The 57,671-nt window shown below is 62.5% G+C and carries 47 protein-coding genes and 1 tRNA gene; 25 read left to right on the top strand and 23 right to left on the bottom strand.

Annotation, left to right across the window (positions count from 1 at the left end; translation table 11 throughout):
• Positions 1-362: 362 nt before the first annotated feature.
• Both ACQY7R_RS00240 and ACQY7R_RS00235 read left to right on the top strand, forming a co-directional pair.
• Positions 363-1,388, top strand: coding sequence for a DUF2934 domain-containing protein (locus tag ACQY7R_RS00240; protein ID WP_428303591.1), 1,026 nt, complete (start codon positions 363-365; stop codon positions 1,386-1,388).
• Between the two features lie 11 nt (positions 1,389-1,399).
• The gene (locus ACQY7R_RS00235) at positions 1,400-1,885 is read left to right on the top strand and encodes a hypothetical protein (protein WP_428303590.1); all 486 of its coding nucleotides are present in this window, start codon (positions 1,400-1,402) and stop codon (positions 1,883-1,885) included.
• Between the two features lie 231 nt (positions 1,886-2,116).
• Here ACQY7R_RS00235 and ACQY7R_RS00230 read toward each other — a convergent pair whose 3' ends face one another.
• From ACQY7R_RS00230 to ACQY7R_RS00215, 4 genes are all read right to left on the bottom strand, one after another.
• On the bottom strand, positions 2,117-3,190 hold the full coding sequence (locus ACQY7R_RS00230; protein ID WP_428303589.1) for an HlyD family secretion protein: 1,074 nt from the start codon (positions 3,188-3,190) through the stop codon (positions 2,117-2,119).
• A 61-nt stretch (positions 3,191-3,251) separates the two neighbouring features.
• Entirely contained in the window at positions 3,252-3,974 is a 723-nt protein-coding gene (locus ACQY7R_RS00225; RefSeq protein ID WP_428303588.1) for an ABC transporter ATP-binding protein, read from the bottom strand.
• An 89-nt stretch (positions 3,975-4,063) separates the two neighbouring features.
• Positions 4,064-5,206: an ABC transporter permease gene (locus ACQY7R_RS00220; RefSeq protein WP_152099466.1), complete on the bottom strand. Its 1,143-nt coding sequence runs from the start codon at positions 5,204-5,206 to the stop codon at positions 4,064-4,066.
• A 9-nt stretch (positions 5,207-5,215) separates the two neighbouring features.
• Entirely contained in the window at positions 5,216-5,905 is a 690-nt protein-coding gene (locus ACQY7R_RS00215; RefSeq protein ID WP_428303587.1) for a CerR family C-terminal domain-containing protein, read from the bottom strand.
• A gap of 202 nt (positions 5,906-6,107) precedes the next feature.
• Between ACQY7R_RS00215 and ACQY7R_RS00210 the strand changes: the two genes are divergently transcribed.
• The 4 genes from ACQY7R_RS00210 to ACQY7R_RS00195 all read left to right on the top strand — a co-directional run bounded on the left by ACQY7R_RS00210 (position 6,108) and on the right by ACQY7R_RS00195 (position 9,229).
• On the top strand, positions 6,108-7,187 hold the full coding sequence (locus ACQY7R_RS00210) for a zinc-binding dehydrogenase (RefSeq protein ID WP_428303586.1): 1,080 nt from the start codon (positions 6,108-6,110) through the stop codon (positions 7,185-7,187).
• 317 nt (positions 7,188-7,504) lie between these two features.
• Positions 7,505-7,669: a hypothetical protein gene (locus ACQY7R_RS00205; protein ID WP_172992075.1), complete on the top strand. Its 165-nt coding sequence runs from the start codon at positions 7,505-7,507 to the stop codon at positions 7,667-7,669.
• A gap of 57 nt (positions 7,670-7,726) precedes the next feature.
• Complete coding sequence (locus ACQY7R_RS00200; protein ID WP_428303585.1) at positions 7,727-8,701, top strand: GGDEF domain-containing protein; 975 nt, start codon at positions 7,727-7,729, stop codon at positions 8,699-8,701.
• A 204-nt stretch (positions 8,702-8,905) separates the two neighbouring features.
• Entirely contained in the window at positions 8,906-9,229 is a 324-nt protein-coding gene (locus tag ACQY7R_RS00195) for a DUF6793 family protein (RefSeq protein WP_152099470.1), read from the top strand.
• A gap of 241 nt (positions 9,230-9,470) precedes the next feature.
• Here ACQY7R_RS00195 and ACQY7R_RS00190 read toward each other — a convergent pair whose 3' ends face one another.
• Positions 9,471-10,253, bottom strand: a complete 783-nt coding sequence (locus ACQY7R_RS00190; RefSeq protein WP_428303584.1) for a hypothetical protein — start codon at positions 10,251-10,253, stop codon at positions 9,471-9,473.
• Between the two features lie 617 nt (positions 10,254-10,870).
• Here ACQY7R_RS00190 and ACQY7R_RS00185 point away from each other — a divergent pair.
• A complete protein-coding gene (locus tag ACQY7R_RS00185; protein ID WP_428303583.1) occupies positions 10,871-11,749 on the top strand; it encodes a transposase in 879 nt (292 codons plus the stop codon).
• A gap of 144 nt (positions 11,750-11,893) precedes the next feature.
• On the opposite strand, the gene ACQY7R_RS00180 is transcribed toward ACQY7R_RS00185, so the two are convergent.
• The 3 genes from ACQY7R_RS00180 to ACQY7R_RS00170 form a co-directional block, all read right to left on the bottom strand.
• The gene (locus tag ACQY7R_RS00180) at positions 11,894-12,505 is read right to left on the bottom strand and encodes a superoxide dismutase (RefSeq protein ID WP_428303582.1); all 612 of its coding nucleotides are present in this window, start codon (positions 12,503-12,505) and stop codon (positions 11,894-11,896) included.
• Positions 12,506-12,798: 293 nt separating this feature from the next.
• Positions 12,799-13,134, bottom strand: coding sequence for a hypothetical protein (locus tag ACQY7R_RS00175; RefSeq protein WP_428303581.1), 336 nt, complete (start codon positions 13,132-13,134; stop codon positions 12,799-12,801).
• A gap of 70 nt (positions 13,135-13,204) precedes the next feature.
• Positions 13,205-15,529, bottom strand: a complete 2,325-nt coding sequence (locus tag ACQY7R_RS00170; RefSeq protein WP_428303580.1) for a diguanylate cyclase domain-containing protein — start codon at positions 15,527-15,529, stop codon at positions 13,205-13,207.
• 327 nt (positions 15,530-15,856) lie between these two features.
• On the opposite strand from ACQY7R_RS00170, the gene ACQY7R_RS00165 reads away from it, so the two are divergent.
• The gene (locus ACQY7R_RS00165) at positions 15,857-16,741 is read left to right on the top strand and encodes a fumarylacetoacetate hydrolase family protein (RefSeq protein ID WP_428303579.1); all 885 of its coding nucleotides are present in this window, start codon (positions 15,857-15,859) and stop codon (positions 16,739-16,741) included.
• A gap of 379 nt (positions 16,742-17,120) precedes the next feature.
• Here ACQY7R_RS00165 and ACQY7R_RS00160 read toward each other — a convergent pair whose 3' ends face one another.
• Both ACQY7R_RS00160 and ACQY7R_RS00155 read right to left on the bottom strand, forming a co-directional pair.
• The gene (locus tag ACQY7R_RS00160) at positions 17,121-17,585 is read right to left on the bottom strand and encodes a hypothetical protein (protein WP_428303578.1); all 465 of its coding nucleotides are present in this window, start codon (positions 17,583-17,585) and stop codon (positions 17,121-17,123) included.
• A gap of 69 nt (positions 17,586-17,654) precedes the next feature.
• Positions 17,655-18,167, bottom strand: coding sequence for a hypothetical protein (locus tag ACQY7R_RS00155; protein ID WP_428303577.1), 513 nt, complete (start codon positions 18,165-18,167; stop codon positions 17,655-17,657).
• A gap of 338 nt (positions 18,168-18,505) precedes the next feature.
• Here ACQY7R_RS00155 and ACQY7R_RS00150 point away from each other — a divergent pair, with 338 nt between their 5' ends.
• The 10 genes from ACQY7R_RS00150 to ACQY7R_RS00105 all read left to right on the top strand — a co-directional run bounded on the left by ACQY7R_RS00150 (position 18,506) and on the right by ACQY7R_RS00105 (position 28,456).
• A complete protein-coding gene (locus tag ACQY7R_RS00150) occupies positions 18,506-19,681 on the top strand; it encodes a DUF1207 domain-containing protein (RefSeq protein WP_428303576.1) in 1,176 nt (391 codons plus the stop codon).
• A gap of 598 nt (positions 19,682-20,279) precedes the next feature.
• Positions 20,280-21,140, top strand: coding sequence for a hypothetical protein (locus ACQY7R_RS00145; protein ID WP_428303575.1), 861 nt, complete (start codon positions 20,280-20,282; stop codon positions 21,138-21,140).
• Between the two features lie 220 nt (positions 21,141-21,360).
• Positions 21,361-22,005, top strand: coding sequence for a lamin tail domain-containing protein (locus tag ACQY7R_RS00140; protein WP_428303574.1), 645 nt, complete (start codon positions 21,361-21,363; stop codon positions 22,003-22,005).
• A 237-nt stretch (positions 22,006-22,242) separates the two neighbouring features.
• Positions 22,243-22,854: a PilZ domain-containing protein gene (locus tag ACQY7R_RS00135; protein WP_428303573.1), complete on the top strand. Its 612-nt coding sequence runs from the start codon at positions 22,243-22,245 to the stop codon at positions 22,852-22,854.
• A 212-nt stretch (positions 22,855-23,066) separates the two neighbouring features.
• Positions 23,067-25,058 (top strand): PAS domain S-box protein, encoded by a 1,992-nt coding sequence (locus ACQY7R_RS00130; RefSeq protein ID WP_428303572.1) that lies wholly within the window; start codon positions 23,067-23,069, stop codon positions 25,056-25,058.
• Entirely contained in the window at positions 25,055-25,690 is a 636-nt protein-coding gene (locus ACQY7R_RS00125) for a response regulator transcription factor (protein ID WP_428303571.1), read from the top strand. The genes ACQY7R_RS00130 and ACQY7R_RS00125 overlap by 4 nt, the downstream gene beginning before the upstream one ends.
• Positions 25,691-26,009: 319 nt before the next feature.
• The gene (locus ACQY7R_RS00120) at positions 26,010-26,687 is read left to right on the top strand and encodes a response regulator transcription factor (protein ID WP_428303570.1); all 678 of its coding nucleotides are present in this window, start codon (positions 26,010-26,012) and stop codon (positions 26,685-26,687) included.
• A 193-nt stretch (positions 26,688-26,880) separates the two neighbouring features.
• Entirely contained in the window at positions 26,881-27,132 is a 252-nt protein-coding gene (gene rpsR / locus ACQY7R_RS00115; RefSeq protein WP_232536124.1) for a 30S ribosomal protein S18, read from the top strand.
• Between the two features lie 178 nt (positions 27,133-27,310).
• Positions 27,311-27,730 (top strand): acyl-CoA thioesterase, encoded by a 420-nt coding sequence (locus tag ACQY7R_RS00110; protein ID WP_152099483.1) that lies wholly within the window; start codon positions 27,311-27,313, stop codon positions 27,728-27,730.
• A gap of 51 nt (positions 27,731-27,781) precedes the next feature.
• Positions 27,782-28,456, top strand: coding sequence for an ABC transporter ATP-binding protein (locus tag ACQY7R_RS00105; protein ID WP_428303569.1), 675 nt, complete (start codon positions 27,782-27,784; stop codon positions 28,454-28,456).
• Between the two features lie 71 nt (positions 28,457-28,527).
• Here ACQY7R_RS00105 and ACQY7R_RS00100 read toward each other — a convergent pair whose 3' ends face one another.
• From ACQY7R_RS00100 to ACQY7R_RS00070, 7 genes are all read right to left on the bottom strand, one after another.
• Complete coding sequence (locus tag ACQY7R_RS00100) at positions 28,528-29,511, bottom strand: DUF1559 domain-containing protein (protein WP_428303568.1); 984 nt, start codon at positions 29,509-29,511, stop codon at positions 28,528-28,530.
• 48 nt (positions 29,512-29,559) lie between these two features.
• On the bottom strand, positions 29,560-30,840 hold the full coding sequence (locus ACQY7R_RS00095) for a hypothetical protein (RefSeq protein ID WP_428303567.1): 1,281 nt from the start codon (positions 30,838-30,840) through the stop codon (positions 29,560-29,562).
• A 111-nt stretch (positions 30,841-30,951) separates the two neighbouring features.
• Positions 30,952-32,262 (bottom strand): glycosyltransferase family 4 protein, encoded by a 1,311-nt coding sequence (locus ACQY7R_RS00090; protein WP_428303566.1) that lies wholly within the window; start codon positions 32,260-32,262, stop codon positions 30,952-30,954.
• 60 nt (positions 32,263-32,322) lie between these two features.
• Positions 32,323-33,657, bottom strand: coding sequence for an NAD(P)/FAD-dependent oxidoreductase (locus ACQY7R_RS00085; RefSeq protein WP_428303565.1), 1,335 nt, complete (start codon positions 33,655-33,657; stop codon positions 32,323-32,325).
• Entirely contained in the window at positions 33,654-34,280 is a 627-nt protein-coding gene (locus ACQY7R_RS00080; RefSeq protein ID WP_428303564.1) for a hypothetical protein, read from the bottom strand. The genes ACQY7R_RS00085 and ACQY7R_RS00080 overlap by 4 nt, the downstream gene beginning before the upstream one ends.
• A gap of 853 nt (positions 34,281-35,133) precedes the next feature.
• Complete coding sequence (locus ACQY7R_RS00075; RefSeq protein WP_428303563.1) at positions 35,134-40,155, bottom strand: carboxypeptidase regulatory-like domain-containing protein; 5,022 nt, start codon at positions 40,153-40,155, stop codon at positions 35,134-35,136.
• Positions 40,156-40,271: 116 nt separating this feature from the next.
• Entirely contained in the window at positions 40,272-40,661 is a 390-nt protein-coding gene (locus tag ACQY7R_RS00070; RefSeq protein WP_428303562.1) for a BlaI/MecI/CopY family transcriptional regulator, read from the bottom strand.
• 483 nt (positions 40,662-41,144) lie between these two features.
• Here ACQY7R_RS00070 and ACQY7R_RS00065 point away from each other — a divergent pair, with 483 nt between their 5' ends.
• Together ACQY7R_RS00065 and gltX are read left to right on the top strand one after the other, a co-directional pair.
• Complete coding sequence (locus ACQY7R_RS00065) at positions 41,145-42,182, top strand: hypothetical protein (RefSeq protein ID WP_428303561.1); 1,038 nt, start codon at positions 41,145-41,147, stop codon at positions 42,180-42,182.
• A gap of 88 nt (positions 42,183-42,270) precedes the next feature.
• Positions 42,271-43,830, top strand: a complete 1,560-nt coding sequence (gltX, locus tag ACQY7R_RS00060; RefSeq protein ID WP_428303560.1) for a glutamate--tRNA ligase — start codon at positions 42,271-42,273, stop codon at positions 43,828-43,830.
• A gap of 330 nt (positions 43,831-44,160) precedes the next feature.
• On the opposite strand, the gene ACQY7R_RS00055 is transcribed toward gltX, so the two are convergent.
• Positions 44,161-47,304, bottom strand: a complete 3,144-nt coding sequence (locus ACQY7R_RS00055; protein WP_428303559.1) for a secretin N-terminal domain-containing protein — start codon at positions 47,302-47,304, stop codon at positions 44,161-44,163.
• Positions 47,305-47,435: 131 nt separating this feature from the next.
• Positions 47,436-47,849, bottom strand: a complete 414-nt coding sequence (locus ACQY7R_RS00050) for a hypothetical protein (RefSeq protein WP_428303558.1) — start codon at positions 47,847-47,849, stop codon at positions 47,436-47,438.
• A 795-nt stretch (positions 47,850-48,644) separates the two neighbouring features.
• Here ACQY7R_RS00050 and ACQY7R_RS00045 point away from each other — a divergent pair.
• Positions 48,645-50,042: an RtcB family protein gene (locus ACQY7R_RS00045; RefSeq protein WP_428303557.1), complete on the top strand. Its 1,398-nt coding sequence runs from the start codon at positions 48,645-48,647 to the stop codon at positions 50,040-50,042.
• A 121-nt stretch (positions 50,043-50,163) separates the two neighbouring features.
• Here ACQY7R_RS00045 and ACQY7R_RS00040 read toward each other — a convergent pair whose 3' ends face one another.
• Positions 50,164-51,186 (bottom strand): DUF1559 domain-containing protein, encoded by a 1,023-nt coding sequence (locus ACQY7R_RS00040; RefSeq protein WP_428303556.1) that lies wholly within the window; start codon positions 51,184-51,186, stop codon positions 50,164-50,166.
• Positions 51,187-51,492: 306 nt separating this feature from the next.
• Between ACQY7R_RS00040 and ACQY7R_RS00035 the strand changes: the two genes are divergently transcribed.
• The 4 genes from ACQY7R_RS00035 to ACQY7R_RS00020 all read left to right on the top strand — a co-directional run bounded on the left by ACQY7R_RS00035 (position 51,493) and on the right by ACQY7R_RS00020 (position 55,675).
• Positions 51,493-52,851 (top strand): sensor histidine kinase, encoded by a 1,359-nt coding sequence (locus ACQY7R_RS00035; protein ID WP_428303555.1) that lies wholly within the window; start codon positions 51,493-51,495, stop codon positions 52,849-52,851.
• Positions 52,826-54,241, top strand: a complete 1,416-nt coding sequence (locus ACQY7R_RS00030) for a sigma-54-dependent transcriptional regulator (RefSeq protein ID WP_428303554.1) — start codon at positions 52,826-52,828, stop codon at positions 54,239-54,241. The genes ACQY7R_RS00035 and ACQY7R_RS00030 overlap by 26 nt, the downstream gene beginning before the upstream one ends.
• A 155-nt stretch (positions 54,242-54,396) precedes the next feature.
• Positions 54,397-54,470, top strand: a tRNA-Val gene (locus ACQY7R_RS00025).
• A 128-nt stretch (positions 54,471-54,598) separates the two neighbouring features.
• A complete protein-coding gene (locus tag ACQY7R_RS00020; protein WP_428303553.1) occupies positions 54,599-55,675 on the top strand; it encodes a tyrosine-type recombinase/integrase in 1,077 nt (358 codons plus the stop codon).
• Here the strand turns inward: ACQY7R_RS00020 and ACQY7R_RS00015 are convergent.
• Genes ACQY7R_RS00015 through ACQY7R_RS00005 form a run of 3 tightly spaced genes read right to left on the bottom strand, consistent with a single transcriptional unit; the run spans position 55,620 to position 56,835 of the window.
• The gene (locus ACQY7R_RS00015; RefSeq protein WP_428303552.1) at positions 55,620-55,919 is read right to left on the bottom strand and encodes a helix-turn-helix domain-containing protein; all 300 of its coding nucleotides are present in this window, start codon (positions 55,917-55,919) and stop codon (positions 55,620-55,622) included. The two genes, ACQY7R_RS00020 and ACQY7R_RS00015, sit on opposite strands and share 56 nt — an antisense overlap.
• Positions 55,916-56,551: a hypothetical protein gene (locus ACQY7R_RS00010; protein ID WP_428303551.1), complete on the bottom strand. Its 636-nt coding sequence runs from the start codon at positions 56,549-56,551 to the stop codon at positions 55,916-55,918. Before ACQY7R_RS00010 ends, ACQY7R_RS00015 begins: the two co-directional genes overlap by 4 nt.
• The gene (locus ACQY7R_RS00005; protein WP_428303550.1) at positions 56,548-56,835 is read right to left on the bottom strand and encodes a hypothetical protein; all 288 of its coding nucleotides are present in this window, start codon (positions 56,833-56,835) and stop codon (positions 56,548-56,550) included. The genes ACQY7R_RS00010 and ACQY7R_RS00005 overlap by 4 nt, the downstream gene beginning before the upstream one ends.
• Between the last annotated feature and the right edge of the window lie 836 nt (positions 56,836-57,671).

The raw sequence follows: 57,671 nt of genomic DNA, 5'->3' as shown, positions 1-57,671 counted from the left end.
TTAAGCCACATCGTCGCGGCGTAAGTTGTCACGCTCAAACCGTGTCAAAGCGATCGCCAACAGCGACGCGCCGCGATCCCAGTGTGTGGTTAGCCCTCTGCTCGGCTTCGCAACTCCGCAAGAACTTCCATCAGAATCGGGCCGAGCCAATTCTGCACATTACTTCACACTCCATTGAAGCCCGCGCCGCAGATTCCGCCACGCGCAATGGCCATTATCTACACCAAAATGGCATTTAAGCCATTTTATATATGGCATATATTCTAGGGCGATTGTATCCTGGCAGGCGCAAATTCGATTCAGCCCCCGAACTCCTAGAAATCCTGCCCGTTGCTCGACGCTTTGATCTCCTGGAGCCTCGAATGCCGAATGCAGATACAGGCTACGCCAGCGACGAGATCGCGCGCGAGGCGTACAAGCAGTGGGAATTAGAAGGCCGTCCAGAGGGGCGACACCTTGAACACTGGTCGACAGCCAAGGTTCAATTGGGAAGTGGGTGTCGATGCAATCGAGCGTACGCGTTCTGCGCTAATATTACTCGCAGAATATACGAATGGCTTCGCTGGTTCCCCGTGCCGCAGGGCAACGCCAACAACGCCCCCGGGGATAAACAGGCGTGGGCGGTGATTAGTGGGATTTTCGCCCTCGCAGCCGCCCCGCCTGCTGTGGCAAGCGTTTTGGAAAGGTTTGATGTCGGATTCTGGCAGATGCTGATTGTTAATCTTGCGATTAGCGTTTCGGCTCTGCTGATTCTCGGGCTACTTCTACGGCACCATACTGGCGGCCACCTTTATCTAGATTCAGGCAACCTACTCTGGGGTCGCATCTTATTTAGGGCAGCGATCATAGCAATCGCCTTCTTCAATTTTGCCTACTGGAACGACACGTTCCGTGGCAAAGACGATTCACTATTCCCCAAAGAGCAGGAGTCAATCCTCCTGTCACAGCCGGTACCCGTAACACAACGCCTGGATGCCAAAGTTTCAATTATTTCCGGCCCCTTATCTCGGGCTGAAGTCAAAAGCTTGCAAAGCTTCGTCAATCGCCTCCTATTTCAAGAGGTTTCGCGAGAAAAAAATCCCGAAAAATTGAAAGTCGCATGGAGCGCTCCTTTTGCTGACAACTACAGCAGTATCGATTGCGAACTTTTCCCCGAAGCCCAGGGCAATACCTGCTTGGCATTTTTAGCGCGTGAAGATTACCGCAACAATGCCTCGCACATTACTTTAATCCCTTTGTATTTTGACGAGAACGACGGCTTCTTAACTAACAAGTTCACGATCCCTCGCCCAAGGGCCGGCGAACGACTTCTCCTCTTTTTTCCTTCCAACAATAACTTTGATGCGTGCGTCTCGGTATCGGTAAAACATCCCCTAGCCACAAATTGAGAACAGCCGCTATGTACAGAATCGACATCCTGTTCCTGATCTGCCTAAGCGCGTCGTTGTGCTTCACGAATCAATGTCAAGCTCAAGTCGTCATCCAAGGCAACGTTAATGCACTAGACGGTGAAAAACTAACCTTCGATAAGCTAAACGAGCTCTTACGGGAGCGTGGCATCGCTCCTTTAGTGAATGACTCTGAATTTGATATTTTCGTACAGGGTTCGCCGCGTAATCGTAGAACTGTCGTCGGGACATTCTCGGCAACAACTGGCGCCTACGAAATCAGGCTCGCTGCAACTGACATCGATCCGGACAATCGGATCATCGACGTCCGACTAAGCTCAATTGGATTACCAGTTCAACTTGACACGGCCAGCCTGATCGGCGTGTCGATTGTCGATCAGAAAATTGACGTCACAATGCCAATTTCTAAACCGAAGACGCACGTGTGCACGTGTAAGTGCCGGAAGTTCCGCCGCTGCCTTCGGCTGTGTCGTTGAGATGTCGCACATTTTCGGTCCGTGAAAAATGGCGAAGGTGTGCGCCGCCGCGCCCCCTGGAGGCGTCAGGTCCGTAGGATGGGTGCTCGCACCCATCTCGCGCTTACTAGTCTGACCCCGCTCAGCCGTTCAATCAAGCATCGGCGCCTTGGCTTCACTCTTCAAAACTAACGCAATCGTGCCATTTTGTTCTAAACCGCCAAGGTGGGTGCGAGCGCTTACCCTATGCGATCATCGCGCCGTAGCCGCCGTTTCGACGCGACCTTTCGACTTATCCAAAAACACGTCAATCTGCTGCCCCACGTACACCTCGCGCGGCGCCGACTCGACGGCATAGATTACCTGCAGCACCCGCGTGTCGATCCGCTCGTTGCCAAAACCGGTCAGCGAGCGCTTCGGCTCGGTGAATGGTTCGATCCGCACGAACGATAGTTTGAGCGGATGGTCCGCGTCGCCGCGGACAAAACCTTCGCCCGGCATCCCCGGTTCAAGCCGCGGCAAATCTTGCTCGTCGATGTCGACCCGCACGTGAAGCTTCGACACGTCGCCCAACACCACCAGCGGCTTGCCCGGCGGCGTGCCGACATACTCGCCCGGCCGCACGTCGACCTTCAGCACCCGACCGGCAATCGGCGAGCGCACCGCCAGCCGGTCGATTTCGACGCGGGCCTGCGCGACTTGCGCTTCCATCCGCTCGACCTGCGCCCGCGCGACGGCAACGTCGGCCTTCCACGCCCCCGCTTTGAGCCGCGCATCTTCGGCGAGCGATTGCGTCAGTTCGGCCTGCGCCGCCTGGTACGCCTGCTCGCGCTCCACCAGTTCCTGCTCCGCCATCGCGTTCTTGGCCACGAGCGTTCGCGTGCGGTGAAGTTGATCGCGCCGCAATTCCACGTCGGCCTGAAACTTTTTCACCCGCGCCTCGCTCGGCGGGACATCCTCTTGCCGCGGCATTTGCTGCCAACGGCCAAGCGTCGCTTCCGCCTCGGCCAGCAAGCTTTTCTGTACAGCCAGCTCGGCCTGCAACTGCCGATCGTCGAGCCGGAACAGCACATCGCCCGCCGCGACCTGGGCGCCTTCGAGCGCCTTCACCTCAACGACCGTGCCGGGGGTGATCGCCGCGACCTCGATGTTCTCCGACCGCGGTTCGATCAGCCCCACGCCGGCGACCACCTCGGTAAACGGCGCACGCGACGGCTCGACCACCGGCTCGGTTTGCGGCGTCGCTTGCGACGAACTCGCCACGTGCCACGCCATGTACGAAAACGCCGCGACGGCCACCAGCGGCAATCCAAAACTGCGAACCATGACGCACACGACCTTTCCGAATCACGCCCGTTGAGGACGCCTTACCTAAATCACTCGTTGATCAACTGACGCTCGTCACGCGGCCATCCGCCATCTCAATCGTCCGATCGCCATACTCAAGCACGCGCGAGTCGTGCGTCACGACGATCACCGACCGCCCCGGCTCGACCGCCACTTGCTTGAGCAGTTCCATCACCGTCCGCCCCGAGTGCGCGTCGAGCGCCGCCGTTGGCTCGTCGCACACCAACAGCCGCGGCCCATGCACGAGCGCCCGCGCGATCGCCACGCGTTGCTGCTGTCCACCCGAAAGCTGCGACGGCCGCGAGTGGAATTTGTCGCTCAGTCCGACTTGCTCCAGGACTTCGTTCGCACGCACCAGCGCCTTCGCGCGAGCCCAACCTTGAATCAGTAGCGGCACCGACACGTTCTCCGCCGCCGTCAGGGCCGGGAGCAGGTTGTACTGTTGAAATACGAAGCCGACGTTCGCCGCGCGAAAATCCACCAGCCGCCGCCCGCGGAGCGCCGATTGCAACGCGCCGAACAATTCGACTTCTCCTTCGGTCGGATCGAGCAGCCCGGCAATGATCGAAATGAGCGTCGTCTTGCCGCAACCGCTCGGGCCGACGAGTAGCGTCAACTCGCTAGTGAGGACGTCGACGTCGATCTCATGCAGCACGCGAATCCGCGTCTCGCCGTCGCCAAACTCCTTCACGACGCCGCGGCAGCGCACGCCCACCTCGCGGGCTTCGGCGATCATCGGCGATTCGAGCAATGTGCTGTTCATGGTTTTGACTTGATTCGGCGGTTGCCATTCACTTAGCGTTTGTCATTCCGAGCGGAGCGAGGAATCTCGAAGCTAGTTTGATCCGCGACTTACCCCCGAAACACCACCGCCGGTTCCAGCACCAACACCTTCCGCAAACTCATCACGCTCGCCAACAACACAATGAGCACCACCACCGCTGCCGTCCCGAGCGCGATCTCCGGCAGCAAATACAGCCCGCGCAAATTCGGATTCAAGTCAGCCGTGAACTCAAAAAACGCCGCCGTCATTCCAATGCCGAGGCAGTAACCAATGATCCCGACGATCGTCGCCTGCAGTAGCACCATCGCGATCAGCCGCCCGTTGCGCAGCCCCATCGCCTTCAGCGCGCCGAACTGTTTTAAGTTTTCGAGCGTGAACAAATAAAACGTCTGCCCCGCGATCGCCGCTCCGACGAGGAACCCGAGCATGATCGTAATTCCAAAGTTCACCGGAATGCCGGTATTCCGCAGGTAATAGCCGACGACCATCCACAAGAAGTCGTGGTTGTCGAGCGCTCGCAGCGAGGTTTGCTCATCGATCGCGTCGAGCACCGCCGCCTGATCAGCCCCCGGCGTCACGCGGCCGACGACGAAAGAAAGCTGCCGCCGCTGCGGCGGCACATAATTCATCGCCAGCGAGTAGCGCGTGAAGATGACCGGAAACGTGAAGAAGGGAGACGACACGTCGCAAATGCCGACGACCACCGCCCGCCGATCGTTCATCTCGATCTCGCGTCCCAGCACCTTCGGCTCGCCCGGCCAGAGCAAGCCGTAGCCGATGTCGTCGATGATCACCGAATCAGGCCGCCGCAAATCGGCGAGGTTCCCCTGCAACATTTTTACTGGGGCGCCGACAAGCGACTGATCATCGACGCCAATGAGAATCGATTGCCAAAAGTGCCCCGTGTCGGTGCGTGCCCGCGTCTGCCCTTTATAGAGCGGCACGGCCCACTCGACTCCCGACACGCCGCGCACGCGATAAAGATCACTCTCCGACAACGGTTTGATGTCGTCGGCATTTTGCGTGTAGGGGTCCATCACCCAAAAGTCGGGCTCGCGGACGTCGATCACCTGGCTCGCCGTCCGCTTAATGATGCCGACGAAGATCGACGTCTGCTGCGAAATTAGCAGCACGCCGAACGCGACGCCGAAGACGGTGCCAAAATACTTGGCCCGATCTCCCGTCAACATTTTCCAGGCGACCCAATTCATGGCACGCTCTCAGTTGACTTGCTCGCCGCGCGGGGCGTCCGCCAGCAATGGTTCTCCGTACCCCAGCGCCGCCAAACAAAATCGCGTGATGTGGTCGGTCAGCACGTCGACGTTAAGCGATTGAAAACCTTCCTCGCCCATCAAGACGCGAATCACCGGTTGCTGCAGTTGGTAGAACAGCACCTGCCCCACAATGCTGAACCCAATCATCCAGGTCTGCTGATCCCACTCGCGCCCAGGGAACAACTCCGCCATGATCACGCCGAGCGTCTTGGCCGACGGCCGGATGTACGCTTCGACGAACTCGCGGCACGATTCGCTCGGTCGCGACAGTTCCCGCAGCATCAACTCCTGATGCCACTCCGGCCGCTGCGAGTTCAGCTTTTCCTCGAGCATGCGGCGGATGAACGCTCGCAGTTTGTCGGTGGCCGTGTAAGATTCGGGCCAATTCACCTCGTCGAGATCCGCAACGCGGCACGTCTGGGCATGTTCCAGGCACGCCCGGTAGAGGCCCCGTTTGTCGCCGAAGTGATAATTGACCGCCGCGACGTTGGCCCCCGCGTTTTGGCAGATTTCGCGGATGCCGACGGCGTCGTAACCCCTTTCAGCGAAAGAGGCTCCGGCGGTTTCAATCAGCTTGGTTTTGATGTCGTCCGGCACTTGCGAGTATCCCGAAACTGGCGAGAACAACTGTTTCAAACGATCGCTTGAATGGCATCCTACTGAGATGTCGACAAGAAATCAAGCGCTTGTTTAAATCGAGCGCGCAGAATCTCACTCCGCGCCATTCAGCGGCTCCCTAGCTACAGCGTGGAAACGTCCGTTTCCGAACGCCTAACGCCGAAAACTCTTTAAACCTCCGCCGGAAACGGCCCCGCAGCCACTTTTGACAGGCCCCTCGATGAGCCGAGCCATCCTCTTCCACGGCCCGCAACGCCCCTTTGAACTCGCCACCGTCGAACCGCCGCCGCTCGGCCCGGGCGAACTTCTCGTCCGCATCCTCGCCTGCACGATCTGCCGCAGCGACCTCCACACCCACGCCGGCCGCCGCCACGGCCACACGCCGGCGATCCTCGGCCATGAAATCGTCGGCCGCATCGAAGCCTTTGGCCCCGACGCCCCTCCCACCGACTTGGCAGGGACGCCCGCGAGCGTCGGCGATCGCATCACCTGGTCGATCGTCGTCGGCTGCGGCCACTGCTACTTCTGCGAGCGCGACCTGCCGCAGAAGTGCGTCGAACTTTACAAGTACGGCCACGAAGCGGTGACGGGAAACCGGCCGCTTGGCGGCGGGCTAGCGGACCACATCATCCTTGTTCGCAACACCGCGTGGCTCCGCCTGCCGAAGAACCTGCCGACGCCAATCGCCGCCCTCGCCAACTGCGCCGGCGCCACGGCCGCCTCGGCCCTCCGCGCCGCCGGCCCAATCACCGGCCAACGGGTGCTGATCCTCGGCGCCGGCGTGCTGGGGGCGTTCGCCTGTGCGATCGCGAGCGCCGCGGGGGCGAGCTGGATCGCCGCCGTCGACCCGCAAGCCGCCTGCCGCGAACGGGCCATCGCGTTCGGCGCGAACGCCACGTTCGACGCCACCCGTAGCGACCTCGTCGACGCCCTCCGCACCGCCGCCGACGGCATCGGCTTCGACGTCGTGCTCGAACTCGCCGGCGTCACCCCCTCGGTCGCCACCGCCCTCGCCGCCGTCCGCACTGGCGGCACAGCGATCCTCGTCGGCTCGGTCGCTCATTGCGATTCGCTGCCGATCGATCCCGAGCAAATCGTCCGCCGCATGATCACCCTCCGCGGCGTCCACAACTATCACCCCCGCGACCTGCAGGAAGCGGTCGCATTCCTCGCCGGCCCCGCCGCCGCATTCCCCTTCGCGTCGCTGCTGATCGCCGATTACAACCTGAGCGACGCCGACGCCGCGTTCGAGCAAGCCCACGCCTACCCCGGCGCCCGCATCTGCGTCCACTGCGAGTGAGCCATTCCCCTAGCCCCGGGCTCCGCCCGGGGGTCGCTCACCACTCCGAGGGGCGTTGCCCAACGAGATCGATACTCACCCCCGGGCGGAGCCCGGGGCTAGGTGCGCTCGTCCGTTTATAACGATTACTCCACTCGCGCCGCCCGCAATTGCGACAGCCAACTCGCATATTTAACATGAGACTCGCCGCCGCCTGTGGAGCCCCGAAACCGCTGCGTTTCCCCCACGAAATCGCCCACTTCCCCCGGCGTATCGACCTATCTTTGGGTAGCGGCTTCCCGATGCACGGAGCCGCGCGACCGCGAGCTTGAACTCACATGCGCACCTTCGATTCGATCGGTGAATGGATCAAACTCAGCCTGCACGATGGCTGGCGTTGGATTCTTGCGTTGAATACGCAGGAGTGGTTTCTGCTACTGGGGATCACCGCCGCGGCAGGCTTCTGCTGCATGCGCGGGTTCGGATCTCGCAACAGTTACTAGCGCCCGAACGCGGCCCGAAAATTCGTTCGCGGCGCGTCCCGGCAAATGGCGGATGCTATGACGCTCGCTCAACTCTTCTTAGACCACAACATCTACATCGACGCCACGGCCCTCGCCCTGGTGGCGCTGTTGGGCTACGCGTTCGGTCGCCGCACGCGCCAGGCGCAGTCGACGCCGACTGAGGTGACGCTCCTCATCGAGCTCGCCCGCGCGCAAAGCGTCGCCAAAGATCTCGAACACCTCGCCCAACGCCTCCGCACCGAAACCAACGGTCAACTCGCTTCCCTATCGGCCTTCCAAGGCCAGGTCGAAGCGATGCAAAAGGGCGCCACGGTCGCCGATTGGCGCCACCTCCGCCTGCAAGCCGACGCCCTCATGGGCCCGACGATGGCGCTCGCCAGTTCGCTGTCAGTCGCTTGCGATGAAATCCGCGACCACCAAAGCCGGCTGATGACGTTCGCAGAAGCCCGCGTCGATCGTGAAACGGGCGTCCTCAATCGCCGCGCCCTGGTCGAACACCTGCAAGCCCGCCTCTCGACGCCGAGCGAAGGCAAAAAGAAAGTCTCGCTCGTCCTGTGCAGCATCGACGTCGATCCGTACGCCGCCGCCCTCGACGGCGACGAGCAACTAATCGGCGCCGCTCGGCTCATCGAGCAATACGCCCGCGGCAACGACCTCGTCGCCCGCTATGGGCCGCAGGAGTTCGCTGTGCTGCTGCCGCGGACGACGCTCGAAGGGGGCCTGATCGTCGGCGAACGAATCCTCAAGGTGGTCGACGCCTCGCTCGAACGCCGCAGCTGGGCCGGCGTCGTCGAAGCCGAAATCGAAGAATCGTCCGAAGAGCTGCTCGCCCGCGCCGACGCCGCCCTCCGCGCCGCGGCCCGCGCCGAAGTGTCGACGCTCTTCCTGCACGACGGGTCCGCCGCGCGCCGGCACCCGTTCGAATTGCCGATGCATCGACCGCACGCGGCCGACTCGGCTCCCGGCGACGCCGCTCCTGAAGGCGAGTCGCTGTTCGACGTCGCGAACTAGCGCACGCCGCGATGCACGATCGCATTTCCCTCGGGAAACGCCCGGCAACGCGGCCCGCAAGTTGACTCGTCGCGTCTCTGTGTTCTAAATTGTCAGTGAGAGGCCGTAGTGGGTGCGTTCGCATCCCCCATACGCCGACGCCGGCACGATTCCCATCGCCACGCGATGTTCGCACCGCGTCGCTAGTCTTGAAAGGAGCTTGCCATGCCGCTATTCGAAGTCGAGACGGACAGCCATATCATCATCACCTGGGCGTCCGACAGCGACGAAGCGTCCGCCGTCGTGTCCAACGCGTACCCGCACGACACGGTCTTGCGGCTCACGAAGCGCCCCCGCGATACCTGGGTGATCTCCAAGAGCGCCTTGGGCCTCAGCGGCAAAAACGATCCCTGCAACACGGCTCGCGACTGTCTGTCGAAGTCGGGCGGCGACAAAGTCCACGCGATCCGGCTCTACATGCACGAAACCGGCTCTGACCTGGAGCAATCGCAAAAGGCGATCGAATCGAACATGGTGATGGGCTGGTAACCGGCCACATCGTTTGCTCGTTCGAGCATGGTAAAAGCAAAACTCGCGAGCCGGCGTCGACGCCAGCCCGCGAGTTTTTTATTTTGACTGCTTGAGCATCCCTAGCCCCGGGCTCCGCCCGGGGGTCGGCGTCCTTCGCGTAGGACAACGCCGATCGGTGTGGTTTGCGGCCCCCGGGCGGAGCCCGGGGCTAGAGGCGCAACATCGGCGCGCCATTCAACAACTTCGAATCGACGCTCGCTCACCAATAGCGATTCGAACCCGCAGGCGCCGTGCTTGCTGGAGCAGTCGTCGCCGCTGCATCGCCACTCGCGGCAGGCGTCGTTGTCGCCGGCGTGCTCGTCGGCGACGTCGGCAAGCTTGCCACGCTCATCGAGTAGCTGCTCGTCCCGCCCGGACGATACGATCCCGTCGGCGCCGAAGCGACTGAGGCGGTCGATGCAGGCGTGACCGGGGCAGGGGAGTAAGGCGCGGGCGTCGCCGCAGCCGGCGTCACTGGCGCCAAGTTCGCTGCGCCCGAAGGCGGTGCGCCGTACGGCGTGGCATTCGCGAGTTCCGTGGTCGGCGAGTAGCTGGCCGCAGCCGAGGCAACCGCACCCACGTCAGCGGCAGCTTGGCCGTAACGATCGCCCATCGCCGAGACGGTGCTCGCGACGGGCGTCTTTGGCGCTGGCGGCGAGGCTGGATTGTAAGGCCCGGTGGCGCCAGTCGCGCCCGTCATCGACGGGACGACGTTGGCTGCGACCGCGGAGGGCGTGAACGTCGGCGCGTCGGTGCTCGGGTAACCGCCGCTCGCAGCAGCGGTCGTGCCGCCGGCCGGCTTGCCCGTCCCGGCAGCCAGTTGCGTGGAGCTTGCTCCCGCCTTCTTCGCCGCGTCGGAAGGAAGTTCCGGCGCCGCGTGGGCGAGAGCCGTATCGCTCGTCTTGGCCGTTTTGGCCCAAGGCATCTTCGGGGCAGACTTGCAGCCGATCGACCCCGACGCCGTCAAAGCCAACAGGCTCAGCGTGAGAGCGGTCTTCTTCATGGCTTCCATGCCTCGTTGGTCGGGCGTCGGCCGTTCATCCTTGAACGACTGGCCCTGCTTGATTCGTGGGTATCGCCGTCGCGGGGTGACGGCGTCGGCGCGATACATCCTCGCGCAACGATCTCCTACTCGGACCTTCGGCACGAGCGGGTCGCCGCGATGAGGAAAAAACTAACGCTTGCAACGATTCTCTGGCGCCAGCACCTTTTGCTGAGCGCGGGGCGATTATAGGAGCGGCCCCCATAGCGTCAACGGCAGTTGCATGCATTCGTGAACGCGCCGGAACGCGAGTGGTGATAGCGAGAGACGTGAAACACGAAGTAGGACGAGCAGCACGGGCAACGCAATTTCGCTGTTAGTGGACGCGACCTCCAGAAGAATTTTGTGGCTCCCTCCCCCTTGAGGGAGCAACGAGCACTGTCGCCAGCGGCGGTCGAGCGCAGGCGGTAGTCTGTGCGAAGCACCGGGGCTGGGGAGGGGGTGGAACCCTGGTACACGCTGCCGCCCCCTCCCTAACCCTCCCCTCAAGGAGGATTATGCAACTGCTAGCAGCGTCTTGAAAAGAAGGAGTCCGCGTTCCACCTTGTCGGTAGCAAACCCCTGACAAGGAGAGTTTTATGGAACGCGAACTCTGGCTGGCACTTTACCTATTAGCGCGCGGATTGGACAAGCGTTGGGGAAGTTGGAAGTACTCGACGGCGGAGATTGTGGCGGTTTACTTCTGGGCGGTGGTGCACGATCGGCCGACGAGTTGGGCGGCGTGTGCCGAGGAGTGGCCGGCTGATCTGCGGCTCGATCCACTGCCGCCGCAGAGCACGCTCAGTCGACGACTGAAGCAGGCGGACGCCGTGGAGTTGTTGACGGCGGTAGAGCAGCAACTGCTGATCTTAATTGGTTTAGGGCGGCAGTGGATCCACATCATCGACGGCAAGGCCTTGGCGGTCAGTCCGATCAGTCAGGACCGGGACGCCGCCTGGGGTCGCGGCGCGAAGGGGAAGCAGAAAGGTTACAAGCTGCACGCCGTGTGGAATGGAGGGCCGTTGTTTACGACGTGGTCGCTCGCTCCGATGAACGTGAGCGAGAAGACCGTCGCGCGTCAGTTGTTCGAATCACTGCCAGGCGGCGGTTATCTGCTGGGAGATACGCAGTACGACGCGAACGGGCTCTACGATGCGGCGGCGCAAGCCGGGTTTCAACTCGTCGCCAAGAAGACGCCCAGTCGCGGTCGCAACGGCCTCGGCCATCGTCGCCAAAGCCCGAGCCGCCTGCGATCGATCGAACTGTTGGCCACGCCGTTCGGCCGCGAGCTCTATCGCGAGCGTGGCGCCATCGAGCGACAGTTCGGCGTCTTGGCAAGCACCGGAGGAGTCTTAGCCCCGCTGCCAGCCTGGGTGCGACGCTTCCACCGAGTCCGACATTGGGTGCAAGCCAAATTCATTCTCAACGGCCTCCGGTGGATCAAAATCCGGCAACCGGAACTGCTGGCACTTGCATAATCCTCTCAAGGGGGAGGGGACCTCAAAAGACTTGTTGAGTGCGCACGAAAAATGCGTCCCCCAGGCAACCGCCTGAGGGACGCATTCAATCATCTCACTATCGCCAGGCCGCCCGCACGAATCCGTACGAAGCCGGCCTCGCGACTAACCCTTCGCCTTCGCGTACCGCTCGCCCACAGCCTTCCAATCGATCACATTGAAGATCGCCGTCAGGTAATCGGGACGCTTGTTCTGGTACTTCAGATAGTAGGCGTGTTCCCACACGTCGATCCCCAGGATCGGCGTACGGCCTTCCATGTAGGGGTTGTCTTGGTTCGGGGTGCTCTCGACGAGCAGCTTGCCGCTCTTGTCGACGCTCAGCCACGACCAGCCGCTGCCGAACCGCGTGATCGCGGCGTTCGTGAGGGCTTCCTTCGCCTTGGCGAAACCGCCGAGCTCGGCGTTGATCGCGTCGGCCAGCGCGCCGGTCGGCTCGCCGCCGCCGTTCGGGCTCAGGATCAACCAAAACAGCGAGTGGTTGGCATGACCGCCGCCGTTGTTACGCACGGCGCCGCGGATCTTCTCGGGAATCGAGTTGATGTTGCGGCAGAGATCTTCGATCGATTGCTCCGGCACGTCCGAACCAGCGAGCGCTTCGTTCAGCTTGGTGACGTACGTCGCGTGATGGCGATCGTGGTGGATCTCCATCGTCAGCGCGTCGATGTGCGGCTCGAGAGCGTTCTTCGGGTAGGGCAACTCGGGAAGCGTGTAAGCCATGACTGTTCTCCCTCGTGTATCGTGACTGCGTCGAAAGCGACGCCCGTTCCGTGCGATCAATCGCCGAAAACAAGCCCCAGTTCATCCGGGGACGGCGAAACGCTCAAGATACCGGAGCGGCTAATGGCTGACAATTGCCGGCCAAGTGCCGGAGGCTCCCAGCGAATGAACGCAAGGCAAAGAGTGCCCGCGAATCTCGCGAAAGAACGCGAGTAGAAGAAAAGCCCACGAAATGATTCGCGACAATTCGCGCCATTCGCGGGCGTTCTCCGAATTCTAAATTAACGACCGCCTCAGTTCGCCACGCGATCCACGCGGCGCCGACCTGCTTGGTCGAGCAACAGCCGAATCTCGCGCTGCTGCTCGTGCAACAACTCAAGCTGCGCCGAAAGCGACTCCAGCAACAAATCGTCCTGCGACTGCGACTCCGTCGCCGTGTGCGAACTGTCGCGGCGGCTTCCGCGCTCCTTGAGCATCGGCATCGACTCGTCGGCGAACGCCGCGTCGACGGCATGCGGTTGCAGATCGATGTTCGCGTCGCTGCGCACCGGGCTCGCCATCGACCCGCGCGCCCGGCGCGAACCAACGATGCCAGTTCCCTCGGCGGTTTCTCGAATCTCTGCACGCATCTCGCATCTCCCCACGAATTGCCGGCGCTGCACGCCGGACTTGTTTGCACGATGACCTCGCCGCGGCCGCTTAGCGCGCCCCGGCCGGCAGCGGACGCACGTCGGCGTCGACTTCCTTGGCCATCAAGTAAGATTTCAAACTTTGCAGCGCCATCCGCGCCCGTTCCATCTGATCGTCCCGGCGACGGTTGCGCCGCTTTTTCGGACGAATCGACACCTGCACGACGGTCTGAGCGTAGCTCCCCGCCGCGAGGCCGAAGCTGTTGGTCTTCTCGAGCCGCTCTTCGCTGAACTCCAGCTCCAGGCGGTACGCGCTCGGCCGATCCGCCCGACGGCGATTCTGCCCCACGCGGTCGCTCGAAATCTCAATTTCCACGCGGTTATCGCGAATCGAAATAATCTTCGCTTTTTGATCGGTGACAAAGCCGCGGAGCTTCTCGATCGCGATGTCGATCGGCACTTCGGTCGTCAGCTTCGTTTCAATGAGCGGCGCCGAGCGGAAGAACCCGAAGTCCCACCACTTCTTTTTCGGCGCCTGAAGTTGTTCTTTTTTGCTGCCGAGTTGGACCACTTGGTTGCGTCCCTGTTCCTTCGCCATCAGCAGCGCGGAGTCCGAACGCCGCAGCAGCGTCTCGGGCGTGTCGCCCGATTGCAGTTGCGCGACGCCGAAGCTGGAAGTAATCTTCCGCGTGCCGAGGCTGGTGAAGCTCGCTTCCGCGACTCGCTTGCGAATGTTCTCGGCGCGTCCCGCGGCGTCGGCCATCGTGCAGTCGGCGCACAGCACGGCAAACTCTTCGCCGCCGTACCGCGCGACCAAGTCGCCCGATCGGCACGCCTGCGTCAGCACGTTGGCGACGGTGATAATCGCCTCGTCGCCCGCCTGATGGCCGAACGTATCGTTAATGCTCTTGAAATGATCGATGTCGGCCATGATCAGGCTGCAGGGGAGGCCTGCCTGTTCATGCGCTTCGATGAACAACGCCAGCATGCGGTCAAACTCCGCACGATTGGCGACCTTGGTCATCGGGTCTTTGGTGACTTCCGCATGGAGCGCTTCGCAGCGCTCTTCCAGCGAAACTTCCGGCTGCGCATCTTGCAGCAGCACGGTCGCCCCGCGCAGGTGTCCGTCGCGGCAGACGACCGGAATCGCGTGCAGGTCGATCGCCACATGCTCGCCTTGTCGGCCCAAAATTTCGAGCCGTTGCCGCAGCTGGGCGTGCGTCGCGATTGCTCGCGCCACGGGGCATGCATCGTCGCGCACCCGGCGGCCCGCCGTGTTGCACATATCGAGCAAGCTCGGCGTGAACTGCCGACCTTGCGCGGCCGCGCTGCTCACGCCCGTGAGCCGCTCGGCGCCCTTACTCCACAAGAAAATGTTGCGCTGCTCGTCGACGAAAATCACGCCGTCGTGCATCGAGTCGATCAACTGCTGCTCGAACAGCGAGCGATTGTCTTTCACCGCGGCCGGAGCGGCCGCGGGAGCTGCCGTCGGCGGCAGTTGCGACCACGGCAATTCGGTCTGCCGCTTGCCGAGCTCGTTCAGCCACCGCCCAGCGACTTGCTGCGTCAGCAATTCTTGATCGTGAGACAACAGCTCGATGAACTGATTCACCAGAATCGGATCGAACTGCGTCCCAGCGCCGACGAACAGTTCGTGGAGGGCCGCTTCCCGCGACAGCAGTTCGCCGCGCAACGGGTCGGCCGTCATTTGGTCGAATGCATCGACGATGGCGATCATCCGCGCTTCGAGCGGCAAGTCATCGCCGCCCACGGGAGACGCAGCGCCCAAGCCGTCGAACCGCCGGCCTGCGTAGCGAACCGCGTCGAGCACGCGCTGCGAACTGCAACAGCAAGCGAGGATATGCACCCCCGCCTCCCAATGCGTTTGCAGCATCGCCTCTTCTTCGGGCGTTAGTCCGCTGGTCTTCGTCAGCACGCCATCGGGAATCGAAACCTTCCCAATGTCGTGCAGCAGCGAAGCTGCCTCGATCGCGTCACGCGTCTCGTCGTCGAGTCGCTTATAGAGCGCCCAAGTGCTGCAGCCGAGCGCGACGCGCAAACTGTGCGACGCCGTCGGCGGATGCTTGTGCTGCAGCGCTGCATACAGGCCGCTCGCAAGTCCCAACCGCACCTGCACGAGCGAATTTTGATGATGATCGATCGGCCGCGTAGGCGCGGGCGCCGCCGGAGCCGGCGTCTTCTTACCGTTGTTACTGGCGCCGCGAGGCGCCGGCTTCGTTTCTGCCGTCGCTTCTTCGAGAGCACTCAGCAGCGAACTGATTTCCGCCACCCGCGACTCAGTCTCCAGCCGTCGCCGCGTCGAAAGGGCGCGCACGTCCACCGGCGACGCGTTCGTCGCGTTTGGATCGACAGAGGAGTGGTCGGTATCGGGCATAATTACGGTGGGCCGACCTGCTGAGGGTCGGATTGCGCAAAAACTTCACGGTTAGGACCTTCGGCCCGCTTAACCGTAGGTCACTCGCCCCCACCCGGCAAACTTCGCGGACACACAATTCTTGCGCAATCGCGCACGGTGAATACGCCCGACACGGCAGTAAGTGCAAGTGATAGGTGACGCTGGCGAACACGAACCGTTGCAACCGTCACAACCCGGTGCGCAGCCTCCTCGCCGTCCCCGTGCGTCCGCCGCTTGTTCCCGCGCACGCTCACCGATAGGCTGGCAGTTTCACCAACGACTTGGAATCACGCCTCGGAGACAGTCATGCGGCTTGTAACGTTTGAATCAAATGGAACGCCGCGGGCCGGCGGACTTCGCACCGGTTCCACCGGCGTCCTCGAGGTCGTCGACCTGCAAGTCCACGAGCCGTCGCTCCCTGGTTCGATCAAGGAGATCCTCGCCGCCGGCCCCGAGGTTTGGCCGACCGTACAGCGGGCCATCGCCGCCGAGCATTGCACGCCGTTCGATCAGGTGAAGCTGCTCGCCCCGATTCTCGATCCGCAGAAGATCATCTGCGTCGGCCTCAACTACGCCGACCACGCTGCCGAAACCGGCGCGCAAGCCGGCGACGAGCCGGTGATCTTCTGCAAGTTCCCGACGACGCTCCGCGGACCGGAAGCAGAGATCGAACTGCCGCCCGAATCGAACCAGGTCGACTACGAAGCGGAGCTGGTGGTCGTCATTGGCGCCCGCGCCCATCGTGTCAGCCGCGCCGACGCCCTCGCCCATGTCGCCGGCTACGCCTGCGGCAACGACGTCTCGGCCCGCGACTGGCAAAAGGGAAAGCCGGGCAAGCAGTGGCTCCTCGGCAAGTCGTTCGACTCGTTCGCCCCGCTCGGCCCCTGGATCGCCACGAGCGACGAGATCGCCGACCCGGGCCAGCTCGATATCACGATGCGACTCAACGGCGAGCTGATGCAAAACTCGAACACGCGGCAGCTGATCTTCCCGGTCGACTACCTGGTGAGCTACCTCTCGCACGTCTGCACGCTGCTGCCGGGCGACCTCATTTATACCGGCACGCCGTCGGGCGTCGGCTTCGCCCGCGACCCGCAAATCTTCCTGCAACCGGGCGACGTGTGCGAAGTCTCGGTCACCGGCCTCGGCACGCTGCGCAATAAGGTGCGCATCGAGACCGAGTACCACTAACAGAGCGCGTCGCCCCTCCTAGCCCCGGGCTCCGCCCGGGGGTCGCTTCCCATTCCGCAAGACGACGCCCCGCCCCAACCCTCCTGCCTCCGTATGCGAGAGCCATGTCCCGGAGGGACATCCGACAATAGCCCAGCACTTTAGTGCTGGGTAATCTGCCGTGAAGAACACGAAGCCCCGGAGGGGCGACTGAAGGCCGGCGTTTCAATCGCCCTTCCAGGGCTCACTTCCGCCAACCGCCACGAAACCCAGCACTAAAGTGCTGGGCTATTGTCGCGCCGTCCTTACGGAACGAATTGCCGGCGTTGCGATTTGCGCGAGCATCATTCGCTTGCTCGGTTCGACGCCGCAGCTCGCTTACGCGAGTCAACCACAACACCTACTCCACCGCCCGCAGCGCCCCCGCGAATTTCGCCAGCGCTTCCGCCGGCTCCAAGTTAAAAATCACGCGCCCATCCGTGCCCCACGCGTGCCGACGATACACAAACGTCGCCGTCGCCGAGCGGAGATTGCCGACCGCTTCAACCTCCTCCATCCCGCCCCCCTCGATCGCCGCGAAGCTAACGGTCGCCGCCACGAGCGCGACAAGCTCCCCCGTCGCCGTATCCACGGCAAACAGCGGCGCCCCCTGCAGTTCGCAGCCGGTCCACCGCAACCCGCGCGGCTTGCCGCTTAGCGAAGCGGCTTCCAGGAAGCGTTGCGCCAGCTCAGCCTGCAGTCCGCTGAACTCCCGCATCGCCGCCGAGCGTTTCGCCGCCCGCCCGCGCTGCACCAACTTCCACACGACGTACAGCACCGCCGCGCAGGCAATCAGAGCGCCGACAGATTTAAACAACAGCGTCATACCGCCAAGCTCCCCCGCCGAGCCGGGCGACAAGATCGCCGTCGAATGCTTCGACCGCGACGAACCGGCTTAACGCCACGTCAGGTTGTCGTCTCGCTGCGCCGCCGCCGGCGCCGCCATCTGCTGCGAGAAGCTCGGCTGCATGTAGCTCACCGGCCCCGCGCTCGGTGCGGGCGTCGGCGTCGGCGCCACATACCCTGGCCCGTAAGCTCCGCCCGGTCCCGGAGCCACATAGCCCTCAACGCCGTGACTTCCGGCGCCATAGCCAACCGCACCATTGCAGCCGCAGCCCGCTCCGCCGCTAGCACCGTAGCACCCTATCGGAGCGTACGGGGCGGGGCAAGAGAGTCCGCACCCGCCCGGCCACTTCACCCGCCGCGGCCCGTTGCTCACGCACGCCGCGCCCGGCGTGAAGATCATCGGAGCGTGATGCCCCGGGCCATAGCCGTAACCCCACCACTGGGCGCAGGTGCTCGGCAGCGGCGGGCAAACGGGCGTTAGCGCCGCCGCTTCGCCAGCAGCCCCCGCCAGGCCGCAAATCGCCAACAGCCCCGCCGCCAGTTGCATCCGAGTCGACTTCATGGCACGCCCGACGGTAATAGAGAGAGCACGACGTTCTCTCCCAACATCGAACCGCCGCCGCTCCCCGCAACCGGAAACCATCGCGTGATAGCGTGACCGTTGCGATCTGCCAGCACGCCGCCAACCCGCAAGGTTTCACCCCTTTACGCACGTAGAACGCGCGCGTCCAAGTTTTATCGATTCTCCGCCCTGGTGCGGTTATTCGCGTTGTTACGGACGCTCTCAGCACGCCGATAACAGGGGTAGAACCGATTGCTCCGCCCCAGGCCTTCCCGCGGCTCGGGGCGGAGCTCGGCTGCCCGAAGACCCACCGCGCCACCCAGGGCGCCCACAATCCGATGAAACTTCACCACCCGCTGACGGCAGCGGTTGCGGCTTGGCTCTGCCTTGCCCCGACCTACTGCCTGGCCGACGCCCCCTCGTCGGCAAGCGCTGCAACCACCGAGGCAACCGCCGCCGCCGACAACGACGACGAAGGCTGGTTCGACGGCTGGAAGCCGCGCTTCATCACTGAACGTTTCGGCCGCGGCCGCAAAGAAGCCGCGCCGCCCGACGGCACGATCGTCCTCACGGGCGGCCAAGAAGCATTGCCGCCGCTCGGCCCGATCAACGAACCAGGCCTCAACGATCCCTACGTCTCCGGCTCGCTCGGCGCCGCCAACGGCATGGGGCAACAGCTCCCCGCTTACACCGACATTCCCATGCCGCGCGACGGCGGCGGCTACTACTCCGGCACCACCGGCCTCGTCAGCGGCCAACCCTACACCTGGCAAGTCATGCCGCAAGGCTTGATCTATCGCTCTTACCTCGCCGGTGAAAAGGAATCACGCCTCCGCTCCTTTTGGTACGGCGAACGCGGCCGCGCGCTGTGGGATCTCACCCTCGGCGGCAACGTCGGTCTCATTCGCTACGGCACCAGCGGCACAGCGCGGCCTGAAGGTTGGCAACTAGGCCTCGAAGGCGCCGGCCTCGTCCGCCTCGACGTCGACCAGAACCGCGACGTCGACTCCGACGACTTCCGCGGCGGCTTGCCGATCACCTGGGGCGACTCGGTTCACCAAGTGAAAATCGCCTACTACCACCTCAGCTCGCACCTCGGCGACGAGTACTTGCTGAAGCACCCCGGCTACCCGCGGCTCAACTACAGCCGCGACTGCATCGTGTGGGGTCACTCGATGTACACCACTGAAAACTTCCGCGTCTACGGCGAAGTCGCCTACGCAGTCGTCTACGACGTCGGCAAGCCGTGGGAGTTCCAGCTCGGCTTCGACTGGGCGCCCGGGTACGCCACCGGGAAGCATGGCGCCCCGTTCGTTGCGTTCAACGCCCACCTGCGTGAAGAACACAACTTCGGCGGTAACGCCGTCATCCAAGGCGGTTGGGCGTGGCGCGGCAGCCCGTCGTCCGGCCTGTTCCGCGTCGGCATGGAATACTTCAACGGCAAGGACGACCAGTTCTCATTTTACGACGACAGCGTCCAAAAAATCGGCGGCGGAATCTGGTACGACTTCTAGAGGATAGAAGCACCGCCACGTGAAATCGAAGCATCCGCGCCAGCGGAAGCCAGCCCGCACCATCTCGACCACCCCCTCCGGCCGCGGCAGCGATTCCCCCTCGCTCCGCGGCCTTCTTGTTTCTATTCCGCAATCGCGCCACCAGTAGCCGCGGGTCAACGCCCCCGCCGGAGCGAAACTCGATTCGCGTCGCCCCTCGCACTTCTTCTCCCGGGCTCCCACGCGACGCGTCAATCCCCAAATATCTGCCACACGTCCATTTTCTTAGCCCCCGGTCCTTCAAACCGGGGGCGAGACGCTGCGCTAAACGGGGTCGGGGGCCTTTTGCCACTGGCGACGTTCCACTGAATTGACGCCCCCTAGTGGCAAAAGGCCCCCGACCCCTTCTCACGCCGCAATAAAATATGCGGTGGCCAAATTTAGTTGTCGAAACTAGGCCACCAGTTTTGCTAACGTGAACTCGCGTCCGTGAAGTGCACATTCTAGCCCCGGGCTCTCCCCGGGGGTCGCGCACCGCCGGACGACGCGAACCAACACGGCCAAGTCACCCCCGGGCGAAGCCCAGGGCTACAACGCATTCACACAGGGGGACCTTCCAATGCAACGTCAATACATCCGCCAGCGCGAACGCGTCTTCACCGAAGAAATGAAGGTGAAATTCTGCGAGCTAGTCCGCAAGAGCTACTCACTCGCCGAAGCCGCCCAAGGCGTCGGCGTCACCCTTCGCACGGTCCAGCGCTACCGCCGCGAAGAAGAAGATTTTGACCAAGAAGTGCGGATGGCGAAACTCGCCAAGCCAGACCCATTAAAGCTGATGGAGTCGGCCGCCAGAACGCATTGGCGGGCCGCAGCCTGGCTGCTCGAACGCACCAAACCCGAAACCTACGCCCGCAAGCGGGGCGACCTCGCCTCCGGCCTGAAAGTCACGAAGGCGCTGCGACTCATGATGGAAACCGCGCTCGCCAACACGCCGGAGGAAGCCCGCAGCGAGCTCTTCAAGCACCTCGATAAAACCTACGAACACGTGCTCGACTGCTGCTTCCCGAGCCTCGGCCCCTGGGACCGCCCGCGCGATCCGAAAATGGCCGACACGCCCATCGTCTTCCGCGAACGCGCCAAGTCGGCGCCCGTGATCCACAACTACGGCCTCGGCACCCCCGACGAATGGTCCTTCGCCGCGCCGCAACCAACCTTAGCCCCCGGTTCTTCAAACCGGGGGCCCAACGCTACGCCGCCCAACGTAGGGTGGGTGCTCGCACCCACCACGCCCAGCGAGGAGCAAGTCGCCCCACCGCTGACCGAACAACCTCCAGCGCAATCAACGACCTCCTGCAATGCCGCACCAAACGAACCCGAAACGGCAAAGGTGGGTGCGAGCACCCACCCTACCGAGTTCGCGTCTCGCACCTCACCCCAAGTCAAAAACCCATCCTGCGCAACCCACGCACCATCCGCTTAATGTCGCCAAAAATGCAAAACGCGACACTAAAACGCGACATGCGACACGACAGGCCACGCGTCGCCTCGCCCCCACGGGCCGCGTAAGCCGCCGCGACGCAGCCTTCATCGGCCCCCCATCCGGCCTTAACAGGCTCTTCACTCGCCGTCGTTAGCATCGCCCACGGGCGGTTGCACGTTGCGGCTGCGCACATCGTGGACTTCGACGAAGAGGGATGCTCATGAAGCGGTCGTTAACCATTTGCACGTTGGCCATCGCGGCCCTGTTGACGGGGCGCGCCGACGCCGCGATCCAGATTACCGAGTGGATGTACGCCGGCGCCAACGGCGAGTTTATCGAATTCACCAACACCGGCGCGACGCCCGTCGATCTCACCGGCTGGAGCTACACCGACTCGGCCCGCACCCCGGGGCAGGTCTCGCTTGCCGCGCTCGGCACAGTCGCTGCCGGCGAATCGTTCATCGTCACCGAAGCGGCCGCTCCGACCTTCCGCACCGCCTGGAACCTGCCGCTCAGCGTGAAGGTCTTCGGCGATAACGTCGTCAACCTCGGCCGCGCCGACGAAGTGAACATCTACAACGGTACGACGCTCGTCGATCGCCTCACCTACGACGACCAAGGCATCGCCGGCTCGATCCGCACGCAAAACAAGAGCGGCATCCCCTCGTCGCTCGCCGCCCTCGGCGCCAACAACGTGCTGCAGTGGCAACTCGCTGCGAACGGCGACAGCTTCGGCTCGGTCGCCAGCGTCGGCGGCGACCTCGGCAACCCGGGCCGCTTCACGCTCGTCCCCGAACCGGCGACGCTCGCGCTCGCCGGCCTCGGCGCCGTGGCGATCGCCGCGCTCCGCCGTCGGGCCAGCTAGTCTCGACAGCTAAAACAAAGACTCCTGACGGAAGCCGTCGCATAGCACCCGCTGTGCGGCGGCTTCTTTTTTTGCGAGTGCACGAGGCTGCCCGCCCGCACCGATTCTGCCGGTTGCATCGCCCCGCCGCGCATCATCCCTCTGCATGGCGCCACATCGCACGATTCCGTCGCCCAGCGCAAGCCTAGACTTTGGCTCCCTGGTAATAGACCACCGCGCCGCAGCCGATCGCTCGCCATGTCCAAATCGCCCTACGCCATCGACCGCCGACAGGGCAGAAACGGCATCGACTCGTGCGGCGCCTGCGGCTCGAGCATCGCCCTCGTCCACCCCACGCCCGATCATCCCGCGATGCCTTGGCGTTGCCGCGCGTGCGACGCGCTCTACCTCGCGGCCCCGCAAAAGCGCATGGGCACGACGTTCCAGGGAGGCGTTCGCCAGGCCTTCTACATGGACGTCATTGAGCGGGCCGCGCTCGCCGCTCCCAATCAGCAGCACGAACTGTCGAGCGAAGACCTGCTCCAACTCCAACAGTGCACCCGTCGCGCCGCACGCAGCGGCGAGTCGCGGAGCCAGTTGCGCTACCCAGTCGTCACGCCGGTCTCGATCGTGCCGCTGGCCGCCGACTTCCGCATCGCCGGCCCACGGACCACCGCCCACACGATCGACGTCAGCTGCGGCGGACTCGGGCTGTCGACGTCCGCCCCCACGTCAGCCGCGTACTTGGCTGTGGAGTTTTTGATCGAAAGCATCTCGATGCCCGCCGTCATTCTGCGGCCCGTACGCCGCGAGGGTGGTGGCCAGGAATTCACCGTGGCAGGCGAGTTCGTTTGCCGGATACAATACTGACGTGGCGAGAATTGGCTCGGGCGTTCCCCAGGCCGCACAGTTTATCAGGCCTGACGATCGATTCCGGGAAATAGAGTTGCCGCGCGAGCGGCAGCCGCCACAATAAGGCACGCGGTGAGTGGCAGCCGCTCGATAGACCAACGACTGCTGCCGGCGATCGCTCCCCAAATGGGGTGTGCGCCGCACGCTTCTCTCTTCAACCTGAAAGTCCTGTGGCCCCATCGCGATCCACAACCGACTCAGCCGCCGATCCGGCGTCGCTTATCGACGGCTGGTGCGACATGCTCCAGCGCGAGCGGATCTTTTTCCGCATCGATGCCAAGGACCGACTCCTCGTGGTTTCGCCTTCGGTGCAGGAACAGATGGGCTATGACGCCGACGAACTCGTCGGCCGCGACTACCACGACTACTTCGACGTCGACCATCCGCTGCTGGCGAAATTCCTCGACGCCTCCGGCCGCTTCATTCAATACGATCCCCCGGGGCTCCGGCGGTCGATCGGTCGGAAGCATAACGGCGAGTTGATTTACCTGATCCTCCGCGAGCAACCTACCCCTAGCGAGGACGGCCCCGCCACCGACTACATGGCGGAGGACCTGACGGTCCGCGTCCAAGCGGTGCTGACGATGCAAGACAGCGAGCGCCGTTACCACCGCTTGGTCGAAGGCCTCCGCAACGACTACATCATCTACTCCCGCGACGCCGAAGGCCGCATTACCTATGTCAGCCCGTCGACGAAGAACATCCTCGGCTACGAGCCGGAACAAATGATCGGCGTCTACGCCCGCGACACCTACGCCGATCCTGCCGTTGGTCGCGAACTGATCGACAAGTTCATCCGCGACGCCGAAGCGGGACGGCGAGCCGTTCACACGGAACGGATCGAAGTTCGCCACCACAACGGCAGCGTCCGCGTGATGGAGATCGACGAGTGGCCCGTCTTCAACGATGAAGGCCGGATTACTTCGGTTGAAGGGATCAGCAAAGACGTCACCGAAGCCGACGCGATCGACCGACGCATCCGGAGGTCGAACGAAGATCTCGAACGGCGGGTCGCCTTCCGCACCGGCGAGCTCACCTCGATCAACGAAGAGCTCCGCGCTAACGAAGCCCGCTACCGCGACGTCATCGAAACGCTGAACGATTTCATCGTGCGTTGGAAGCCGAGCGGTGTGAGGACGTTCGTCAACGAGGCGTTCTGCCGGTTCCACAACCTGCAGGCCAGCGATCTCGTCGGCACCAGCTTCGTCCCGCAGATCCACCCCGATACGCAAAGCATTTTCCACGCCGCCCTCGATTCGATCACCCCGCAGAACCCTTCGGTCAACTACGAGATCCGCGTCGCGCGACGCGACGGCAGCTGGCCTTGGGTGCAGTGGAACACTCGCGCGAAGTTCACTCCCGAGGGCGAGATCGCGGAGTACCAATCGGTCGGCCGCGACGTCACGGCGCTCAAGGCCGCCGCCGACCTGCTGCGTCAGAAGGAAGCCCATCTCGCGCATCTCTCGCGATTAGCGACGATGGGCGAAATGGTCGCCGGCATCGCGCACGAAATCAACCAGCCGCTCCATGCCGCGAAGACCTTCGCCGAAGCCGCGCGCCGCAATCTGCAGACCGGGGGACCGGGCAAGGTCGAGAAGGCCATCGAATGCGCCGAAGAAATTTCCCAAGCCATCACGCGCACCGTCGGCATCATCCGCCGGCTGAGGGAGTTTACGAAATCGCAGCCGTTCGAACTCGAAGCGTTCCAAATCAACTGCATCGTCAAAGAGGCTACTGAACTGGCGGGCTACGTCATCCGCCGCACCAGCGCCGTCGTGCGGCTGCAACTGGCGGAGAACTCGCCGACGATCCTGGGCGATCGCATTCAGCTTGAGCAGCTCGTGGTGAACTTGATCATCAACGCCTGCGAGGCGATGGAGCACACGCCCGCCGACGAACGAGTGATCACTGTCCGCACCCGCGTAAAAAACAAACAGCTTGTGCTCTCTGTGGTGGACGCCGGCAGCGGCGTCGACGACGCCGGCATGATTCGCCTGTTCGAAGCCTTCTTCACCACGAAGCAAGAAGGCATGGGCATGGGCCTTGTCCTTTGCAAAAGCATCGCCGAAGCGCATGGCGGCGATCTACGGGCCGAACGCAACGCCGACGGCCCCGGCATGACCTTTATTCTCACGTTGCCTATTTCGGGAGACCATTCGTGAGCGATGATCAACCCACGGTGTACGTCGTCGACGACGACGCCCAGGCTCGTAAAGCAGTGACGACCCTTATCGAAGCGATGGGGGTGGCCACGCTAGGCTTCAACTCCGCCGAGGAGTTCCTCACAGGCTACGACGGCCGACGCCCCGCCTGCCTGGTGACCGACGTCCGCATGATCGGGATGAGCGGTTTAGAACTGCAAGAAGAACTGATCCGTCGCGGCGTCGATATCTCCGTCGTCGTTCTAACCGGCTTCGCAACGACCCCGGGCACGGTCCGCGCGATGAAAAACGGCGCGTTAACGCTGTTGGAGAAGCCTTGTCGCGACGATGAACTATGGGAAGCCATTCGCGACGGCCTGACGGCCGATCGCGCGGCTCGTTCGGCTCAGGCAAACATCGGCGAGATCCAAACCCGCTTCGACAACCTCACCGTGAAGGAGCGAGACGTCCTCTCGCACGTTGCCGCAGGTGAAGCAAATAAAGTGATCGCGCGGCGGATGGACGTCAGCCTGCGAACAGTCGAGCTCCATCGACAAAATGTTTTTCAAAAGATGGGCGCCGATTCGCTCGCGGAACTCGTGCGGATGGTCGTCGCATTAGAAGGAGAGAAGAAGCCGCCTGCCGGCAGTTAGAACCTGACAGTCGACGTTGACCCGAGGTACAGCGCTCGCGCGGCGTCGATCGAGTCGACTGCTTAATGCGGAGAGCGGCGAGTCCCCTGCGGCAAGCCGCACCCAAACGACGGTTTCTCCTGATACGCCTGCTAGCCGAGGCATGTATTATTGGATTAGTCAATGGCGTCCGCAGCGGTCGTCCTACCTGGCTGCCTGCATCAAACCCAAGGGGCCTCCCATGTCCCTCCCGCCCACTACCAGCCGTCGTTCTCGCCGCGATGGCGCCGAGTTGGCCCAGCTGCTCGAATCGAGGAGCCAGGCCCAACCAGTCCCAGAAATGTCAGATCCTATTGTATTTGTGGTCGACGACGACGCCCAAGCCGGGCGAGCCGTCTCCGAGCTGGTCCGGACGTTTAATTACGAAGTCCGGACGTTCCAGAATCCGCGCGACTTCCTCGAAGCGCTCCAGGAACTCGACGACTACCAAGTCGGTTGCGTCATCACCGACCTGCGCATGAGCGGCGTCGACGGCATGGAGCTCCTCCAACGCCTGAACGAACGCTCCTCGACGCTGCCGGTGATCATCATTACCGCCTACGCCGAGACGTCGACCACGGTCCGAGCACTGCGCCGCGGGGCAGTCGCAGTGCTTGATAAGCCGTTCCGCGACGACGAGCTGTGGGGCTTCATTCAAGAAGGCGTTTCACGCAGCGTCAGCGAAGTCAGCCGCACCCGCCGCCAGCAAGAGCTGGAAGAGCGGTTCAAGCGCCTCTCGCCGCAGGATCGCGAAGTCCTGAAGCTGATCATGGAAGGTTCCAAGAACCGCACCATGGCCAAGCGGCTAGACGTGAGCCTCCGGACGATCGAAAATCGCCGCCGGCGGATTTTCGACGTGATGCAGGCCGACTCAGTGGCCGAATTAACCCGCATGGTGGTGGAATACGAGTACCGCCTGCCAGCCACCTCGCCCTCTGAGGAAACCTGGCTCCACTTACCCTTCGAACGGGTCGCCTAAGGAGCCGCGGGGCAACGCCCCCGCCGGAGCGGCAATCAAACCGCTCCGACCCAAGCTTGCCGCTACCCGTAAAAATCAACGCAACCCGGCCCCACAACGCATCTTGCGTCCCCGGGGGGGCCTCGCTACAATACAGGGCTCTGCTAGCCAAACGTTTGGCTAGCACCATCGATTCACCGTATACCGTTCAGCTATGATTCCCGAGCGCAAACCGACCTCGACCCGCCGCGTCGTCAAGAAAGACCCCGTCTGCGTGGATGGCGTCCGCCCCCGGCCGATGTTCATCGACTACAAGGATCTTGACCTGCTGAGCAAGCTGACCAACCGTCACGGCCGCATCGTTAGCCGCCGCAAGACCGGTTGCCACGCTTCGAGCCAGCACGCTGTGGCCAAGGCGATCAAGCGGGCCCGCTTCATGGGTCTGATGCCGTACATCGGCGGCTAAAGCAGCTAGTGATCGGTTACTGGTGATCGGTGATCGGCGAAGATCGAAGCTATCGGCTTCTCTTTCCGATCACCAATCATCGAACCCCGGTAACTAGTCTGGTGATGAGCTTGCGCTCCTGTTGAGCGTCTTGCATTACCGATCACCAGTCACCGATCCCGGATCACCCTTCTCGCACATGCCCGAGCCGTTCCACACGTCGCGTCTGGTTGAATTCCACGACACCGACATGGCCGGCATCATGCACTTCGCCTCGTTCTTCATCTACATGGAGTCGGCGGAGCATGAACTCTATCGCTCGCTGGGGCTGAGCCTGCACACCGAGGTCGACGGCGAGCTCATCAGCTTTCCCCGCGTGAGCGCCGCGTGCGACTACTCGTCGCCGGCCCGCTGCGAGGAGATTCTGGACATCGCCGTCTCGGTCACCCGCATCGGAACGAAAAGCATCAGCTACGAGTTCCGCTTCACCCGCGCGGGAACGCTGCTCGCCATTGGCAAGATGACGAGCGTCTGCTGCCGCGTGGTCCACGGGCAGCCGCCCGTCTCGCGGCCAATTCCCGCGGAGATCGCCGACGGGCTGCGTAAGTACGCGATGTAGATTAAACCGACGCTTCGTGTGGCGGCTGCCAGCACTCGCTACAATGCGGCCATGCCCACGCTCAACGCTTCATCGCTCGCGAAGTCGTACCCCATCGCCGACGGCGAGCTCGTCGTCTTGCGCGAAGCCACGCTGCAGTTGGAGCGGGGCGAGTCGGCCGCGATCGTCGGCCCCAGCGGTTCGGGCAAGAGCACGCTGTTGTCAATCCTTGGTACGCTTGAGACGCCCTCAACCGGAACGTACGAACTCGGCGGCGTGGCGCCGTTCGGTCTGAGCGAGCCGGAACTGGCGAAGTTCCGCAGTCGGCAGGTCGGCTTCATCTTTCAGGACCACCACCTGCTGCCGCAGTGCTCGGTGCTGGAGAACGTCCTCGTGCCGATGCTCGCCGATGGCGCTGCAGGACCAGCCGATGTGGAACGGGCGGAGCAACTACTCGATCGCGTCGGCCTCGCTGAGCGGCGGCACCATCGGCCCGCCCAACTCTCCGGCGGCGAACGCCAACGCGCCGCGATCGCCCGCGCCCTGCTGCGAGAGCCAACGCTTCTGTTGGCCGATGAGCCGACCGGCAACCTCGACCGCCACACGGCCGACGCGATCGTCGACCTGCTGCTTGAGCTGCAAGCCGAGCGGAACGCGATCCTAATCGCCGTCACCCACAGCGAGCCCTTGGCAGCACGCCTCCAGCAGCGCCACACCCTCAACGACGGCCGCCTAGAACGCCAGTAGCCGCGGGTCGACGACCCGCCGGAGCGAACCTCGAACAAGGCAGCCCCACCGCGCGCGTTCTTGCTCGATCGCTAAAACGTCGCCGGCAGAATCTCATCCCCTGCCCGCGTCAGCAGCGCAATCCCCACGCCCATCTCCACCTCTTGGGCAATCATCGTCACGTGCCCGTCAGCAAAGCAGAAGGGCGCCCCGCCGACGTGGAAGCTGTAGATCTCGGTGAGGTTGGTGTAGTTAATGAACTGGGCGTTGTTGTTCACGGTGAAGCCGTTGTCGGGATCAGCCCAACCGACGCCTTCAGCGACCGCTACTTGATTCCCCTGCGGATCACCTTTCTGCCCCTTCGTGTAGCGATCGGGCTTGCCGGCTCCTTCAGAGATGAGCAGCGTATTCGAAGTCCCGTCGGTGATCTCCTTGAGGCGGCACGGAGGACGCGTGAGGACTTTGGTGAGCACGCCGATCACACGATCGCTGTTGTCGTCCATGCCGTCGAGGTCGCCAGGGTACGGCCCGAGCGAGGGCTGGGCGGAGTTCCATGCAGTCGCGCGAACTCCGTTCGTGCAACCGTAGTCGCCCGCAGCCGGCTTGAGCGCAGAGGTAAAGTTGGCGTCGAACCGATCGCCTTCCGCCACGCTGGGGCAGCGGAAAAACGAGATCGGCGCGCTCACTGCTGCGCGATTGTCCGCACTAAACCAAGCCTTCTTCAAATCATATTGGCTCGCAATGCTCGCCTGCTCCGCGTAGGGGAGGGCGACCGCTTGCCACGAGTGGTCGTTGCTCTTCGACGAGGTCCGATCGGCAACGTCGTGCTTGCCCGTATCGGCGGGATTGACGTTCCAACGGCCGCGAGGAAACGCACCGCGGGCGCTCTCGTAGTTGAGAAGCGAGAGCCCCATCTGCTTCATGTTGTTGAGGCACTGCCCCCGCCGCGCCGCTTCTCGCGCCGCCTGCACCGCCGGCAACAGCAACGCGACCAAGACGCCGATGATGGCGATCACCACCAGTAGTTCGACAAGCGTGAATCCAGCCACGCCGCGAAGAGAATTGCGAGTACGCATCGCGCGAAAATGTTCCTGTGAGTGTTCTTAGCAAGCCGCTTAGTGCAGCTATTGACGACGGCGGCGACGAATAAACCCAACAGCAGCCATCGCCGCCAAGCAGGCTGTGCTACATTCCGGCACCGCGGCGACCGCCACGGTTCCTGCAGCGCCAAACGCGCCGCGCCACACGGCGAGGTCCGCCCCATCCACCACGCCGTCGCCGTTCAAATCACCGTCGGTAAGCGAGGGTTGGGCCTTTCCAAAGCCACGCTGCCAAGCCAGAAAGTCGCTGCCATCGACGACGCCGTCGAGGTCCGCATCGCCCGTCTTCAGCCAGCTTCGCAGCGGCGAGAGGTCTTGCACGCCGCTGCCGCTGCTCCAGATGTTCGGCTCGCCGAACGAGCTCGACGAACCATCTTGGTAGTTGTTCAGCCACGTATCGAGGTACTTCTGCTGAGTGGCGCTCGAGCCGACGGCGAAGCCTTCGAGCCGCACGATTTCCTGCGAGTTGACGCTCCAGTTCGCAGCAACCGGCTGCCCCGTGATCGGGCTCACCGCGGTGACGCCCGTACCGGTTTCACCGAGCGGCCCTTGAACGATGTTGCCGGCGGCGTCTTTGATCGTCCACTGCCAGCTATCGTTATTCACCGCGTAAAGGCCCGCTTCACCAGAGCCGATCGGCAACGGGTTGTTAGGATCGCCGTTGACGACACTGCCGGTGAAATTGAAATACTTGAAGCTATTGTCGGGGTTCTGTTCGCCGGCCCAGATGTTGATGTTCCAATCGCCCGCGGCGCCACCGCCATTGGCGAGCGGGTTCCAACCAACATTGGTCGAGAAGTCCTTGAGCGTGTGGACGGCGGGGTTGTAGTCTTCGCCGCGTTGCTGTCCCAGGCCGGCGATACCGCCCATGCGATCGAGGCCGCCGTTGAGGTCGCTCCCCGGCTGATACCACGCCTGCTTCCACTCGTTGATCGTCAACATCGTGCCGACTGGCACGGCGGCCCAGAGCGGGTCATTGGTGAACGTGATCGTTCCCGAGCCGTACTGGTTTGGATCGGCGGGATCTTGCTTGTCGTAGGCCCATTCGAACTTCCAGCCGCGCAGGTCGAGCGTGTTTTTGAACTTCCCGCCGCCGAGTTCGTCGCCCTGGACGGTGATGAATTCGAGCCAATTCTGGCCGTTGCCCTGAAGTCGGCCGAGCGCCGTGTCGAACTTGTTTGACTCGAGGAACTTCGAACCAGTGACCGCGTTCGCTTCGTTCAGCATGAACGAGTTACGCACAGCGGCCGAGGCCGTGGAAGAAACGCATAGAATTGCCGCACACCACAGAACGAACCGCCGCATTACCGCTCCACGCTAACGAGTGCCTGCTTCCAACCGGGAAGCAGTTCGCCGCAGCGTACGCGGGTTGCGTGAAGACGGGGTGAAGAAAAGATGCAGATCGCGGGCGGCATCTTAACGGTTGGATGCAACCGCGAGTCGCCGGTAAAGCTCAAGCGTGCGGCGAGCCATCGTCGGCGCTTGGTAGCGATCGACAATCGCTTGCCGCCCGCGTTCGCCGAAGCCGGCGGCCGCCTGCGAGTCGGCGAGCATCGCCGCCAGCTTCGCCGCTAGATCGTCAGGGCTCAGCGGTTCATGCAAGACGCCGCCGCCGGTGTCGGCGAGAATTTCGGGAAAGGCGCCATGGTTCGGCAGCACGACGGGAACGGCGTTAGCCAGCGCTTCAAGAATCGACAGCCCTTTGCTCTCGCGGTAGACGGTGGGGACCGCCATCATGTCGAGCGATTGGAGGAATTTAATCTTCTGAGGGCGGTCGAGTTCGCCGTGGTAGGTAAAGCGGCCGGCGAGGGGGCCGCGTGCAACACGCTGCTCAATCTCGGCGAGGTACGCGCGATCGCCGCCGCCGAGGTAGCCGGCGGCGTGCAGCGTAAATGGAGTGCTTTGCCCGCGGTCATCACGCAATGCCAGGCGCTCCGCCGCGTCGATGAGGAGGTGCAGCCCTTTGTCGTAGCAAATGCGGGCGAAGTAGCCGATTCGTCGCGGGGCGCCGTCGGCGCTCGGCTGGCGCTCGCCATGGCCCGCGAGGTCGAGGCCGTGCGGGATGACTTCGATCCGCTCGCGCGGCACGCTCATGTAGTCCGCCATGAAATCGGCGAAGTAATTGTTGAGCGCCACGAAGGCGTCGACGTCGGCGGCTCGCTCGCGGATCAGCTGCCGGGCTTGCTCGTAGTGCGGCGCGGTTAGCTTTTCGAGGAAGATATCTTCGCCCGAGAGCGAGCAAACGATCGGCGGGCCGCCGCGCTGGCGGATGAGTCGCGCCAGGCCGAGCATCATCGAATTCGAAAGGTGCACGACGTCGGGCTTCGCTTCGTCAATCAGCCAATCGACGAGCTTTTCGAGTTCCTTCCGCTGGTTGCCGAGTTCGCCCCGCAGCATCGACACGGTCATCTCACCGAGCTTCGAGGCGTCGACGCTGGCGGCGTTCTTGGTCGCCAGGTTGAGCAGCTTCGGGTTGTCGAGCCAACCGTCGAGCCAGCGCGGCGTGCGGCGGAAGATCGGAAACTTCTGCTGCAAGTAGGCGTTGATGCCGCCGAAAAAAACCCGCGGTTCGCTGACGTCGACTTCGTCGGTGCGGATTGGCGTGTAAATCGGCGCGAGGATCACGTCCTCGCCCAGCTTTAAGAGCGCAGCGGCCAGCGTGTTGTCATGAAGACAACTCCCGCAATACATGCCGGCGGCGCCGGCGGCGAGGTAGGCGATGCGCATGCGGGAATTTAGCTGTTAGCTCTAGGCTGTAAGCTGTAAGCCACTCGTTCGAAGAACCCCTTACGCCAGCGCCGGCACGTCGGCGTCTTCTGGTTCGGCGTTCGGATCTTCCGGCGGCAGCTCGTTCTTCATCCGCTCCATGAACGGATCGAGATCCTTGAAAATCCCGCCGACGCGATCATTGAAGACGCGGCCGACGAGTAGATCGGTCAGCTCGCCGCGGTGGTGCGGGAACTCTTTCACGAACTTGCCGACCCGGAAGCCGCCCGAGTAGAACGCGTGGACCAGTTTGCGAACCCAGTTGGTCTTTTCTTTGAACCCGGGAACCCACTTGCCGAGCCGTTCGGCCGACGGATCGTTCGCCTTGAGGGCGTCGACAATGCACTCGGACGCGAGCTCGCCCGACTTGAGTGCGAAGAAGACGCCCGAAGAATAGACGGGATCAATAAAGCCCCACGCATCGCCGACAAGCGTCCAGCCGTCGCCGGCCGAGCGGTCGGTGAGGTACGAGAACTCCTTGGCGACGACGAGTTCGTCGACTTGCGTCGAACCTTCCATCCGCCACTGCAGGGCAGGGCACTTGGCGACTTCTTGGAAGAAGACTTCCGACGGCGTGCCGCGGCCCTTGAGCATGTACTCGTTGTCGCCCACGACGCCGATGCTCACCACATCATCGGCTTGCGGGATGTACCAGAACCAACTCTTCCGCTGGCTGGTGTGAAGCACAATCGTGTAAACGCCGCCATGCTCGGTGTCGCGCTTGGCGCCTTTGAAGTGGCCCCAAATCGCGGCCTTCTTGAGGTCGGGATTCACACGGCGGAGGCCAAGCTTGCTCGACAGAATCGCCGATTGGCCGGTGGCGTCGACGACGACCTTCGCGCGGATCTCACGCGTTTCAGTCTTGCCGTCGGCGCCGGTGAATTGGAGCTTGGCGCCAACCGCGCGTTCGCCTTCCATCAGCACGTCGAGCACGCGGACTTCCTGCACGCAGTCTGCGCCATTCTCGGCGGCCGTGTCGAACAGCATCTGGTCGAATTCAGGCCGCGGGATGTGCCACGTTTCGCTCCACTCGTTCGGATCGTTCCAACGGAACAGGAACGGCGCCGATTCGCGGCCGGCGTGGTTCACGAACTGCACGCCAACTTTCTTCGCGTAGCCGCTTTGCTTCAGCTTGTCGAGAATGCCGAGCTTCTCGAACACGAAGTAGATGTCGGGCATGAGCGACTCGCCGACGTGGCGGCGCGGGAAGCGTTCGCGCTCGACGAGCAACACCTTAAACCCTGCCTTCGCGACAAGCGTGGCGGTGGTCGAACCCGACGGCCCCGCGCCCATCACGATGCAGTCGTACGAGTCTTGCAGTTCCGCGGGCGACTTTTCGAGAGTGCTCGTGCTCATGCTTTCACGATCTCCAGGAGTTCAACGGCAGGTTGCCCCTCGACGACGATGCGGGCCGTGCGGCCGTAGAGTCGTTCGGCGTCGAGAGACTTCTGAGTTGGCAGTTTCGCAAGGTTGAAGACGCTGATCGACGAATCGTCGTTCGTCGACGCCGCCATTCCGGCAGGTTGGTTGGCTGCGGGGGCGATCTGATAGATCAACCGCCGCTGCAATTCACGCCCAGGTTTAATTCGCCATAGGCGATGTAATTCTACATGCCGCAACACGTTGTGGCGAATGAGCACCCGCCCTAGCGGCGTGCCGCGCGATTCGATCTCCTCACGCACAATCTGCGGTAAGCCGCTGAGATCGATCCGCATCACGCCGAACTGGACAATCTTGCGGCTCTGCCGGCAGATGAGCAGGCTGGTGCGGCTGTAGTAATCGCCTTCACGGTGCTCGTCGAGCACCGCCACATCGACAATCGAGTTATGAAACGCCTCTACCGTGACCGTCATGTGGGCGTCGTGGGCGAGCAGCGTCTGGTAGTCGGCCGGCATATCGTCGACGGCGACGAGCCGAAACTCGCCGAGCTCGGCGAGCGCGGGGAAGAAAGGGGCGGTGATCGTCTCGAGTTGGGGCACGAGAGGATGGGCGAGGGTGGGAAGTGGGCGGAAGGTTGATGAGGCGGAGCGCGAGGCGGTCGATGCTAGATGTAACCCCGGAGCCGCATCGAAGGGGCGGTGCGAACGGGACCAGGGGACTTTTGCGCCTGGCGATTTTGCCGGTCGCAGCAGCCCGTCTGCGGCAACAGGCTCCCGACCTGGTTGATTGTCTCGCGAGGCAGGGGGTTCGGCAAGGCTGGGGAGCATGGCGCCCTGGCGGGGTACGTTTTGACTTTTGCGCGTCATCGGGGGGCCCCATTAAAATGGTGCAAAAGTCAGCCCGCCTCCGCGACCGCCGCGGGCTTGGCACGGCATTTACCGAGGTAAACGCAAGATCGCGGTGACGGCTTTAAGCGACTTTTGCGTTTTTCTACGTTGCGCGACGAGCGCAGAAAGCGAGAACTGCGTGGCGTCTCACGGGCCGCGGCGCTGAGGACTCTAACGCCTGAGCGGCGCGCAGCCCAAGTTGGCGCGCGGAGTTGTGAGCCTTTCGACCTTAGAGCATCCGCGACCGAAATCAAAGAGTTGCTTTCGGCCAGCGCGTGACGCGTCCGTAGGTCGGGCGTTCAGCCCGACGGCAGTACCCACTACCACGGGTGGCCCCAATACTCGTGCGAGAACGAGACTCTCTTCGCCAACGCGCTGCCGGCCGCGTGTCGGGGTCGAGATACGCGACAAGAGGCGAGTCGCCTCGCCTCTCGTCGCTTTCGGCAACGCCGATACTCGCTCGCGATGGAAGCACGAGGGGGTCGGGGGCCTTTTGCCACTAGCGATGTTGTCGGCACGGAGAAGAGTTTCCAGTGGCAAAAGGCCCCCGACCCCTTGGCGCGAGCTATTTGACGGCGTCGCCGAGCGTGGCGGGTGCTTTGAGATCAATCGGAGCGAGTTCGGTCTTGAGTTCCCACGCTGAGTAGTTGAGCGGTTTGGAGCGATCGCTAAGGCGCATCTCCTGAATATGCACCGATTGAACGGTTCTGCGACCGGCGTTGGACTGTAGCGTTGGCGAACCAGGCAGCGGTTCGACAGGCTTGGTGATGAGTGGAGCTGTACGGGGTGATTTGGCAGCACCTTGATCTGACGGGTTTTTGGCAGGAGTTCTGGTCGCCGACTGCGTTGCTTCCCGTCGGAATGGCTTGTTCGACCGGTAGAGTTCAAGCCGATTTTGCATCTCAGCTTTGCGTGAGTCCGGAGCAAGCTCGATGGCTTTCTGCTGCGCATCGATTGCTTGGGGAAAGTCGCCCAATTCAGCATGGGCCGCTGCAACTAACGCCCATAGTCGCGAGGCATACTCGACGTCGCTTGGATTAACGACGTCTTCAAACAAGCTTTGCGCGAACTTCAACGCCCGTCGGCCGTCGCGCGTGCCGTCTGTCGGCGACGACGCGAGGAGATCGGCGAGCCAATAAGTCGACATCGTGTCGTGGTAGCGGCTTTGAGCCTGATCAAAGTCGGCAATCGCAGTTCGGTAGTCACCCAGCATGCGGTAGGCGTAAGCTCTTCCTGTCAGCGACTCGTTATCTGCTGGGAAGCGACTGAGCACCTCGTTAAATACTGCGATGGCTTCGCGGTACTTCTTCTCATTGCTTAAACGAATCCCCCTGATGCGTCCTTGACGCGCCTCTTCCAACGCTGCCATGGCAAACACTGGCAATCTAGCGGAAACCTTTTGCCCAAACTTCAAGTCGAACAACTCTCCCGCCATGTGGATATCGTCGTTGCACATGTAGAGCACTTTTTGCGGATCACTGCGATCGTAGACGAAGACGCCGACTCGCGACCTACCGTTGAGAGTTCGCGTACTGAACTTGCCGTCCGCAGAAACAGCGGTGCGGCTCAAGCCGGCGTTCTGCGTGCTGGGACCGCCCACGAGGATAACCCAAGGACTTGCGATGCCGCCTCCCGCAAAGTCGATCGGCTTCGATGAGTTGGCGTCGACTAGCTGAAACTCAATCGTTGGAGCCAATCCGACGACGAGGTCTTGAACCTGCTTGGGCTGCGCGCCAGCCGGAACGGAGATTTCGCTCAGGCCCCGCGACACCCATTTAGCAACATCCAGATTGTCGCCTGATTCGGCCCAAATGTCGTAACTTCCAGCGACAAGATTCGAGAGACGGTAGTACCCCTGAGCGTCCGTGGTCGTCGTGCCCAAGCGGGATCGACCGACTGGGGCCGACGCTACGCCCTCTTGGCTCGCTACCGGCGAAATTTCAGCTTGCTTCGAGTATGCGTAGACGGCGACGCCCGCGACCGGCGCGCCGGTGTCGTTGTAAACGACCCGGCCGACGACCGAAGCGGCGGGAAGCATCTGCACATCGACGACGCCGGGAACGTCGCCTCCCTCGACGCTGGTAGCGGCGAATTGAGGATGAGTGACGACAAGATCAGAGACGTACCTCGTCGACGGATCTTCAGGTTCAGCGGTAATATCCGGCTCAGGCGGAACGCCGGGGACAACGAAATCCAACGACTTACCATCCTTCCTCGCCGCTGCGCGGTTGAACGGCCCGCGGTCAGTAAACTCGAATCTGCCCTCCGCGTCGGTCGAGACGGTATTAACTCCAGCAATGCTATGAGTGCCAGAGAAACCGCCAGCCGAAACGATGGCTCCCGCCACGGGCTTTCCAGCTGGATCGGTAACGCGGCCACCGAGTTTGACGGCTGGCCGCAACATAATCGTTCTCCGCACGCCGTAGAGTGCGACGTCGCCCCCCGATTGAGAAAGGAGAACGGACGCCAATCCTGGTCGTTTGAGCGAGAGCAAATACGTGTGCCTAACTCCGCCGGTAAACTCACCGAATGCCTTCAGTGCTTGGAACTTGGCGAGTTGGTCGGCTGAAACGAAGTCGGCAAAGTCGACGTTGCCCCCTTCGTCGGTCGTCAATGAACGCAATGGCTTGGCGGCTCCGCTTGCGAACGAGGGTTGGTAGAGCGTCGCTTCGACGCCACTGATCGGCTGCTTGTGTTCGTCGACAATGTGGAGTTGGAGCGAATTCGGGGAGTGCTTCACAGGCTCAAGCGGCATGGCCTTGATCGTTGCCATGCTAATGGATCGGTGAGTCGTCTCTGGCGGGGCGGCGGGATTCGTAGTGGAACGAGTCTTCGTCTCCGCACTTTCAGAGCCGTCGATGGATGGTGTCGCAGACTGCGGCTTGAGCGGAACCGCGCCTGGCTGCTCGCCGTCGGCGGGCGTGGTCGATGGTTGAAAATGGCTCGTTTCGGGCGGGGGCGAAGCTTGCGTTTCGACGGCAGCGCCGTCGGTGACAGCAGGCGCCACGACGGTGACGACGCCGGATGCCTTTTGCAGAGAAAACTCGATTAGCGGAACGTCGAGTTCCAATGTTTCGCCTTCGCGAACTTCGAACTCCGCTACCGTCGACTTTCCATCGAGCGACCGCGACTCAAGATTGGGAGCGAGGCCTTCGCCCGGGATCGAAACGAACAGCCCGTATCGGCCCGGAGCGAGCCGCGCTTCGCCGACGCCGTCGACAGTGAAGTCGGCGATCTGGGAGTCCATGCGCGGGGCGCCGATAGCGCCGGGCGTCAGTCGTTGGGGCAAAATGTATCCCTTCCGGCCCGCCTCGAATTTGAACGGCTGCATGTTCGCAGCGTCGAGGAGTTTCACGCGGACGATGGCGCCGGGAGTCAGGACCACGTCGGGAGCGGTCGCTGTTTGACCGGCGCCCACGGCGATCGCTGTGACCCCAGAGGTCGTGAGATTGGGCGCTGTCGCCGTCATCGCGTATTCGCCGGCGGGAAGCGACGTGAAGACGTAGTTGCCATCGGCGTCGGTCGTGGTCTCCTGCTGCTCGACGAGTGCATAAGCCGCGTTGGGATCGCGTATGGGCTGCATCGTTCGCATGATCCAGACGGGAACGTTTGCTAACGGCGTCGATTCATCGCTAGTCCCTGGCGACTTGGCGACAACCCGCCCTTTGACAGTGGAACCGGGGAGCAGCGTGAGGTTTAATTCGCCTGGAACCGCCTGAAGGTTGACGCGCCGCGTCGCGAAATCAGGATGCTGTACCGACAGCGCGGGGCCCGGTGGCGGGAACATGCCCCACGGATCCTTTCGCTCGCGAGCCGCGGCGAGTTCTTTGATGCGCTCCTCGGCGTCGAAGCGAGGTAGATCGTCGATCGCGTAACGGCCGTCAGCGCCGGTACGAGCACTGAGATTGGCGCCCGGAACGTAACCGCCGACGCTCAACGTTGTGTTGACGACGGCGCCAGCGACAGGTTGCCCTGCGCCGTCCGTCACGCGCCCCGTCAGTTTCTGGGCTGGCTTGAGTTGCAGGATGGCGGCTTGGCCTTGCTTGACGAACCGGTAGAGCGCATCGTTCTTAAATTCGGTCGTCAGGCCTGGCGCTTTCGCGACCGCGGCGATGATTTTTATTGGCGGGGTGAGGAACTGGTCCTCGGGAATGCCGTTCGGGAATTCTTGCGCGACGTCGATAGGCTCGTTGAATTCGAACTTGCCATCGGCGTTTGTTCGCGTGCGGGCGAGCGGCTCGACGTTTTCATTGGCCTTGGCGCCCTGGTAGACGAAGAGCGAAACGTCGACGCCGGCGAGGGGTTGACCCGCTTCGTTGATGCAGAAGCCCATGAAGAGGTTGGGGGCATGGGCGAGTTGCTTGACGAGCGCGGAACCTCGCTCAGCGACTTCTTTCGCCTGGCGTTCGACGTCGCCCATCGTCCCCTCAGGCAGCGAATTCTCCGCTCCAGCTTCGGGCAGGTTGCTTGGTTCGGTGGCTGCCGTTTGCCCCTGTTTCTCCGATGCGCTCATCGCAGGCTGCAACGTTACCAACGACAGCAACAAGGCGATCGAGACAATGCAACCAACGCTTACTGTTTTCCAACGGCGCGAGCACGATCGCATCACGCTAAATTTTTCGTTGAGCAGCACCGCAATGCGGCGTTTGAGTTGCGACGGGCCTTCCCACAGGCCGACGGCGCCGGCGAGGCGAGGGGGACGTTGCGTGTTGGCCGTGCGGGCCCAGGCGAGCAGTTGTTGGGCGTAGTCGAGCCGGCCGGCGCGTTCGGCGGCGGCGACGTCGGCGAGCGTTTCCTGGTCGAGGCGGATCGTGCGGCGAAGGAACCAGAAGAGAGGCTGCGGCCAGAGCAGGATAAGGAGGAGCCGCGTGGCGGCGAGGGTGTGGAGGTCGCGGTGCTCGAGGTGGGCCCATTCGTGGGCGAGGATGGGGAGGAGTTGCGTGGGGGAATGGTTGAATGCGGAATGCTGAATGGGGAATGTGGAAGCGGGGAGTAGAATCGTGGGGCGGCGGAGGCCCATGGCGACAGGGGCGGCGATGTGGTGGCTAATGAGCAACCGCGGCGGGTGGGCGATGGGGCCGGTGATTTGGGCGAGGAGTTGCTCGAGCTCCGGCGGAGCGGGCGTTGCTTGCCTGAGCACGCGGCGGGCGAAGAGGCCGCCGATGACGAGCCAGATCGCGACGAGCGCGCAACCCCCTGCGTAAAGGGTGACGATCGCGGCGGGCCAATTGACCGGTTCGGCGGGCGGAGGCGTCGGCGGCTCAGCGATCGTGGTGACGATCGGCGACGACGACGCGAATGGTTCGAGAGCGGGCTGCGCGTAAGACTGCGGCGTGGATGGGAGATCAGCGAGTTGCGCGGGAGGCTGAGCGGGAACCGGCGTCGGCTGTTCGTTGAGCAGATGAACGAGCGACCAGCCGGGGATCGCGCAAAGCAGGGCGAGCGCAGCGAGCGCGACGAGCGTCGACTTCGCGACGGCGAGCCGCTGCGCCGGTTGGCGGAGCAGGGCGATGGCGAGCATCACGCCGAGGAGAAGAGCGGCGGCGAGGAGTTGAAAGTCGGCGAGCCAGGGAGCGAGAAGCGCCATGGGTGGACTCACAGGGAAGAGGGTTCAGGTGCGAGGATTCAGGGTTCAGGAAATCCCAAAAAGCCGCGACCGGTGGTCGCGGCAGCAGACCGTTGGTCGTCACTCATTGGCCACAATCAGTCGCCAGCTCCTTCCGCACGCTTGCGAGCCGCATCGATCATCGCCTGCAGTTCATCAAGCTGCCTCGCATCAAGCGGCCGCGACTCAAGGGCATGCACGAGGTACTCGTCGACGGCGCCGTCGAAGACCCGCTCGAGAAAACCGCCGGCGATTTGGCGGAACGTTTCCGTGCGTTTGATGAGCGGCAGATAGACGTAGGCCTTGCCGTCGCGGCGGTGGGAGACGAGGCCTTTTTGCTCCATCACCTGCAGCAAGCTGAGGACGGTCGTATAGGCGAGTTCGGCGCCGCGGGCGTTCATCGCATCGCAGACGTCGCGAACGGTCGCCTCGCCGCGATCCCAGAGGACTTTGAGGGCGTCGAGTTCACGGTCGGTGGGGGCGAGCATGAGGGTTCGGGGTTCGGGGTTCGGGAAAATGCAAAGCCGCGACCGGTGGTCGCGGATCGCGGCGTCTACTGGCCAGGCAGTAGATAACCAAAGCAGGATTCTACTGGTCGTGCAGTAGGTGTCAAGAAAAACCGTGTAAGATGATTTACTCAAACGACTTATGTAATTCGCTCGCAATGTCCGTGTTCAGGAGCCCGTTGTCAGTTGCTGAAGAACACGAAGCTCGCGCCACCGTCCACTGACAACTGACAATCGCCCACCTTACCCAGCCTCCGCGACCCCGGCTTCCAGACCAATTCACAGTTAGCGCGGTTGAAATGCCGATGCGGATTGTATGGGTGGAGCGACTCGACGACGGGAGCGCTGCGCAGAGACGCGCGGCCGCCAGCAGTCGAGACGGTTCGCTCGCGGTGTTGTGCTGACAACGAACATCATCTTGGCTCGGTGGCATTCAGTATGGCGCGGGTAGGACGACGGCGGCGCGTGTTGAACGACGAGGTGCGGAGCGCCGCAGGCGCGACGGCGTACGAGGCGTTTGATCCCGATGCGCCCCGTTACGGCGAACAAGCTAATATTGAAAATCATCCCCAAGTCACCGACCTCATTCCGCGGCGCAAGTTGGCGGTGCTGGCGACGGTCTTGGCCGGCGTTGGCACGGCGGCGGCGGCGGCGGCGATTACGCACTTCGCCGATCCGATTGCGAACGCTTTGCCAGGCGTCTCGGCCAGCGATCTGCGCGACGGCATGGCGGCCGGCGTCACGGCCTGGTCGACGGCGATCGCGATGTTGATGATCACGATGCTGGCGAAACTTACTTATTCATTGCGGCGGCATCGCGTTGACGACTACGCGGGGCGATATCGCGTGTGGAAATGGGTGGCCTGCGGCGCGCTCGCAATGAGCGTCAATGCGGTTGTTCCGCTTCATGGGCTATTCGTGAAGTGTGCCGTAGCAGCGACCGGCTGGTCATTGACGACAGCCGGCGTCGAGTGGTGGCTGGCGCCGCTCGCACTAGTCGGCGGCTGGACCTTCGTTCGCTTGATACTTGAGGTGAAAGAATCACGATCGACGCTGGCGATTCTGCTCACCGGCGCCGCGTGCTATGCGGCAGCGACAGCGACGGTGTTGGGACTCGTTCCGGCTGCGGCCGCCGCTTGGGCCAGCCTTGCGGCGAATGCGTTGCCGCTCGCAGGCGCCACGTTCTGCCTCGCGGCGGCGATGGTGTTCGCTCGCTACGTCGTGCTCGACGTGCAGGGGCTGATCGATCACGCCCCGCCTGCAGCGCCGGAGAAACCGGCCGCGGTCGAAAAGGAAAAGAAGCCGGCGGCTGTCGCAGCTCCCGCTCCTGCCGCTACCCCGGCGCCCACTACAGCCAAGCCCGTAGCCGCGAAGGCGGCTCCGCCAGTCGAAGCGCAGGACGAAGAATGGTCCGACGAGGACGAAGACGAGGAGGGCTACGACAACCGCAAGCTGTCGAAGGCCGACAAGAAGCGGCTGCGGCGGCAGAATCGGGCCGCGTAATGCGGGCCCTCGCGGGGGCGGCGGCCGATTTGGTAGGCTAGGCCGATTGTCCCGGCATTCGGCCTGCTCGCCTCGTTGAAAGAGATTGATGACCGTCAGAACTCGATTTGCTCCCAGCCCGACCGGCTATCTTCATATCGGCGGCGTGCGGACGGCCCTGTTCAATTGGCTCTTCGCGCGGAAGCATGGGGGCCAGTTCCTGCTGCGGGTGGACGACACCGATCAACAGCGGAACGTCGACGCCGCACTTGCGCCGATTTTGAACGGGTTCCGCTGGCTCGGCATGGAGTGGGACGAAGGCCCCGAGGCGGGGGGCGAGTTCGGGCCGTACTATCAGTCGCAGCGCGGCGAGTTGTACCAAGCGGCCGTCGAAAAGCTGCTCGCGAGCGGGCATGCGTACCGCGATTTCGCGACGACCGAAGAACTGCAAGCGGAACGCGAAGCGGCGCAAGCGGCGGGCGGGCAGTTTACCTACAGCCGGCAGTGGATGGCCGAGAGCGACGCCGATGCGGCGAAGTACTCCGCGGAGGGCCGCCAGGGCGTCGTCCGATTAAAAATGCCGCGCGAGGGCGAGCTCGTGCTAAGCGACCTCATTCGCGGCGAGGTGCGATTCGCGTGGGCGTCGGAGCAAGATCACGTCATTCAGCGCGCCGACGGGACGTGCCTTTATCATCTCGCGTCGGTCGTCGACGACGAAGCGATGCAGATCAGCCACGTGATTCGCGCCGAAGAGCATTTGCCGAATACGCCGCGGCAGGTGTTCATCGCGCAGTCGCTCGGGTATCAGTTGCCGGCATACGCCCATTTGCCGTACGTGGCGGAGCCGGGCAGTAAGACGAAGCTCAGCAAGCGGAAGCTCGATAAGTATCTAAAAAATCGCGACTTCGCGGCGCTGATGGAGCGCGGCAACTCGATCGCCACGCGGCTCGGGCTGGCGACGACAGCCGACACGTTTAATCCCGTTATCGTCGATTTCTACGAGCAGATTGGATTCCTCCCCGACGCGCTGCTGAACTACTTGCTACTGCTCGGCTGGTCGCTCGACGGCGAGCGCGAAGAGTTCAGCCGCGAGGAGATGATCGAGCTGTTTTCTCTCGAGCGCGTAAACAAGGCGCCGGCGAGTTTTGATCCGCAGAAGTTGCTCGCGTTTCAAGATCGCGCGATGCAGCAACTACCGCTGAAGCAGAAGGTGGCGAAGTGCCTGCCGTTCCTGCAGGGCGCCGGGTTGGTCGCTTCACCGCCGCCGTGCGAGACGGGGCCGTACTTATCGTCGATTCTGGAAGCGGCCGGCGATCGCGTGAAGATGGCGGGGGACGTCCTCGATTACACCGAGTTCTATGTTGCGGACGATGCACTGCCGTACGATGCGGCGGCGGTGGAAAAGCGGATCACGAAGCCGGAGAATGCGCGGCCGCTGCTGACGGCATACGCTGCGGAACTGGCGAGCGTCGAGCCGTTTGAACCTGCAGCGCTCGAAGCCCATTTAAAAGAGTTCGTCGAGCGGCAGGGCGTGAAGATTGGCGATCTCGTCCACGCGGTGCGGGTGGCGATCACCGGCAAGGCGGTAGGGTTTGGGTTGTTCGAGACGCTGGCGATTCTTGGGCGCGAGCGTTGCGTGAGGCGGATTGAGCGGGCGCTCGGTTTGTAAGCAAACACGTTGTTGATATTGGCATTCAGGCCTGAAAGGCCGCGCTGTGACAGCCCAGGGCGCAGCCCTGGGTAGGCTCCGTCGTTAATAACAAAGCCCTGTAAGGGCGCGCTAGCCTCAGCGCGCCCTTACAGGGCTTATCTTCTTTATTTTTCGATGCTCCCAGGGCTGCGCCCTGGGCTGTCACAGCGCGGCCCGTTGGGCCTGAAATCAGATCTTGCGGGTTGGGTCTACGCATCTGCGGTAGCGTCGTACACCACCACGTCGATCTGCATGGACGCCTACACCCGGGCGGAGCCCGGGGCTAGAGAGGCGTATGCGAGCAGAGCATTAGTCGCGGCCGCGGCCACGATCGCTGCCGCGGTCGCCGCCTCTTCCGCGATCGCGATCGCTGCCTCGGTCGCCGCTGCGGCGCTCGCCGTCGCCGCCGCGAGAGCTGCTTTCGCCGCCGCCTCGGCTGCCGCTCGCGGCGCCTTCGGGCGGCTTGTTACCTTGCCACGGACGAGCGAGAGCCGTGTTGAGCACGGCTTGTAAATCGGTCGCCTTGAGCGAGCCGCGAAGTTCGTGGACCTGGACGACCGTGTCAGGCTTCGCTTTGTCGTCGAGCGCGACGGCGAGATCGCGGACGTTCTCCCAGATCGTGTCGTCGGCGGAGATGATCAGTGAGTTGGAGATTTCGTCGACGCCGACCGATAGAGCGCCCTCGAACGACATCTTCATCGGGGTCGACTTCTTCTGACTGCTGGAACTCGAACCGCCGAAGAAACTAAAGCGTTCGCTGCGGCTGCGGCCGCCGTCATCGCCTTCGCGACCGCCGGCCTGAAACTCTTTGTCTTTGGAGCTAAGCAAGTCGCGGTAGACTTCCTTAATGGCCGTCCCGATATCTTGCGCGTTCGAATAGCGGATCGGCACGATATCGGTGCGGCGACGAGTGACCGAGTCTTCGCTGGGAGGTTGATCGTAAATCTTCACGAGGTTGCGAATCACTTCGAGCTGGGCTTCGGTCGCGTTCTGGGCGACGATCGTGTTCGTATCGCTGTCCCAAATAAAGCGCAGCTTGCGGGATTTGCCGAGCGAAGCAGGATCTTCTTGCTTCTCGTCGCGGCCGCCCCAGAAGTAAGAAAAGCTATTCGAGTCTTCGTCGTCGCTCAGTTCGTCGGCGAAATATTCTTTGAGGTTGATCGAAACGAGCGACGCGCGCGAATTGTAAAGCTGAAAGACTTCGAAATCTTGCTTCGGCGGTTCGAGTTCGCTCATCAATTCTTCGAGTTGGTCGAGCGCGGCGACGTCGTCGGAGCTAATGATCATGCGGCCGTCGGGAGTGACGGTGATGTTGATCGCGGGCGGGGCTTGCGCGGCAGGCGTTTCGCCCGCGGACGTCTTTTTTTCGGCTGCGGCGGCGTCTGAGGCTGGCGGAAGCGATGCGGCCGGCTCTGCGACGACAGCCTTGGAATCCACCGGCGTCGTCTCGGCTTCGTCGGCAACCAGCAGACAAGCAGGCTCGACCGCCGTCTGCACCGCGAAGCGGAATGGAACGGCGATGGACGTGATTTCGTCTTCGTTCGGCGCCGGCTCGGCGGCGGGCTTCTGCTTCGCGGCGGGAGGGGCTGCGTCTTCCTCGGTCGCGGGAGCGACGTTGATGTTGAGCTTGTTTTGCCCCGACCAAGTCTGCTGCAAACGCTCGACGAGTTCTCGGGTCTCGGCGGGAGTGCGGGCGTCGATGACGCGCCACTTGTTGGGATTGCTGCCGGCCCCGGCCGCGACGGCGCCGAGATCCTTTAGCAGGGCGGAGACCTCTTTGTACTCGTCCTCATTCGCCCAAAGCAGGAGGCGATTGTTCTCGACGTCCGCCTGAATGCGGAAGGCGGCGTTGTCTTCTTCTTCGTCGTTGCCGCCGTTGTAATCCCATGGCGACCAATAGCGGCTGCGGCTGTTGTCTTCCTTTTTCTTCTCTCCGACCATGAGGGCCTTAATCGTGCCCGCGACTTGATCGGCGCGATTGCGGCGGCTGAGCCAGATCACTTTCAGCCCGCGGCCACTGCCGTCGAGCTTGTCAATTAGCGATTCGATCGTCGCGTGATCAGCGGGCGTGGCGAGGGCGAAGATGGTCTTGCTGCGATTGTCGTGCTGGAGCTGCGTAAGCGGGTTCAGGCCGCCTAGATCCTGCAGGGCGTCGACGACTTCGTCGGGATCGATGCTGACCGTCGAGTGCCGTTTGAACGTCAGCTCCTCCGATCCCGTCGCGGGGTCGGCGGCGGCGATTGCGCCGCTTTCGGGAACGTCGAATTCCTCAATGCTGCGGGCGATGATGTCCATCTCGGCCGGCGGGGCGTTCACCAACAGAAAATTGCGGCGCTTATCGACGGCGATGTGGACCGGCGGGCCATCTTCCTTGAGCATCTTGCTGACGTCTTTGCCCTGCTGCTGCATTTGCATCGCCATCTGCAGCTTTTGCTGTTCCAGCTGCATTTCCATCGGGCCCTTGCGCGAGCTGGGGTCGAGGCCCAGCACCACCATCACCTGGTCGGCAATGTAATCGGCGCGGCGATACTTGAACGGACCGAAGACGCGCGGCCGAACGTCCTTGTCCGCGACCATTTGCTCGGCGTAGAGCAGGTCGCGAACGTCGCGGAGGTTGGCGACCGCGTCGATCACTTGGATCTGCTTCGAGGCGAGCAGCGGCGTCACTTTGGCCGTGGGGCTAAGGACGACCTTGAGGTCTTCAACCGCTTTAGCCGGTTCGAGCGTCGGCGGTAACGGGAAGCGCGTGCGGACGAAATCATGCGGCGGCTGATCGTCGAGATCGTCGGGTTCGACGCGGCGGACCATGCTGGGATCGATTTTGTCGATCTTCACTACGGTCAGCACGTCGCCGAGCGAGATCATCGTGAACCCGCGGGCCATCAACGTGCGGTTGAGGAGATCGCGGGTTTCGTCGATCGTGTAGCGACGCTGCGTCGACAGGTTGACGAAGTCGCCGGGAAGCTCTTGCCAATCGAGGCTCTTTTTCGAGACGCTGGCGAACCACTCGAGGACGTCGGTCCACGGTTGGCCGCGGAAAGTGAACTGGACCATGCCATCCTTATCGGGGGCGGCTTTCAGTTCCTCGGCATTGGCTTGCGGCTTTTCGGTCGGACGCTTGATCGTCTTGGAATCTTCAGCTGGCTTCTCACCTTCGGGAGGCTTCTCGCCTTCGGGCTTGGGTTGCTCGCCGCCTGGAGGTTGCTGGCCAGGCTGCGGACCGCCTTGGCCCATCTGGGCCGCCCGCATTTGCATCATCATTTCGGGCGACATGCCGCCACCCGGCCCGCCGCGACCGCGACCGCGACCGCCACGATCCTGAGCGGCGGCATACGGGGCCGCCAGATCGCTCGCTCCGAGCGCGACGACGACAACCAGCGTCATGAGACGAAGGAGCCGACGGGCTGCGGAGCGATCGGTGGGGGAGGGGAGGGGGGAAGGGGCGTCCGCCATGGCGAGAGTCCTACCGCGCGGGGAAATATCCTGAAGTCCAAGCCGCTATTATAGACAGGTAAAGGACTTAACCCCAAACCGCGGCGTAGGAGTCGCCGAAAAACCGACCCCGTTACCGCCCGATTCAAGTTCTATTCCCGGGCGTCGGGCGGGACGATGAGGATCGATGCCCCGCCGTTGGTGACGGAAATCGCGTAAAACCCCTCTTCCGGGGCCGCCTCCAGAGCGGGCGCCAGATAGGGGAACACCGTCGGCACTTCAGCACGGCACTCTTCCAAAGAAAAAGCGACGGCGAAGACGGTGGTCGCCTCGTTGTCGGGATCGACGTCGTCCGACTGGTGGAGAATCGCGTCCTCGACTGTCTCCTCACCGAGCCAACTGCGGGCGATTTCGCCGCCGATCGAGTCCTCACAATCGAGCAGTACCACCACCGGCTCATCCACCTGGCGCTTCATCGCGTCGTCGTACGCCTCGAAGACAAGCGGCAAGCTAGTTTCGAGGAGCCACTGCTGGGCTTCGAGGGCGGCGTCGAGGTCGTCGGACATGGGGGAAGCGTTCAGGGGTTGGGGTTCAGGGTTCGGGAGGAGGGCGTTTGGCTGCGATTGATGGGTTGGCTACATCGTCGGGAGTTGCGGGGGATTGCTCAAGGGGCGGAATGGGAATGGGAGAAACGGCGAGCGCAAAAAAAGAGCCCGGTCGCCAACGAGGGCGACCGGGCTGCTGTCAACTTTTTGCTTTGAGAGCAGGCTCACGATTCTAGGATCGATGAGCGGGCGCTCAGAAGCAGGTGGTGGCGCCTCCGAAGGCACCCGCCGGTGGTCAACGGAAATCACCACCCAACTGGCGTATATGACTATGGTTCAACAGACCACCTCCTTCCTTACTGGGTTCTAGCGGCTGCGGCTCCTGCCAGAGGCTCCGCAAGCGGCCGGGTCAGCCCGTCGTGCCTGCGTTTGGCACGACCTACAACTGCATTATAAACGCAAGCACGGAAAAAAAGGCAAGCTCAATCTGGCTAAGATTGCCAATTTTTACCGCGCTGCACGAAAATAACGACGCAGCAGGGTGAACCTTGGTTCGCGCTGGCGGGACTATTTTCTGTTCTAGCGGATGGGAGAATGCTTCACCACGAAGGCTCCAAGGAGCGAAGGACGCGCGAAGAGAGAAAGAAGAGTTCGAGCAATTATTCGTTAACTTCGAATTGAACGTGGAGCGCAATTTCGAATTCATGCTTTGACTCATTCGCGTACTCATTCTTCGTGAGAATCTTCGTGGCTTCGCGTCTTCGTGGTTAGTCTTCTCTCGCGCTCCGGCTTTTAGGATCAGCTAGGGTATCAGGGATGAATCGTCGACAACTTCAAAAGCTGGGCGTGCCGCCGAAGTTCGCCGCGGCGGCGATTGATGCGCTGCGCGACGCCGCGTCGCAAGACTTGGGGTTCGGGCTCAAAGGAAAACGAGCGAAGGAACTCGTACAGGACGTGGTGCGCGCTCCGCAGACCTTCGTGAACGATCCGGTTTGGGGAAAGCTCGCCAGCGAGATGCTGGGCTACGAGCCAATCGAGCTGCGCGAACCGATTGCGTATCGGACCTGGGGCGATGAAATCGATCCGGCGGCCCACGCGCAAATGCGCGATGCGTGCCGCGTGCCATCGGCGGTGGGGGCGGCGCTGATGCCTGATGCGCACGTCGGTTACGGCCTGCCGATCGGCGGGGTACTGGCGTGCGAAAATGCCGTCATTCCATACGCCGTGGGAGTGGACATTGCCTGCCGCATGAAGCTGTCGGTGCTCGACGTGCCGGTGGAATCGCTTGTAGAGCGGCGAGAACCGTTCCGCGTCGCGCTCGAAAAGGGGACGCGATTTGGCGTTGGTTGCGAGCACAAGCCCAAGCAATCGCACGAAGTGATGGACGCCGATTGGAGCGTGTCGCGAATCACGCGCGAGCGGAAAGATACGGCGTGGAAGCAGCTCGGCACGTCTGGTTCGGGGAATCATTTCGTCGAATTCGGTGTGCTGACGCTGGCTGAGCGCGACGGCGAGTTGGGACTAGCTGCGGGCGAGTATGTGGCGCTACTCAGCCACAGCGGCAGCCGGGGCGCGGGCGCGGCCGTGTGCAGCACCTACAGTGCGATCGCGCAGTCGCGACTGCCTAGCGAGTTAAAAGAGCTTGGTCGATTGGCTTGGCTCGACCTCAAGAGCGAAGCAGGCCAAGAGTACTGGGCGGCGATGAACCTTATGGGCGACTATGCGGCGGCGAACCATGCGGTGATTCACCGGTTGGTTTCGCATCTGCTGGGCGCCGAGATCATCGCTGGCGTCGAGAACCATCACAACTTCGCCTGGATCGAGCAGCATGGCGGCCGCGACGTCGTGGTGCATCGCAAAGGAGCAACGCCTGCTGGCGCTGGGGTGCTGGGCGTGATTCCGGGTTCGATGGCCGACCCGGCGTTCGTCGTGCGCGGTCGGGGGAATGCCGAGAGTCTCGACTCGGCGTCGCACGGCGCTGGACGGCAGATGTCGCGGACGAAAGCGAACGATATGTTCCGCTTCTCGCAAGTGCGGAAGGAACTGGCGGAGCGCGGCATCGAGGTGCTATCGGCCGGTTCGGACGAAGTGCCGGGGGTGTACAAGAACATCCGGCACGTGATGGCGGCGCAGCAGGATTTGGTCGAGATCGTGGCACAGTTCGATCCGAAGATCGTCAAAATGTGCGGCGATGGCAGCCGGGCGGAGGATTGATGCTGCTCTCAACTTGCAGCAAAAAGAAGCCGCTGCGAATCACACGCGGTTGACTCGCAGCGGCTGTTGATTTTGTGCGACAAAAACTCTCGTCGTCGCACGCTGACGTTTAAAAGGCAAGCTACTGTTGAGCGACCGCTTCGCCGCCGTCGCGGGTGGCCATCGAGCGCCAGACGACGAGGTCGATGCCGTCGTTAACGGTTTGCACCGCACCGTCGACCATGCCGACTTGCACTTGGCCGGCGTGGTGGCTACGAAGGGTAACGATCGCATAGGTCGGCTGGCCCGCTCTCCCGTTCTTACCCTCTTGCCATGAGTTGTAGTCGCCATCGACTACTTGCCCTTCGAAGGTGAAGGGGGTGTAGGTATTAGGCGTCATCGTCGCGGTGAAGCCGGTGTGGTGGACGCGGCCATCGGGCCATTCGGTACGACCGGTTCCCTTCGGTTCGGGCCCAGCGGCGACTTGCGCGGTGGCGGCGGCGATCGTTGCGGGAATCTCAGGCGACGATAGTCCGCCATTGCGAGTGTAGGGGGTCCACGCCTTAACCTCTCCGCTCAAAAGAGTGTTGCTTGTCCCATCAAGCACGCGAGACAGCGGCAAATTGCTGTTCGGGTAGAAGACGCCGTCGCCTCCTTCTTCAGTGGCTGGGTTAAAGATGAACCACGTTCCCATGTTAAAGCCGTAGTTCGTAGGATAAAGCGCCGCCTTAGGGGGTTCGTCGCGAATTTCGTCGCTGCGGCTATCGCTGTGGCATTGGAACGAAGCGACCTTCAGACCGCTCAACGCCATTTGGTTGTCCCAAGCAACCTGGATGTTGACGAGGTTGCGTAGCGATTGCTGCTCCATATACGGCAACAGACGTCCGTGAACGCCCCATGAGCCATTGTTGCCCGTGGTTGTCACCGTTAAATCGACGTCGGTGCTCGGGGGGAGCTGCTTTTGTGCACTCTCGAAGTTGAGAGTTGCCAGCCCGAGCTGCTTGAGATTGTTCTTGCAGGTGTTCCTGCGAGCCGCCTCGCGGGCTGCTTGTACAGCGGGAAGGAGGAGCGCCACTAGCACTCCAATGATGGCGATCACCACGAGCAATTCCACAAGCGTAAAGCCGCGGCGCATGGCGACGAGAATCGAGCGATACTTCTTCATCTGTCCGGCGTTCCTTAAATACGAGTTTGCGGGAGAATCCCGCAAGTAAACTCGGTGTGAGCAAGGTCGACCGAACGCTCGGGGACCTGCCTCATTGCTCAGCACCCAGCGGAAGCCAGCCTGTCAGATTACGATAATGAAAGGAAGTAGATGACTGCCCAATTCGCCGAAATCACCTCACCGCGTCGCAATACGCGACACACGCGCCGACTCGTTCGACACCACTCCCAGGCTCCGAACTAGAATTCATCCATGCGCTGGCCCCTCCGTCGCCAAATCTTGCTCCCGCTGGTAGCGGTCGCGGCCATGAGCCTGGCAGCGGTCGGCGCCATCAATGCGCGGCTGGCGGCCCAGCAGACGCGCGAGCAAATCGAGCAGCGGCTGCGCGGCGTTGTCGCCGTGCTGTCGACGACGAACTTCCCCCTGTCCGACAATGTACTGCGGCAGATGCAGGAGCTATCAAGCGCGGACTTCGTGCTAACCGACGGCTCTGGCGAGATTCTGGCGAGTAGCATCGAGGGCACTCCAGCGGAGTTTCCGACGGCGCCGCTGACAGCCGCACCGGAGGATCAACTCGGGCCGCCGATCAGATGGAACGGCGTCGACTACTTTCATCACGCGACGCCTCTTCCCGCGCGAAGCGCCAATGAGTCGGCGCGCGTGCTCCATGTATTGTTCCCGGTAAGTGAATACCAACGAACGTGGCGCGAGGCGGTCGTCCCGCCGCTCATCGTTGGCGTCATTACCATCGGTGCGGTCGCTTTGGTAGCGCGGCTCATCGCCGGGAAATTGAGTCGTGCCACTGCACGGCTGCAGCAAGAAGTGCTGCGGATTGCCACAGGCGACTTCGCTCCGGCGGCGCTCCCTAAAGCAAATGACGAAATCCGCGACCTGTCGCTCGCCGTCAATCAAACTGCGGAGATGTTGGCAGACTACGAGCAACAGATTCGTCGCACCGAACAAATGCGCACGATTGCTCTCTTGGGCGCAGGACTTGCGCACGAAATGCGCAATGCCGCAACCGGGTGTCTGATGGCGCTCGATCTACATGCTGAACTTTGCGACGCGAAGGACAATGAAAGCCTTTTCGTTGCAAAACGGCAGTTGCGTCTAATGGAAAGTCAGCTACAACGGTTTCTAAGAGCAGGGAAACCGCTCGACGATATTGAAAAGCGGGAAGTGAGTCTTTCAGCCTTAGTGGATGACTCGCTCTCGTTGGTCCAACCCTCCGTTCGCCACGCACGGGTAAAACTCGCCTGGAATCCCCCGCCGTCAGATCTTCGGGTCATGGCAGACCCGGAAGCGCTCGGTCAGGTGGTGCTCAACCTCTTGATCAATGCGATCGAAGCCGTTCAGCAGAACGCCGACGGTATTCCGCGCACCATTGAGATTTCTTTACAACAGACAGTTCTCGAGGAGGCGGAGTTATCCGTCCGCGATTCGGGTCCAGGCCCCAAAAACTCTGTAAACTCCGGGCTTTTTGACCCTTTCGTCACCAGCAAGGCCGAGGGAGTCGGACTCGGGTTGGCTGTGGCCAGGCAAATTGTTGAAGCGCACGTTGGGTCCATTGAGTGGTCACGAGCAAGCGAAACAACTACATTCAGAGTAGTGATTCCGCTTTTCAGGAAAGGCGCAGCCGGTGTCAAAGATTCTGGTGGTAGATGACGAGCCTTCGATTTGCTGGGGATTGTCCCGGCTCGCCGAGGGGCTGGGTCACCAGGTGCAGGTCGCTTCGTCGGCAGAGCAGGGCCTCAGCGCCGCCAAAGAGTTCCATCCCGAACTCATTGTGCTCGACGTTCGACTTCCCGGAGTCGACGGCCTGACGGCAATGAAGTTGTTCCGCAGCCTCAACGAGCAGACGCCGATTATCGTCATCACGGCCTTCGGCGATTTGAAGACGGCCGTCACGGCCGTGGAGCAGGGTGCGTTCGAGTACATTCTGAAACCTTTCGACCTTCACGAAATTCGCACGGCGATCGAGAGGTCGCTGCGACGTACGCCGGCGGCCGCCGTCGAGGCGGTAAACGATGCAGCATCGGCGGGGCTCGAGGGAATGCTCGGTCGCAGCCCGGCGATGCAGGCGGCGTTCAAGCGGATCGCGCTGGCGGCCGCCTCCGATGCGGCAGTGTTGCTAAAAGGCGAAAGCGGCGTGGGGAAGGAACTTGCCGCGCAGGCGATCCACCGCCATAGCCCGCGGGCGAGTGGCCCTTTCGTCGCCGTTAACATGGGGGCGCTCAACACGACGCTTGGCGAAGCGGAACTGTTCGGCCATGTCGAAGGGACGTTCACTGGCGCGACGCAAACGCGACGCGGTCTGTTGGCGCAAGCCAACGGCGGGACGCTATTCATCGACGAAGTCGCGGATATCCCCGCGCCAATTCAGGCCAAACTGCTGCGAGCGCTCGATCAAGACGAAGTGTTGCCGGTAGGCGCGGATCAGCCGGTGAAAACTCAATTCCGCATCGTCTCCGCGACTCACCAAGACCTGCATCAGCTTGTCGAACGCGGCGAGTTCCGGCACGATCTGTTTTACCGCCTGTGCACGTTCGAGATTCCGTTGCCGGCGCTACGCGAACGCTCACAAGACATTCCACTGCTGGCTAACTACTTCGCGAGTCAGTTTGGAGACGGACGAGCGGTGCTCGCAGCAGAAACTGTTGATGAACTCTCGCAACGCCCCTGGCATGGCAACGTTCGCGAACTTCGTAAGGCAATTGAGCACGCGCTGGTTCTAGCACGGAGCGGATCGGTGTTGCCGAGCCATCTGCCGGCGCCTCTGCCCGCATTTCAATCAAATGGCGGCAAGATGAGCCCCGAAGGTCGCTTGAACGAAGCGGTCACGGAGCTAGCGCAACAGCTACTCAAAAACCCTGAGCTAAACGGCGACGTTTACTACCGTTTCCTGCAAGTCGTCGAGAAGCCGCTACTGGCAACCGCCTTGAGCCAGGCGGGCAATCAGTGCGCCCCGGCGGCGCGGGTACTCGGCCTCCACCGGACGACGCTGAAGCGAAAGCTCGATCAGCACGGCATTGCCGAAAACGGCGCGGAGCACTAACGGGCCGCGAAAACGGCCGACGAACGGCGCGCCCAATTTAACGATCGTGCCGGCGTTTCCGGGGATCGGCGTGCAATTGCAGGGGGCTCGGGCAAGGGGTAGAATGAGCGGCTCGCTGAAGCATCCGGTTCACTGGAAATGGTTGCTCACGAATCGGGCGGCTAGCTCAGTTGGTTAGAGCGCTACGTTCACACCGTAGAGGTCACAGGTTCGAGTCCTGTGCCGCCCACTAGAAAAACAATAGTTCAGGATGGCCGCTTGTCAAATTCCGTGTAGTTTTCTACACGGTTCTACACGGCTCCCGCGCGGGTCATAACGCCTTTTCCGAAGCTACACTTGCTTAGGAGGGCTGTTCTAATGCGGCAATCGTCCCCGTGGTTGCGGAAGTCAACCGGCACTTGGCACGTCTGGTTAGACGGCAAGCAACGGTATCTCGGCAAAGACAAGAAAAAGGCGCAAGAGAAGTTTCGGAAGCTGGCCCAAACGACGGCGACCGGCGACCTTACCGTGCGCGAATTGGTCCAGGCTTATTGGGACTGGTGCAAGCTGAATCTGGCCGCGTCTACCTGCAAGTATCGTGAACCGATCTTGGAGAGTTTCTGTCAGTCGATCAGGCCCACGACAAAAGCGGATGCGATCCGCTCTTTTCATGTCAACGATTGGATAGCTGCCAATAGCAAGAGAAAAGCGGCGGTCAAAGACGGCAAGCGGGGTGAGAAGTCAGCCACGCTTAAGCCCTTGAGCCCCACGACAATCGGCGACTATATCACGCTCGTGAAGGGCGTATTTAACTGGGGCTGCCGTATGGGCTACCTCGATACCAGCCCCATCGCGAACATGCCGAAGCCGTCGCCCAATGTGCGCCAGCTCTACGTTCCTTCGGACACTTGGCCGAAGGTGATTAAACTTGCACTAGATGAGCCGTTCCGCGACTACCTGACTGTCATGCTGTCGAGCGGTTGCCGCCCCCAAGAGATGCGCCAGTTTGAGGCGCAACACCTGGACGGTAAGCGGTTCGTCCTACCGATCGGCGAAAGCAAAGGTCGGAAGCGGTCGCGCGTGGTCAACCTTCCTGACGATGCCCTGGCTATCGTCGGCCGACTTGTCAAAGAGTACCCGACTGGCCCGCTATTCCGTAACTCTAAGGGCAACCCCTGGCACAAAGACGCGATCCGCCGCCGCTTCATTCGGCTCCGGCGTGAGTTGGACATACCGAAGCTGACGGCGACCACGCTGCGGCATTCATTTGCACACTACCGGTTGACCAGCGGCCAAGATGCCCTCACCGTCTCAAAGATGATGGGGCACAAAGACACACGCATGATCGCAACACGGTATGGGCATCTTGAAGCCAACGCAGGCTACATGAACGCTGCTGCTAACGCAGTATCTTTCCCGGTTTCGTCAGAGCCTTCGACAGGTCAGCCGGCTTGATCCTAGTGCCTCTCCCCGATCGGCCCACGCGCGCCACGGGAAGCCCATCGTCAATCATGCGGTAGAGCGTTCGCTCGCTAATGGCGAATTGCTCTGCCGCCTGTTTGATCGTAAGCAGCTCAGCCTCAGGAATCTTGGGAGCCTTTGCCGACAGTGTGACTTCGGCCAGCGTGAGATTCGATGCGGCCAGCGGGTCGCCAGTGAGTTCTAAAAAGTGCTGATAGATGGGGGTAACCGCCGTCATAGCTCAGCCTCCCCCGGAAAGTTAAGCGTGACATGCTTGCCGTAGTGCTCGCGGACGTACGCATCGCGCACCCGCGCGGCTTCGGCCTTGTCGTCGTACCGGCCTAGTCGTTTGAAGCGACCGCCGACCGTTGCGAACGCGGCCCACTTTTTGTGCGACTTGCACCACTGCACACCAATGAAACCGCTCGAATTGTCCGACCGCATGCGTCGCGATTGGGAGTGCTCCCGGTGCGTCAATAGTTGCACGTTCGACCTACGGCAGTCGAGCGCGTTGCCGTTGCGGAAGCGATGCTTCATTCCCCGTGGAGCCTCGCCGAGAATGAGCGAGTGCAAGCGGATAGTCGGCCGGCTCCGCGTCTGCGGGGGAGAACCGCCGCCCCGCTCCGCGCACCACTTGTGCCGCGATGCTTCGGCGAAGTCGGCATCGTCGACAATCGCAAAGAGCCCCCGCGACAGCGGCACGCACCGCACGGCGACCGGGGGCCGAATCGCAGCGAGCCTATTGTTCGGCGTCCCTACTCTCACCATGACTGCGACGGAGAACACCGTCGGCACCCGACATTCGCCAGCGCACCGCTCGACCGCGAGCCGCCGCTGGTGTTGCATTGTTGCAAGCTGGTGAAGCGTCATACCGAGCCCTCCACTGCCAAGCGGCGAAGCGCGCGGGGCTGCCGAATCCGCCGCGTGACTGCGCGGACTTCTGGTGCGATCGGCAGCGGAACCGGTCGATAGTACCCGCCGAGCCGCTCCGGTAGGAACGTAAGCCCGTGACGGGGTAGCGTGGCTGCGACATGCCGACGCCGATCGAACAACGAGACCCGCGCCAATAGTTCCGACTCAATCCCCGTTAGCAGCTCGGTTTGATTGCCGAAGTTGCTGGGGTGGAAGTGGGCGATAGCTTTCGCTCGGTTCATCGCGCGCCCTCCACTGCCAAGCGGCGAAGGAACTCGCCTAGCGGAGTCGACGGCGGTTTGCGATCCACCGGCACTGGTGGCGGAAGCTGGTCACGGTTCATGCCTAGAAAATGTCCCTAGAAGAAAGCGGCTTAACAGCCAGCGGTAGGGACACCGGCAACACCTCCATACTTGACAGCCGTCCGCCCTAAGTCAATAACCCGATCCGCAAACCCCCTCCAACACCTAACCCCCGCGGCCCCCGGATTTAGCTCCTGGCGAACTCTCTCCACCTCGCCCGACTGCCAACACTCCCCACCGGCCGCAACGCAGCACAGGGCAAGCCACGAGCCCCAGCGGCCCAATGGTCTCTCCGCGAGCCGCCAATTTGGCTATGCGCATGCTCACCCCCGTGCTGGCGAACAGTCGCACAATCGTAATAAGTGTTAAACGTCTGCATACCGTCACAATCGGCATAACCCTTTCCCCCAGGCCGGCAGCCCCGCATAACCGCTACAGTCGTTGCGACCAGGATAAAACCCACCACCCCTACGCCGTGCATAACTAACAGCGTGCCAAACGCCTGTAGCGATTAGCCGATTATAGGATGCGACAATCCGCAATCTCTCAGCGCCTCATAGTCGTTACCATCGGCAGTGGGTAGTGACGCGCAGGCATAGTGGGAGGGGATAGTCAGGCCCTACCTAAACGGCATTCAGCTCAACCGTCACGCATGGCGTAGAGCGATTGGGCGATTCGACCATTCTCAGCACTGCGATCAGCAGAGCATGTTCAGTCCGTTCCACATGATTTTCCGTTACACGCCGGTCAGCGCGTTCCACCGATAAGGCGCGCAT

The sequence above is a fragment of the Lacipirellula sp. genome (assembly GCF_965279485.1).
Taxonomy (GTDB): Bacteria; Planctomycetota; Planctomycetia; order Pirellulales; family Lacipirellulaceae; genus Lacipirellula.
The sequence above is the reverse complement of the archived record's forward strand: the minus strand, read 5'-3'. Positions and strand labels throughout refer to the sequence as shown.

Coding starts and splice junctions, on each gene's coding strand:
- ACQY7R_RS00240 (WP_428303591.1), top strand. CDS start 363: ATGCCGAATGCAGATACAGGCTACGCCAGCGACGAGATCGCGCGCGAG.
- ACQY7R_RS00235 (WP_428303590.1), top strand. CDS start 1,400: ATGTACAGAATCGACATCCTGTTCCTGATCTGCCTAAGCGCGTCGTTG.
- ACQY7R_RS00230 (WP_428303589.1), bottom strand. CDS start 3,190: ATGGTTCGCAGTTTTGGATTGCCGCTGGTGGCCGTCGCGGCGTTTTCG.
- ACQY7R_RS00225 (WP_428303588.1), bottom strand. CDS start 3,974: ATGAACAGCACATTGCTCGAATCGCCGATGATCGCCGAAGCCCGCGAG.
- ACQY7R_RS00220 (WP_152099466.1), bottom strand. CDS start 5,206: ATGAATTGGGTCGCCTGGAAAATGTTGACGGGAGATCGGGCCAAGTAT.
- ACQY7R_RS00210 (WP_428303586.1), top strand. CDS start 6,108: ATGAGCCGAGCCATCCTCTTCCACGGCCCGCAACGCCCCTTTGAACTC.
- ACQY7R_RS00205 (WP_172992075.1), top strand. CDS start 7,505: ATGCGCACCTTCGATTCGATCGGTGAATGGATCAAACTCAGCCTGCAC.
- ACQY7R_RS00200 (WP_428303585.1), top strand. CDS start 7,727: ATGACGCTCGCTCAACTCTTCTTAGACCACAACATCTACATCGACGCC.
- ACQY7R_RS00195 (WP_152099470.1), top strand. CDS start 8,906: ATGCCGCTATTCGAAGTCGAGACGGACAGCCATATCATCATCACCTGG.
- ACQY7R_RS00190 (WP_428303584.1), bottom strand. CDS start 10,253: ATGAAGAAGACCGCTCTCACGCTGAGCCTGTTGGCTTTGACGGCGTCG.
- ACQY7R_RS00185 (WP_428303583.1), top strand. CDS start 10,871: ATGGAACGCGAACTCTGGCTGGCACTTTACCTATTAGCGCGCGGATTG.
- ACQY7R_RS00180 (WP_428303582.1), bottom strand. CDS start 12,505: ATGGCTTACACGCTTCCCGAGTTGCCCTACCCGAAGAACGCTCTCGAG.
- ACQY7R_RS00175 (WP_428303581.1), bottom strand. CDS start 13,134: ATGCGTGCAGAGATTCGAGAAACCGCCGAGGGAACTGGCATCGTTGGT.
- ACQY7R_RS00170 (WP_428303580.1), bottom strand. CDS start 15,529: ATGCCCGATACCGACCACTCCTCTGTCGATCCAAACGCGACGAACGCG.
- ACQY7R_RS00165 (WP_428303579.1), top strand. CDS start 15,857: ATGCGGCTTGTAACGTTTGAATCAAATGGAACGCCGCGGGCCGGCGGA.
- ACQY7R_RS00160 (WP_428303578.1), bottom strand. CDS start 17,585: ATGACGCTGTTGTTTAAATCTGTCGGCGCTCTGATTGCCTGCGCGGCG.
- ACQY7R_RS00155 (WP_428303577.1), bottom strand. CDS start 18,167: ATGAAGTCGACTCGGATGCAACTGGCGGCGGGGCTGTTGGCGATTTGC.
- ACQY7R_RS00150 (WP_428303576.1), top strand. CDS start 18,506: ATGAAACTTCACCACCCGCTGACGGCAGCGGTTGCGGCTTGGCTCTGC.
- ACQY7R_RS00145 (WP_428303575.1), top strand. CDS start 20,280: ATGCAACGTCAATACATCCGCCAGCGCGAACGCGTCTTCACCGAAGAA.
- ACQY7R_RS00140 (WP_428303574.1), top strand. CDS start 21,361: ATGAAGCGGTCGTTAACCATTTGCACGTTGGCCATCGCGGCCCTGTTG.
- ACQY7R_RS00135 (WP_428303573.1), top strand. CDS start 22,243: ATGTCCAAATCGCCCTACGCCATCGACCGCCGACAGGGCAGAAACGGC.
- ACQY7R_RS00120 (WP_428303570.1), top strand. CDS start 26,010: ATGTCAGATCCTATTGTATTTGTGGTCGACGACGACGCCCAAGCCGGG.
- rpsR (WP_232536124.1), top strand. CDS start 26,881: ATGATTCCCGAGCGCAAACCGACCTCGACCCGCCGCGTCGTCAAGAAA.
- ACQY7R_RS00110 (WP_152099483.1), top strand. CDS start 27,311: ATGCCCGAGCCGTTCCACACGTCGCGTCTGGTTGAATTCCACGACACC.
- ACQY7R_RS00105 (WP_428303569.1), top strand. CDS start 27,782: ATGCCCACGCTCAACGCTTCATCGCTCGCGAAGTCGTACCCCATCGCC.
- ACQY7R_RS00100 (WP_428303568.1), bottom strand. CDS start 29,511: ATGCGTACTCGCAATTCTCTTCGCGGCGTGGCTGGATTCACGCTTGTC.
- ACQY7R_RS00095 (WP_428303567.1), bottom strand. CDS start 30,840: ATGCGGCGGTTCGTTCTGTGGTGTGCGGCAATTCTATGCGTTTCTTCC.
- ACQY7R_RS00090 (WP_428303566.1), bottom strand. CDS start 32,262: ATGCGCATCGCCTACCTCGCCGCCGGCGCCGCCGGCATGTATTGCGGG.
- ACQY7R_RS00085 (WP_428303565.1), bottom strand. CDS start 33,657: ATGAGCACGAGCACTCTCGAAAAGTCGCCCGCGGAACTGCAAGACTCG.
- ACQY7R_RS00075 (WP_428303563.1), bottom strand. CDS start 40,155: ATGGCGCTTCTCGCTCCCTGGCTCGCCGACTTTCAACTCCTCGCCGCC.
- ACQY7R_RS00070 (WP_428303562.1), bottom strand. CDS start 40,661: ATGCTCGCCCCCACCGACCGTGAACTCGACGCCCTCAAAGTCCTCTGG.
- gltX (WP_428303560.1), top strand. CDS start 42,271: ATGACCGTCAGAACTCGATTTGCTCCCAGCCCGACCGGCTATCTTCAT.
- ACQY7R_RS00055 (WP_428303559.1), bottom strand. CDS start 47,304: ATGGCGGACGCCCCTTCCCCCCTCCCCTCCCCCACCGATCGCTCCGCA.
- ACQY7R_RS00050 (WP_428303558.1), bottom strand. CDS start 47,849: ATGTCCGACGACCTCGACGCCGCCCTCGAAGCCCAGCAGTGGCTCCTC.
- ACQY7R_RS00045 (WP_428303557.1), top strand. CDS start 48,645: ATGAATCGTCGACAACTTCAAAAGCTGGGCGTGCCGCCGAAGTTCGCC.
- ACQY7R_RS00040 (WP_428303556.1), bottom strand. CDS start 51,186: ATGAAGAAGTATCGCTCGATTCTCGTCGCCATGCGCCGCGGCTTTACG.
- ACQY7R_RS00035 (WP_428303555.1), top strand. CDS start 51,493: ATGAGCCTGGCAGCGGTCGGCGCCATCAATGCGCGGCTGGCGGCCCAG.
- ACQY7R_RS00020 (WP_428303553.1), top strand. CDS start 54,599: ATGCGGCAATCGTCCCCGTGGTTGCGGAAGTCAACCGGCACTTGGCAC.
- ACQY7R_RS00015 (WP_428303552.1), bottom strand. CDS start 55,919: ATGACGGCGGTTACCCCCATCTATCAGCACTTTTTAGAACTCACTGGC.
- ACQY7R_RS00010 (WP_428303551.1), bottom strand. CDS start 56,551: ATGACGCTTCACCAGCTTGCAACAATGCAACACCAGCGGCGGCTCGCG.
- ACQY7R_RS00005 (WP_428303550.1), bottom strand. CDS start 56,835: ATGAACCGAGCGAAAGCTATCGCCCACTTCCACCCCAGCAACTTCGGC.